This is a genomic window from Streptomyces griseofuscus (assembly GCF_014673495.1).
GTDB classification, from domain to species: Bacteria; Actinomycetota; Actinomycetes; order Streptomycetales; family Streptomycetaceae; genus Streptomyces; species Streptomyces murinus.
The window spans coordinates 1598230-1655499 of the sequence record NZ_CP051006.1; the positions used below are offsets into that span (position 1 = coordinate 1598230).

Here is a 57270-nt window from a genome sequence, read left to right on the forward strand (position 1 = left end):
GGCGGTGTCGATCTCGGCCCGGCTCGCGCCGATCTGGACGGTGCCGGCGACGCGGGCCTCGGGGGCGGTCCAGGGCACCGGGCCGTCCAGCGCGTAGTCGATCTTGAAGACGCTGGGGCCGTAGCGGTAGCGGTCGTAGTGGGCGCCGAAACCGGCGATGCGGGCGAGGGCGGCGGGCGAGGTGTCGAAGACGTAGGCGCGCGCGGGCGGCAGGTCGTCCAGGCGTTTGACCTGGTAGTCGGTGTGCACCGCGCCACCGAGGTCGCGGAGGTAGGCGGCCAGCGCGTCCGAGATGGCCTGGGAGCCGCCGCGGGCCACCGGCCAGCCGCGGGCGTGCGCGGCGAGCGCGAAGACCAGGCCGATGGCGCCGGTGGCGAGCCCGCCCAGCGGGGCCATCACATGGGCGACGAGCCCGGCGAACAGGGTCTTGACCCGCTCGTCCTTGAAGCGGCGCAGCAGCCAGGTGGACGGTGGCAGCCCGGCCAGTCCGAAGCGGGCCAGGGTGAGCGGGTCGCGGGGCAGCGCGGTCAGCGGCAGGGACATGAAGTCCCCTACGAGCGTGTCCCAGTGGGCGAGCAGCGGCTCGACCAGTCGTCGGTACGGCCCCGCGTCGCGCGGTCCGAAGGAGGCGGCGGTCTCGGCGACCGAGCGGGAGAGCACGGCCGCGGTGCCGTCGGGGAAGGGGTGGGCCATGGGCAGCTCGGCGTGCAGCCATTCGAGGCCGTAGCGCTCCAGGGGCAGGGCGCGGAAGGCGGGCGAGTTGATGCCCAGGGGGTGGGCGGCCGAGCACGGGTCGTGCCGGAAGCCGGGCAGCGTCAGCTCCTCGGTGCGGGCGCCGCCGCCCACGGTGGAGCACGCCTCGAACAGGGCCACGGAGAAGCCCCGCCGGGCCAGTTCCACCGCGGCGGTCAGTCCGTTCGGACCCGCACCCACCACGACCGCATCGAGCATCGACGGCACCTTCGGACCCCTTCGTCAGCCGATGGCCACTCGGGGCCAGGATATGCCGGGGCACCGACAGCGCGGGGCCGGGCGGCAAGCGGGCGGCCGAGGGACCTGACGGAGCCGGATGTTCAGCGCCCCACCGCGTATCCCTGCATCCCCCGCGGGTTCGCCGCCGCCGACAGGACGCCCGTCTCCGGGTCACGGGCGACCGCGCACAGCCGGCCCTCGGACCAGGCGGGGCCGAGGGTGAGGTCATGGCCGCGGCGGCGCAGGCCGGCCACCACCGCGTCCGGCGTCCGGGACTCCACGGTCACGCTGCCGGGGCGGTGGCCGCGCGGGTAGAAGGAGCTGGGGAAGGCGTCGTTGTGCCAGTTCGGGGCGTCGACGGCGCCCTGGAGGTCGAGGCCGCCGCGGACCGGGGCGCGCAGGGCGACGGCGAGGAAGAAGTGCGGCTGCCACTGGTCCTGCTGATCACCGCCGGGCGTGCCGAACGCCATGACCGGCACGCCGTCGCGCAGCGCGAGGGAGGGGGTGAGGGTGGTGCGGGGGCGGCGGCCGGGGGTGAGGGTGTTCGGCAGGCCCTCCTCCAGCCAGGCCATCTGGAGCCGGGTGCCGAGCGGGAAGCCCAGTTCGGGCACGACGGGGTTGGACTGGAGCCAGCCGCCGCTGGGCGTGGCCGCGATCATGTTGCCCCAGCGGTCGACCACATCGAGGTGGCAGGTGTCGCCCCGGGTGCTTCCGTCGGCGGCCACCCGGGGGTCGCCGGACAGCCGCGCGAGCGTCGGCTCCCCCACGCCCATCGGGTCGAACCCCTCGTCCGCGAGCGGCGCGGGCTCACGGGCGAGACCGGGCAGCCGGGGGGTGCGGCCGCCGGGGGCGCCGGGACGCAGTTCGTACGACGCCTCGCTCCCGATCAGCGCGCGCCGCCCGGCGTTGTACTCGTCCGACAGCAGCTCCGCGAGCGGCACCTCGGCGGCGTCGCCGTACCAGGCCTCCCGGTCGGCCATGGCCAACTTGCAGCCCTCGACGAGGAGATGGATGTAGTCGGCGCTGCCGTACTCGGGCAGTTCCGGTGGCAGCAGGGCGAGTTGCTGGAGGAAGGCGGGGCCCTGGCTCCAGGGTCCGGCCTTGCACACGGTCCAGCCGTTCCGGTCGTAGGACACCGGATCCTCGTACGTCGCCGACCAGTTGGCCAGATCGGCCGCGTCGAGCGTCCCGGTGTGCCGTTCGCCGCTGGTGTCCAGGGTGGGGCGCCGGGACTGCCGTACCAGTGCCTCGGCGATGAAGCCGCCGCGCCACACCTCGCGGGCCGCGTCGATGCGGGCCTCCCGGTTCCCGGCCCGCGCGGTCTCGGCGAGCAGCCGGCGCCAGGTGGCGGCGAGGGCGGGGTTGCGCAGCGGCACACCGGGGCGGGGCGGGCGGCCGCCCGGCAGATACAGCTGCGCCGAGGACGTCCACTCCGTCTCGAACAGCGCCCGTACGCTGTCGACGGTCGCGCCGATGTTCTCCACCGGCGGGTGGCCGTGTTCCGCGTAGCCGATGGCGTATTTCAGTACGTCGTCGAGGGACTTGGTGCCGTGGTCGCGCAGGAGCAGCAGCCAGGCGTCGAAGGCGCCGGGCACGGCGGCGGCGAGGGGGCCGGTGCCGGGGACGAGGTCCAGGCCGAGGTCCCGGTAGCGCGCGGCGGTGGCGGCGGCCGGGGCCACGCCCTGTCCGCACAGCACCCGGACCGCGCCGCCGGCCGGGGCGAGCAGGATCGGCACCTCCCCGGCCGGGCCGTTCAGATGGGGCTCCACGACATGCAGTACGAAGGCGCCCGCCACGGCCGCGTCGAAGGCGTTGCCGCCGTCCTCCAGCACGGCCATCGCGGACTGGGCGGCCAGCCAGTGGGTGGCGGAGGCCATGCCGAAGGTGCCTTGCAGGGTGGGCCGGGTGGTGAACTGCACGTCTCACCTCGCGCGAGTGTGGGCCGGTTCCGGTCGGTCGCCCGACCAGCCGCCAGGCTACCGACGGCTACGCCTCCCGTCCGCACTCCCTCGAACTCCCAGGTGGCGCAGGGCCGATACGGCCGCTCCCGCCCCGCACATGCCGTGCGCGCCGGGGCCGGGCGGAGTGGCGGCGGAGCAGCAGAAGACACCGGGCAGGCCGGTGGAGTAGGGGTCGAGGGCCGGGCGGGGCCCGAGAATCAGCTGGGGCGCGGTCTTGGCTCCGGTGAGGATGTCGCCGCCCGCGAAGTTGGCGTTGTCGGCGGCGAATCGGGCGGGCGTGGTGGTGCGCAGGCCGAGCACGCGGTCCCGGGTGCCGGGGGCGAAGCGTTCGAGCTGGGCGAGCACGGCCTCGGTGGCGTCGCCGTCGTAGCCGTACGGGACGTGCGCGTAGGCCCAGACCGGGTGGACGTCGCCCACGGAGCGGGTGGGGTCGGCCAGGTACTGCTGGCCGGCCAGGACGAAGGGGCGCTCCGGCATCCGTCCCCGGTTCACGTCCCTTTCCGCACGGGCGATCTCGGCGAGGGTGCCGCCGAGGTGGACGGTGCCGGCCCGGCGGGCGTCCGCGTTCGTCCAGGGCACGCCGCCGGCCACCGCCAGGTCGACCTTGAAGGCGCCGGGGCCGCGGCGGAAGCGCAGATAGGCGTCGCGGACCCGGGCGGGCAGCCGGTCGGCGTAGACGCGGGCGATCTGGGCGGGGTCGAGGGCGAGGAGGGTGACGTCGGCGGGCGGCAGCTGGGAGTGGTGGGTGACGCGGACGCCGGTGTGGATCCGGCCGCCGTGGGCGCGCAGCGCATCGGCGAGGCTCCGGGCGATGGCTCCCGAGCCGCCCTCGGCGACGGCCCATCCGGCGGCGTGCCCGGCGACGAGGATGCCGAGGCCGATCGCCGAGCCGAGCGGATGGTCCAGCGGCCGGAAGGAGTGCGCCGCGACGCCCGCCCACAGCGCCCGGGCCCGCTCGGTCGCGAACAGCCGGGCGAGGAGGGTGGGCGGGAGCGTGGTGGGCAGGCCGAACCGGGCGAGCAGCAGGGGGTGGCGGGGGACGCGCAGCAGGGGGCGCAGCACATCGTCGCCGAGGGCGTCCCAGTGCCGTACCGAGGGTTCGAGGAGCCGGCGGTAGCGGGGGCCGTCGGGGCCGAGCAGGCGGGCGGTGTCCTCGACGGAGCGCAGCAGGACGCCCGCGGTGCCGTCGTCCAGGGGGTGGGCGCAGTCGATGTCGGGCAGCCGCCAGCGCAGTCCGTGCCGTGCCAGGTCGAGGGCCCGGTGCGCGGGTGAGGTGACGGCCATGGGGTGGACGGCGGAGCAGTGGTCGTGCAGCAGTCCGGGCAGGATCGCCTCCTCGGTGCGGGTGCCGCCGCCGATCTCGTCGGCGGCCTCCAGGAGGGTGACGTCGAGTCCGGCCCGGGCGAGGAGAGCGGCGGCGGTGAGCCCGTTGGGTCCGCCGCCGACGACGAGGGCGGTGCTCATGCGGCGGTGTCCTGGGCGGCCGGGTGCGGCGGGTGGACGCGTCGCACGTCGTACACGGGATAGTCGGGGCCGTCGGTGGGCCAGGGCTGGCGGGTCAGCATGTCCCGCACTCTGACATGGCCGCTCTCCAGCAGGCCGAGCGCCGCGTCGTGGACCTCGTACGCCTGGGTCCCCCGGTGGATGGGCTGGCCCTCCAGGCAGATCACGCGTACCTCGCCGGGTGCGAAGCCGCAGCGTTCCTGTACGGCGGCGAGCAGCTGGTCGTCGTGGAGGTGGCCCTCGCCGAAGTTCCAGCCGAGGGCGAAGCCGGCGATCAGTTCGCCGTCCACCACCGTGGTGTCCGGCTCGCCCCAGGTGACGCGGTCGATCAGGCCGTTGTGGGCGCGGCCGTGGGAGTGCAGGGAGCGCCAGCCGTGCATCTTCTGGGACAGCAGCAGGGCCGTCTCCTCGTCGTAGAGCGTCGCCAGTTGCCCGGTGGGCAGTCGGCACGCGGTGGTCAGCCCGGCTTCCAGGCGGTCCAGGGCGTCCCCGGTGAACAGCCAGGCGCTGGTGGCCCAGTTGCCCGCGTAGTAGCGCATGGCGGGCAGGAACGACACCAGGTCGGGCCGTACGTTGCCGAGCGCGGGCAGCAGCAGGAGGCTCGGCAGGACCACCACGAGCAGCCAGGGCGAGTGCAGATGCCAGACGCTGATGTCCGCGTGGGCGCCGAAGAGGTAGCAGAGCGAGAAGACGAAGAAGAGGTTCCACTCCAGCGGCACGCCCATCGGCACGGTGGAGAGGATGTGGAGGTGGAAGACGGCCATATAGCCGAGGGCCGCCCAGGTCCAGAAGCCGCCGTGGCCGAGGAAGACCAGGTACAGCGGGACGGCGTACTCGGTCAGGGTGCCGATGTGGGCGAGGTAGCACGGGAGCTTCGAGGGGCGCAGGTCGTGCGGGTGGTCGCGGAAGAACAGCCGCTTCACGCGGCGGCCCGGGATCAGCGGGGCGTTGCTCATCATCGTGGCGACCACGAACGGGAAGTGGTGATTGAGCTTCGAGGTGGCCGCGCCCCACCACAGGGCCAGCATGATCAGCTCGTAGCCGATGAACTGGTCCTGGTAGGGGAAGAAGAACAGCAGCAGCGACAGCCCGTACTGCTCGCCGCGGGCGGCGAGGAAGATGGTCTTGTCGCGCAGGCCCAGCAGCGCGAGTGCGGCGATCAGCGGGAGCGCGGCGCGGGCGTCGAGCAGTCCGGCGGCGCCGTGGTGACCGGTTCCGGGGCGGCCCAGCAGCCAGCCGGCCGACAGCAGGACGGCGGCGTACAGGGCGACGTCGAGTGCGGTACGACGGCTGCCCCGGGTCAGCGGCACCCGCCGCGGCCACGGGGGCAGCCGGATCGTGCCGGGGCGCAGCCAGTACAGCACCGACCCGATGGGCGGGTTGAAGCGGGAGGTCAGCGGGCCGGAGCCGCAGCCGAGGCCCACCACCTCCCACAGCAGGGTGAAGACGATCAGCTTCTGGTAGACGATCGGCTCCGACCACCAGGACGCGATGTCCGCAAGGCCCCCGAGTCCCGGCGTCAGGGAGATCACGTACGCCGAACCACCCACGTACAGCAGGCACTTGACGACATAGAACAGATAGACGGCGTACGGCGTCCCGAAGCCGTGCTCGACCCAGTGCCGGGTGAGGACCTTCAGGCGCTCGGGGCGCGGCAGTGCGAGGTAGGACTCGGCGTCCACGGGAGGGAGTTGGGGGTTCATGAAGCCCATGAGGATCACACCCTGCTGTCTCGGAGGGGCGGCGGCTTCAGCCGGCGGGGGTGAGTACCCGGCGGCGCAGCGCGGGCTTGTCGGTCTTGCCGACGGGGTTCCTCGGGAGTTCGGGCAGGACGAGGATCTCCACGGGACACTTGTACGGCGCGAGGCGCTCGGCGGCGAACGCGGCTATGTCCGCAGGTAGTTCGCCGGTGCCGTCGCGCAACGCGACGAAGGCGACCGGGACTTCGCCGAGCACGGGGTCGGGGCGGCCCACGACGGCGGCCTCGCGGACGGCGGGGTGGCCGTGCAGCACGGTCTCGATCTCCTTGGGGTAGACGTTCTCACCGCCCCGGATGATCATGTCCTTGACCCGGTCGACCAGGACGAGATAGCCGTCCTCGTCCAGGCGCCCCAGGTCACCGGTGTGCAGCCGTCCGCCGCGCAGCGCCTTCGCGGTCTCCTCCGGGCGGCCGAGGTAGCCGTGCATCAGGGTGGGGCCGCTGATGACGACCTCGCCGATGCCGCCGTCGGTGACGGTACGGCCCCGCTCGTCCACGATGGAGACGGTCTGCCCGGGCAGCGGCAGCCCGACCGTGCCGGGTTTGCGGGGGCCGTCCAGCGGGTTGGACGTGGAGGCGCAGGTCGCCTCCGACAGGCCGTACCCCTCCACGAGCCGGAACCCGAACCGCTGCTCCACGGCGGCGATGAGTCCCGGTGGCATGGGGGCGGCGCCGCAGACGGCGAAGCGGAGCGAGGAGGTGTCCGGCCGTACCTCGGGCGGCAGGTCGGCCAGCATGGCGTAGATCGCCGGGACGCCGGAGAAGAAGGTGGGGCGGGCCCGCTCCAGGGCCCCGAAGAAGCCCTTGGCGCTGAAGCGGCCGACGAGGGTGGCCTGTCCCCCGGCCCGCAGCGGGGACAGGACGCTCACCACGATGCCGTTGACGTGGAACAGCGGCAGGATCAGCAGGCTGTGATCGGCCGGGGTGAGCCGCATCGTCTCGATCATCGCCTCGGTCATGGCGTCGATGTTGCGGTGCAGGAGCTCGACGCCCTTGGGACGGCCGGTGGTTCCGCTGGTGTAGATGACGAGCGCGAGCGCGTCGCCGTCGGCGGGCGGTTCGGGCAGGAGGCCGAAGTCCGGTGCAGGAGCGGCCAGTTCGGGCAGGGTGAGCGGGGTCGTGGCGGCGGGGAGCCCGTCCGGTGCCTCCTCCGTGACGACGACCCGGGCGCGGCAGTCGTCGAGCTGGTACGCGGTCTCGGTCGCGGTCAGCGCGGGGTTGACCGGGGTGAGCGCGGCGCCGAGGCGCCAGGCGGCGAAGAGGGTCGCGACCAGCTCGACGCGGTTGGTGAGCTTGACCGCCACGATGTCCCCGGGGCGCACCCCGCGGTGGGCGAGGTGGCGGGCGTAGCGGTCGATCAGGTCGGCGAAGCCCGCGTTCGAGAGGGTGCCGTGGGCGTCGTCGGTGAGGGCCGGCGCGTTCGGGGCTTGTTCGCGGCGCACAGCGGGCAGGCGGCTCAGGTTCATGCGGGAAGGCACCTCTGGTTCGGGTGACGGGCAATTGGACGTGACCGTAGAGCGTTTCGGCACCGGGTAGCCACGGCCGCGGGGCACAAGGTGGGCGGCGGCTTTCGTGCCGCGCGCACGAACGCCTGGATCCGGCCACCCCGTAGGGTGCGGCCATGGAGGCACAGCGGGCGTTGGTACGTCAGGTCGGCGACCGGGTCAGGGAGTCCCAGGAGGCCCTGGTCGAGGGGCTGGTCCAGGACATTCGCGCGCAGATCGGCGCGCTGGACCAGGAGGCCGCCGCGCGCTCCCTGCTGGAGGCGAGCATCACGGAGAACGTGGTGGCCGCGATCAACTTCCTGCGGCAGGGCATCGATCCGGGACAGCTGGAGGCGCCGACGGCCGCGCTGGCCTACGCCAGGGTCCTCGCCCAGCGCGATGTGCCCCAGTCCGCGCTCATCCGCGCCTACCGCATCGGCCATCAGCGCTTCCTCGACCACACCTTCGCCCTGCTCGACGATCTGCCGGCCGCGGACCGGGTGCCGGTCTGTGTCGAACTGGTGCGGCTGTCGGGCCAGTTCATCGACCTGATCTGCGAACAGGTCGGCCGTACCTATGAGCGGGAGCGCGACCGGTGGGTGGCCAGCCGCAGCGGGGTACGCCAGCGGTGGGTGACCGATCTGCTCGGCGGGGGTCCGGTCGACCGGGCCGCCGCCGCACGGGCGCTGCGGTATCCGCTGGACGCGGTGCACCTCGCCTGCACGCTGTGGCCGGCCACCCGGATGACCTCCTTCGACCTCGTGGCCGCGGTGGACGACGTACGCGCCCACACGGTCTCGGCGCTGCGGGCCCGGGCGGCGCTGGTGGTGCCGACCGACGAGTACGAGGCGCGGCTGTGGCTGGCGCTGCCCGGACCGCCCAACGCGCCCGCGTCACCTCCGGGTTCGGCTTCGAGTTCAGCTCCGGCATCGGCTTCGGCGCCCGGGTACCTCGGCGCCCCGGAGGGCAGCCCGCTGCACGCCGCCTTCGGCCGTCCGGGCGCCGGCCTGGGCGGCTTCCGGACGTCCGCGCGGCAGGCCGCCCGGATCAGGGAGATCCTGGGCACGCGACTCGGTTCCGGCACCGCGGCGGCCCCGCTGTGGGTGCACTACGACCAGGCGGCACCCGTCGCCCTCATGGCCGGGGACCTGCCCGCCGTCCGCGACTTCGTGACGAGCACCCTGGGCGCCCTGGCGGCGGCCGGTGCGCGCGAGGCCGTACTGCGCGACACCCTGCGGATCTTCCTCGACCGTCACCGGGGCCACGCGGCGACGGCCCGAGCGATGAGCCTGCACCGCAACTCCGTCCAGTACCGCGTGCACCGGGCCACGGCCCTGCTCCCGCGCGGCGAGCGCGACCTGGCGGACGACTTCAACGTCCGTGCCGCGCTGCTCGCCGTGCACTGGCTGGGCGACGCGGTCCTGGCGACCGGGTCCTGAGGGCGCCGCGCGGCCCGGTGCGCCGTGATCGGGAGGCGGCTCGTGGGTCGAAGGCACACGAAACGGCTGGTATTACTGGGGCATGCAGGAAGAGACCGCACGCTCCGCGATCGACACATTCATCTCCGCATTCAACGCCTCGGACGACAGCTATGTGACCACCCTGCTCTGCCAGGCCCTGACCTCGGACGTGGTCTTCTGGGGGCCCTTGGGCCGCAGCGAAGGGATCGCGGCGGTCGAGCGGTTCGTGCTGGACATCCGGCACCACCCGGCGGGGACCGGCACGATGGTGCGCTGCTCGGCGGTGGACATGCCCGATGAATGGGCCCGGTACCAGTGGGTCTTCACCACGCCTGACGGCGGCCCCCGCCTGGCGGGAACGGATGTCGTCCATCTGCGACGGAGCCTCATCGACCAGATCATCGTCTTCGCGGGGGAGATCGAGCCGATCGCCTCCTGAGCCGCCCCTCGCGGTTCGGCCGGGGTGAACTGCCGCGGCGAGCCTTCCCGGTCGGAGCACCAGTCGGTGACGCGGCGGGTGATCAGGTCCAGCAGACGCAGCACGGCGGCGTCGGAAGACGTAGCTGTACAGGCCCGTGAGGTCGTCGGCCTCGGTGCGGGCGCGCGGAATGAACCCGGCGTCATGGCAAGCGAGTTGGAACTGCTGGGCCAGGGCGGGCAGGGCGCCGGGGGCGGGCAGTACGAAGTCCTCGTCGCGCAGCTCGGCCAGGTCGATGACATCGGCGCCGGCCAGACGGTGGTCGTGGGGCAGCGCGGCGGCGATGCGCTCCACCGGGAACGCCTCGCTGACGATCTCGGCGGACAGGTTCGAGGGGGCGCGCAGGAACCCGAGGTCCAGGGCGCCGGAGCGGACCATCTCGGCGATGTCGGCGGGCGTGTCCTGGTGCAGATGGACGCGCAGGCCCGGCAGTTCCTCGGCGGCGGCTGGCTCATGTGCAGACGTTCGGCGGCGCGGCCGAAGTGCTCCTCCTCGGCGACCACCGCGCGACGAGAGCACGGCCGCCCCGCCGGAGCGCTCCGGCGGGGCGGCCGTGGTTCACAGGCCCACGTCGCGGCGGCGGATGTCCTCCAGGGACTCCCGGCGGACCAGCAGCCGGGCGCGGCCGTCGCGTACGGCGACCACGGGCGGGCGGCCGACCAGGTTGTAGCCGGAGGCCATGGAGAGGTGGTAGGCGCCGGCGACGGGTACGGCGAGGAGGTCGCCGGGGCGGATGTCGGAGGGCAGTTCGGCGTCGGCGGCGAGCACGTCGCCCGCCTCGCAGTGCCGGCCCACGACACTCGTGCGGACCGGGTCGGCCGCGCTGTGCCGGCCGATCAGCCGGGGCGCGTACCGCACGCCGTACAGGGCGGGGCGCGGGTTGTCGCTCATGCCGCCGTCCACGGCCACGAAGACGTGCTCGCCGGTGTGTTTGACCGACAGCACCCGGTAGAGCGCGATCCCGGCGGGGCCCGCGATCGCGCGGCCCGGTTCGATGATCAGACGGGGCACCGGCAGTCCGGCCGAGGCGCAGGCGTCGGCGAGTTCGGCGCGCACCTTGCGGGCCAGCGAGGTGAGGTCCAGGGCCTGCTCACCGGGCCGGTAGGCGATGCCGTGGCCGCCGCCGAGGTCCAGTTCGGGCAGCACCACGCCGTACTGCCCGTACAACCGGGCCATCAGTCCGACCATCCGGCGCACGGCGGTCAGATACGGCTTGACGCCGGTGATCTGGGAGCCCAAGTGGCAGTGCAGGCCGGTGAGTTCGAGGTTTGGCTGATCGAGGATGCGGGTGAGGGCGTGCAGGGCGTAGCCGTCCCGGATGGAGAGGCCGAACTTCTGGTCCTCGGTGCCGGTGCGGATCTTGTCGTGGCCGCCCGCGCTGATGCCGGGGACGACTCGCACCATCACCTTCTGCTTTCCGTCCGGCCCGACGGCGGCGGCAAGCCGGGCGATCTCCGAGGGGCTGTCGATGACGACGCGGCCGACGCCCAGGCGCAGCGCGGCCTCCAGGTCGCGGGGGGTCTTGGCGTTGCCGTGCAGCACGATCCGCTCGGGCGGGAAGCCGGTGGTGACGGCGAGTTCGAGTTCCCCGGCGGAGCAGACGTCGAGCCCGAGGCCCTCCTCCTCCATCCAGCGGGCCATGGCCCGGCACAGGAACGCCTTGGCTGCGTAAAGGACTTCGGCGTCGGGGAAGGCATGGCGGTAGGTACGGCAGCGGTCGCGCACCTCGGCCTCGTCCAGGATGTAGACGGGGGTGCCGAAGCGGTCGGCGACCTCGGCGAGCGGTACGCCGCCCACCGCGAGGTCGCCCGCGCGGGGTTCGGTGGTGGACGCGGGCCAGACCGACAACGCGTCGGTGGTCGTGGGTAGTTCGTGGACCGTGGTCATCTCGGCGTTCCTCTTTCGGGCGGGCCGGCGTCGGGCGTTGCGTCGTCGAGCGTTGCGTCGTCGGGGGGAGACCGGGCTCAGGCGATCCGGGCGGTCCGCGGCGCGCGGGCGGCGGCCGGTGCGGACGGTGACACCGGGGCGGGCGCGGGGGCGGTGAACTGCGGGTCCACCGTGAGGACGGTGATGCCGAGCGGTGCGGTCAGGGTGCGCAGTTCGGCCTCCGCGAGGCGGATATAGGCGTGGCCGGAGCCGAGGGTGACGGTGAGCCGGCGTACGGAGGTGAAGCCGACGGCGGTGCGCTCGCCGAGCGGGGTGCGGAAGAGCCGTACCGCGCACCCGGAGGGTCCCGGCCGGACCGGGACGTACAGGGATCCGGCCGGGAAGGGTTCGGGGGGCTCGGGGTCGTCGCCGTGGCGGAGTTCTGTCATGAGGTGCCTCCCGTGAGGCAGGGAGCGTGGAGTCTGGGAGACCCCGGACGCGGGGAGGCGGTCCGGGGTTCGCTGTCGACGGTATGCCCGTGCCACCCGGTTGCCGGACCCTTCCTGACGTGACGCTGACGGGGATCCGGGCGGCTTTGACGGGTTGCTGACGACCCCGCCGGGAGGGCCGCGGACCGGGCGTCAGCGGGGCGCCAAGAAAGGGCGTACGCCCTGTTCCGGGGCCTGGAACGGGGGTGTGATGGAGGGGATCCCCGAGAACCGCAGAAGGTGGCAGCGATGTCCGAGTACCAGGAGTCGACGGCGGCGCGTGTGCTGGTGGGGGTCAGCGGCTCGCCGGGCAGTCTCGCGGCGCTGGGGCGGGCCGCCGTCGAGGCCCGGCTGCGCGGGGCGGAGCTGTGGCCGGTGACGGCCTGGGAGCCGCCCGAGGGGGATCTCGCCGCGCGCCGCTTCCCCGCCTCGGCCGCGCTGGCCCCGGAGTGGGAACGGCTCGCCAGGGAACGGCTCCTCGACGCGCTGCGCGCCGTGTTCGGCGACGCGTCGACCGGGCTGCCCGGCGGTGCGCTCGTCGCCCGGGGCGCCCCCGGGCCCGCGCTGGTGCGCCTCGCCGGGCGCGACACCGACCTCCTGGTGATCGGCACCGGCGGCCGCGGCCGGCTGCGCCGCGCCCTGTGGCCCTCGGTGAGCCGCCACTGCCTCGCCCACGCCACCTGCCCGGTCCTCGCGATCCCGCCCTCCCCCCTGCACGCCGCGCTGACACACGCCCACCGCCGCAATGCGTTGCGGCTGCGCTTGGACAGCGGTGACGTGGAGCGGGAGTTCGGGATCGCGCCGCCGGGGGTGTGAACGGGGGCCGAGGGGGCCTGGGCGGCCCGGAGAGGGAACCGGCAGTTCTGGGCTGAGCCGCGCTGTGGCTGGATCGCCCTGGAGCAGAGTCGTCCGGGAGTTGAGTCCGGGGCCCGGGCCGCCCGGTGGCTGAATCGGCGCCGAACCGCCGCCCGGACGGAGGCCGCGTCAGTCCCGGTTCCGGTCACGCCTCGAAGCGGTACCCCATCCCCGGCTCCGTGATCAGATAGCGGGGGTGAGCTGGGTCGTTCTCCAGTTTGCGGCGGAGTTGGGCCATGTAGACGCGCAGGTAGTTGGACTTGTTGGCCTGGGTGACGCCCCATACCTCGTGCAGCAGATGCCGTTGGGTGATCAGCCGGCCGGGGTTGGTCACCAGGATCTCCAGGAGATGCCATTCCGTCGGGGTCAGCCGCACGTCCCTGCCGTCGCGCAGTACCTTCTTGGCGAGCAGATCGATGCGGAAGTGCGCCGTCTCCACCAGGACCGGTTCCGGCGCGGCCGGGGCGTCCTCGGTGCGGCGGACCGCGGCGCGCAGCCGGGCCAGCAGTTCGTCCATGCTGAACGGCTTGGTGACGTAGTCGTCCGCGCCCGCGTCGAGCGCCGCGACCTTCTCACCCGACGCCTGCCGGGCGGACAGCACGATGACCGGCGCCCGGGTCCAGCCGCGCAGCGTCCTGATGACGTCGACGCCGTCCATGTCGGGCAGCCCGAGGTCCAGCAGGACCACGTCGGGTCTGCGCGCGGCGGCCAGGCGCAGGGCGGTGGCTCCGTCGGGGGCGGCGTCGACGCCGTAGCGGCGCGCCCGCAGATTGATGACGAGGGCCCGTACGAGCTGCGGGTCGTCCTCGACCACGAGCACCCGGGTCATGAGGGGTCACTCTCCTGTCGTGGAGGTCGTGGAGGTCGTGGAGGGCGTGGAGGGAGCTTCAGGGAGAGCCGCGGGAGCCGGCGCCGCCGGGATGTCTCCCGGGGCGCCGGCTCCCGAGTGCGGGTGAAGCCGGGCCGTCACCGCCCGGCGGTGAGGTCCCGTAGCGCGATGTTGAGTTCGAGGACGTTGACCTGCGGCTCGCCCACGAAGCCGAGGGCGCGGCCCTGGGTGTGCTCCTTCACCAGCCGCTCGACCCGCGCCACGGACAGGCCGTTGCGCTCGGCGACCCGGTGCACCTGGAGCTCGGCGTACGCCGGGGAGATGGCCGGGTCGAGGCCGGAGCCGGAGGAGGTGACCGCGTCGGCCGGGACCTGGGCGGGCCGCACGGTGTAGCCGGGCACGGAGTTGTCCTTGACGACCTTCGCCCGGGCGTCCTCGACGGCCTTGACCAGCTTGGGGTTGTCGGCCGCCAGGTTGGTCGCCCCGGAAAGGACCAGTTTGTAGCGGGTGTTGACGGAGTTGGTGCCGAGGCCGGCGGCGGGCCGGGGCTGGAAGTACTTGAGGCTGTAGCCCTGTTGGCCGATGAGGGAGGAGCCGACGACCTTGCCGTGCGAGGTGATCTCGGAGCCGTTCGCCCTGCCGGGGAACAGCGCCTGGGCGACACCGGTGACGGCCAGCGGGTAGAGGACGCCGGTCACCACGGTCAGCACCAGCAGGGCCCGCAGGCCCGCCCAGAGCAACCGGGCGGTGTTCGTGACGGAGTTGTTCATGGCGATCAGCCGATTCCGGGGATGAGGGAGATGAGCAGGTCGATGAGCTTGATCCCGATGAAGGGGGCGATCAGACCGCCGATGCCGTAGAGGCCGAGGTTGCGGCGCAGCATCTTGTCCGCGCTCATCGGCCGGTACTGCACGCCCTTCAGGGACAGCGGCACCAGCGCGATGATGATCAGCGCGTTGAAGATGACGGCGGACAGGATCGCGGAGTCCGGCGAGGACAGCCGCATGATGTTCAGCTTGTCCAGGCCCGGGTAGACGGCCGCGAACAGCGCCGGGATGATCGCGAAGTACTTCGCCACGTCGTTGGCGATGGAGAACGTGGTCAACGCGCCCCGGGTGATGAGGAGTTGCTTGCCAATCTCGACGATCTCGATCAGCTTGGTCGGGTTGGAGTCGAGGTCGACCATGTTGCCGGCCTCCTTGGCGGCCGACGTGCCGGTGTTCATCGCGACGCCGACGTCGGCCTGCGCGAGCGCGGGCGCGTCGTTGGTGCCGTCACCGGTCATCGCGACCAGCTTGCCTCCGGCCTGCTCCCGCTTGATGAGGGCCATCTTGTCCTCGGGGGTGGCCTCGGCGAGGAAGTCGTCGACGCCCGCCTCCTGGGCGATCGCCTTCGCGGTCAGCGGGTTGTCGCCGGTGATCATCACGGTCTTGATGCCCATACGGCGCAGTTCCTCGAACCGCTCGCGCATGCCCTCCTTGACGACGTCCTTGAGGTGGATGACACCGAGGACGCGGGCGCCGCGCTCGTCGTGCACGGCGACGAGCAGCGGGGTGCCGCCGGCCGCGGCTATCTTGTCGGTCAACTCCTGCGCGTCCGCGCCGACTTCGCCGCCCTGGTCGCGCACCCAGGTGATGACGGAGGCGGTGGCGCCCTTGCGGATCCGGCGGCCGTCCATGTCCACGCCGGACATCCGGCTCTGCGCGGTGAAGGCGATCCACTCGGCGTGCTCCAGCTCGCCCTGGTGGCGTTCGCGCAGCCCGTAGCGCTCCTTGGCGAGGACGACGACGGAACGGCCCTCGGGGGTCTCGTCCGCCAGCGAGGACAGCTGGGCCGCGTCCGCGACCTCGGCCTCGGTCGTCCCGCGCACCGGCACGAACTCGGCGGCCTGGCGGTTGCCGAGGGTGATGGTGCCGGTCTTGTCCAGCAGCAGGGTGGAGACGTCACCGGCGGCCTCGACCGCACGGCCCGACATGGCGAGCACATTGCGCTGCACCAGCCGGTCCATGCCGGCGATGCCGATCGCGGACAGCAGCGCGCCGATGGTGGTCGGGATCAGGCAGACCAGCAGGGCCACCAGGACCACCATGGTCAGGTGGGTGCCCGCGTAGTCGGCGAACGGCGGCAGGGTGGCGCAGGCCAGCAGGAAGACGACGGTCAGCGAGGCCAGCAGGATGTTGAGCGCGATCTCGTTGGGCGTCTTCTGCCGGGCCGCGCCCTCGACCAGGCCGATCATGCGGTCGATGAAGGTCTCGCCGGGCTTCGTGGTGATCTGGATGACGATCCGGTCGGACAGCACCTTCGTGCCGCCGGTGACGGCGCTGCGGTCGCCGCCGGACTCGCGGATGACCGGGGCTGACTCGCCGGTGATCGCCGACTCGTCCACCGAGGCGACGCCCTCGACGACATCGCCGTCACCGGGGATGATGTCGCCGGCCTCGCACACCACCAGGTCGCCGATGGTCAGCGCGGTGCCGGGGACCTGCTCCTCGGCACCGTCCACCAGCCGGCGGGCGACGGTGTCGGTCTTGGCCTTGCGCAGGGTGTCGGCCTGGGCCTTGCCGCGGCCCTCGGCGACGGCCTCCGCCAGATTGGCGAAGATCACCGTCAGCCACAGCCAGGCGCTGATGGTCCAGCCGAACCAGTCGCCGGGGTCCTTGAAGGAGAACGCGGTGGTGAGGATCGAGCCGACCCACACCACGAACATCACGGGCGACTTCACCATCACCCGGGGGTCGAGCTTGCGCATCGCCTCGGGCAGGGACTTCAGGAGCTGCTTGGGGTCGAAGAGGCCAGCTCCGACACGGCTCTCGTCGGTCTTGTGCCCGGTGGGCGCGTCCTGGTGGGGCGCAAGAGTGGGAGTGGACATCGCGTCCTCGTGGGATTCCGTTCGGGTCGTCATCACGCCAGCCCTTCGGCGAGCGGGCCCAGCGCGAGCGCCGGGAAGTAGGTGAGGCCGGTGACGATCAGGATCGCGCCGACCAGCAGGCCGGTGAACAGCGGCTTGTCGGTGCGCAGGGTGCCGGTGGTGGCCGGTACCGGCCGCTGCCCGGCGAGGGAGCCGGCGAGCGCGAGCACGAACACCATCGGCAGGAACCGGCCGAACAGCATCGCGAGCCCGGTCATGGTGTTGAACCAGTCGGTGTTGGCGTTCAGACCGGCGAAGGCCGAGCCGTTGTTGTTCGACGCGGAGGTGAAGGCGTACAGCACCTCGGAGAACCCGTGCGCGCCCGGGTTGAGCATGGAGTGCGGCGGGGTCGGCAGCGCCATCGAGGCGGCGGTGAGGACGAGGACCAGCGTCGGGGTGACGAGGATGTAGCAGGCGGCGAGCTTCATCTCGCGGCCGCCGATCTTCTTGCCCAGGTACTCGGGGGTCCGCCCGACCATCAGACCGGCGATGAACACCGCGATCACGGCCATGATCAGCATGCCGTACAGGCCGGAGCCGACGCCGCCGGGCGCGATCTCGCCCAGCATCATGCCGAGCATGGTGATGCCGCCGCCGAGGCCGGTGAAGGAGGAGTGGAAGGAGTCCACCGCGCCGGTGGAGGTGAGCGTCGTCGCCACCGAGAAGATGGCGGAGCCGCCGACGCCGAAGCGGGTCTCCTTGCCCTCCATCGCGCCGCCCGCGGCCTGGAGCGCCGGGCCGTGGTGGGAGAACTCCGCCGCCATCATCAGCAGGGTGAAGCCCACCCAGATGGTGGCCATCGTGGCGAGGATCGCGTAACCCTGCTTCACCGAGCCGACCAGCACACCGAAGGTGCGGGTCAGGCAGAACGGGATGACCAGGATCAGGAAGATCTCCAGGAGGTTGGTGAGGGCGGTGGGGTTCTCGAAGGGGTGGGCGGAGTTGGCGTTGAAGTAGCCGCCGCCGTTGGTGCCCAGTTCCTTGATGGCCTCCTGGGAGGCGACCGCGCCGCCGTTCCACTGCTGGGAGCCGCCCATGAACTGGCCGACCTCGTGGATGCCGGAGAAGTTCTGGATCGCGCCCGCGGCCACCAGGAGTACGGCGGCCACGGCGGCCACCGGCAGCAGGATCCGCACGGTGCCGCGCACCAGGTCGGCCCAGAAGTTGCCGAGTTCACCGGTGCGGGAGCGGGCGAAGCCGCGCACCAGGGCGACCGCCACCGCCATGCCGACCGCGGCGGATACGAAGTTCTGCACGGCCAGACCGGCGGTCTGCACCACGTGCCCCATCGTCTGCTCGCCGTAGTACGACTGCCAGTTGGTGTTGGTCACGAACGACACGGCCGTGTTGAACGACTGCGCCGGGCTGACCGAGGAGAACCCGAACGAGCCGGGCAGCATCCCCTGGAACCGCTGGAGCAGGTAGAGGAAGAGGACGCTCACGGCCGAGAAGGCGAGGACCCCGCGCAGATAGGCGGGCCAGGTCATCTCGGCGTCCGGGTTCGCGCCGATGCCCTTGTAGATCCACCGCTCCGCCCGCAGGTGTTTGGGAGAGGTGTAGACCCGGGCCATGTAGCCGCCGAACGGTATGTACACGAGCGCGAGCACGCCGATCAGGGCGAGCAGTTGCAGGAAGCCTGCGAGTACGGGGCTCACCGTCAGAACCTCTCCGGGAAGATCAGGGCGAGGACGAGATAGCCCAGCAGGGCGACGGCCACGATCAGGCCGACGATGTTCTCGGCGGTCACAGCTTCGTCACCGCCTTGGCGACGAGAGCCACCAGCGCGAACGACACGATCGTGGTGACGACGAAGGCCAGATCGGCCATCGTGAACTCCTGGAATGAGGTGCGAAAGAAAGCGGACGGTTAGAGGAAAACGCCTCCCTGGCCGGTTCTGGTCGCCGTTGACGGCCCTCTTACGGCGGCCCCTTCGCCTTTGACGGGTCTCTTACGGGGTGTGATCCGTACTGGTCAGTAGGCCCTTGGCGCGCGGTGGCCGGTTCACAGCCGGAAGCGCAGCCGGCAGATCACCGCGTCCGTCTCCCGCCGTACCGCGTGCGCCACGACCGCGCCCCGCTGGTTCTGAAGCAGCCGCTGCCACAGCCGCTCCGGCTCGGCCTCCGGGATCAGTACGGTCACCCGGGTGCCGGGCTCGGCGGCGGCCACGGCACGGACGTACGCGGCGATCGGGCGGCCCAGGCCGTGCCGCTCGGGGGTCAGCCGCACCAGCTCGACGCCCGGGTCCCAGTCCCGCCAGGAGCGTGCGAAGGCGCGGTCCCGCACCCGGTCCTCGGGGTCGGGGGCGCACACGCTGACCGCCCGGACCTCGTCGCCGAGGGAGGCCGCCGCGGTCAGCGCCTCCGAGGTGAGCCGGGACAGCGCGGAGACGGGCACGATGACCAGGGAGCGCTCGCGGTGCGGGGCCCGCGGGAGCAGGCCGAGCCCGAGGCGCGTGTCGATCCGGCCGTAGGCGCGGCGCACGGCCTCGAAGGCGGCGACCAGCGCGGGCAGCGCGAGCACGATCAGCCAGGCGCCCTCGGTGAACTTGCTCGCGGTGACGACGACCGCGGCCACGCCGGTGAGCAGCGCGCCGCCGCCGTTCAGCAGCGCCTTTCCGCGCCAGCCGCGACCGCGCTGCGCGCGCCAGTGCCGGACCATGCCGACCTGGGCGATGGTGAAGCCGACGAAGACGCCGATGGCGAACATCGGGACCAGGGTGTTGGTGTCGCCGCCGGAGAACACCAGCAGTGCGGCCGAGACCGCGGCGAGCGCCAGGACGCCGTGCCGGTGCACCTGGCGGTCGGCCTTCAGGGCGAAGACGTGCGGCGCGTGGTCGTCGCGGGCGAGCAGTTTCAGCAGTACGGGCAGCCCGCCGAAGGAGGTGTTGGCGGAGAGGGCCAGCAGGGTCATCGTGGCGAACTGGATGACGTAGAACGCCGCGTTGTGGCCGAGGGCGGCGTCCGCGAGCTGGGCGAGGACGGTGACGCCCTCGACCGGCTGGAGGTGGAAGCGGCCGATCAGCACGGACAGTCCGATCAGCATCAGGCCGAGTACGGCGCCGAGGGCGATCTCCGCCCGCTGGGCGCGGCGGGTGCGGGGCACCCGGAAGGAGGGCACGGCGTTGGCGATGGCCTCCACGCCGGTCAGCGCGGCGCAGCCGGAGGCGAAGGCCTTCAGCAGGAGCAGGGTGCCCACGGTCGTGGCGTTGTCCGCGACGACCGAGGCGTGCCCGGCCGCGCTCGCCGTGCTCACCGGGTGGTCGCGGAACAGTCCGACGGCGATCAGTACGAAGATCGCACCGATGAACACGGCGGTCGGCACGATGAACGCGCGCGCCGACTCCACGATGCCGCGCAGGTTGACGCCCGTGATCAGGGCGAGCACCGCGAGGCAGAGCCAGAGCCGGTGGCCGTACAGGCCCGGGAAGGCGGACGTCAGGGCGGCGACGCCCGCGGTGACGGCGACGGCGACATTGAGGACGTAGTCCAGGACGAGGGAGGCGGCGGCCACCAGGCCGGTGCGGACGCCGAGGTGTGCCCTCGCGACGGCGTAGGCGCCGCCGCCGTCCGGGAAGGCGGCGATGACCTGCCGGTAGGAGGCGACCAGCACCGCCAGCAGGGCGGCGATGGCGAGCGTCACCGGCAGTGTGAAGCCGAGGCCGCGCGCGCCGGCGCCCGCCAGCACCAGGACGATCGCCTCGGGGCCGTACGCCACGGACGCCATCGCGTCCAGCGACAGTGCCGCGAGACCCGTGACGGCGGTCAGCCGGTGCCGTTCGCCGGTGTCCGGCGGTTCCTCGCCGGCGGGGACGGCATCCGGCTCGGTGGTCAGGACGGACATGGGCGCGTGCTCCTCATCGGTTCGGCCGCGCGCCGGGACGGGGGCGCGCGAGGGCACCCAGCGTCTGCCCGCTCCCCCGCCCCCGCCGACCTCTCCTGTCGCCTTCTTCGCGCTCGACGTGCCTGTTTTGACGGGACGTTGACGGATCGGCACGGCCACGCCCCCGACCAGCCGCGTACCGGTCCCGAGGTGTCCGGCGCCGCGCCCGTCCGGTCGTCGTCGTCCGGGCTCCGGGTGTGCCGCCCGACCGCCCGCTGCCGTCGTCCGTCACCGTGGTGGTGTGCAACTTCCTTGCCGGGGCCGGTCCGTGCCGTGGATGTGTGCGGTGTTCTCGGCGCGGCCCCCGACCGGCAGCGAGACGACCATCGTGAGTCCCCCGCCGGGCGTGTCCTCCGGGCTCAGCGTGCCGTTCATCGCCTCGGTCAGGCCGCGGGCCAGGGCGAGACCGAGGCCGAGGCCGGTGGTGTTGTCGGTGTCGCCGAGGCGCTGGAAGGGCTCGAAGAGGCGCTCGCGGCCGTCGGCGGGGAGGCCGGGACCCCGGTCGACCACCCGCAGTTCCACCCGCCCGGCCAGGGCGCTGGCCGTGATCAGCGCCTTCTTCCCGGCGGGCGAGTGCCGCGCGGCGTTGCCGACCAGGTTGGCCAGCACCCGTTCCAGCAGCGGTGGGTCGGCCAGCACCGGCGGGATCCCCTCCAGGTCCGCCGCCTCGGCGCCCGGTTCGTCCGCGAGGACGATCGGCAGCACCTCCTCAAGCGAGGTCTCCCGCAGGTTCAGGGTGAGCGCCCCGGCCTCCAGGCGGCTGAGGTCGAGCAGGTTCTCCACCAGGCGGTTGAGCTTGGCCATGGACTCGTCGGCGGTGGCGAGGAGTTCCTCGCGGTCCTCGGTGGAGAAGGCCACGTCGCGGCCGCGCAGGGAGGTGACGGCGGCCCAGCCGGCGGCCAGCGGGGTGCGCAGATCGTGGCCGACGGCCCGCAGCAGCGCGGTGCGCAGCCGGTCCGCGGCCCGCACCGGCTCCACCTCGGCCGCCGCCTCGGCCAGCCGGGCCCGCTCCACGGCCGAGCCGACATGCGCGGCGAACGCGGCGAGCACCCGCCGTTCGGACGAGGAGAGGGTACGGCCGCGCAGCGCGAGGAAGGCGCCGGGTCCCGCCGGTACGGCGGTCACCCCGGGCGCGTCCGGCGGCTCGTCCAGGAGGTCCGCGAAGTCCATGCCGAACGTCTCCCGGGTGCGCTCCAGCAGCGCCGGGATGGTCGCCTCGCCGCGCACGATGCTGCCCGCCAGCGAGGACATGGTCTCCGCCTCGGCCGTCGCCCGCGCCGAACGCCGGGACAGGCGCAGGGAGCGGTCCACGACGGCGGCCACCACGGCCGCGACGACCACGAACACGGCGAGCGCCACAAGGGCGTTGGGCTCGGCGAGCGTGAACGCGCCGACGGGCGGGATGAACCAGTAGTTGAGCAGCAGGGACGCCGTCATCGACGCGATCACCGCCGAGGCGACCCCGCCTATGCAGGCCACGCCCACCACCGTGAGCAGGAACAGCAGGGCCTCGCTGGTGAGGTTGAGGGTGCCGCGCAGCTGGGCGAGTACGGCGGTGAGCAGCACCGGCAGCACCAGCCCTGCCACCGGTCCCGCGATCAGCCGGGCCGGGGACAGGGTGCGCCGCCGGGACGGCAGCAGGGTGCCGCGCCCGGCCCGCTCATGGGTGACGCGGTGCACATCGATGTCGCCGGACAGCACGGTGACGGTCTCTCCGGTGCCGGGCCCGGTGAGGAAGCGCGCGAGCCGGCCCCGTCTGCTGGTGCCGAGGACCAGCTGGGTGGCGTTCTCGGCGCGGGCGAACTCCACCAGGGTGGCGGCCACATCGTCGCCGACGACCGAGTGGTAGCTGCCGCCCAGGTCCTCCACCAGCCGCCGCTGCCGGGCCAGCGAGGCGTGCGAGACCCCGGCGGCGAGCCCGTCGCTGCGGGCCACGTGCACGGCGAGCAGGTCGCCGCCCGCGGACCGGTCGGCGATGCGGGCGGCCCGCCGTACCAGGGTGTCGCCCTCGGGGCCGCCGGTCAGCGCGACGACGACCCGCTCCCTGGTCTCCCAGACCCGCCCGATGCCGTGCCGGAAGCGGTACTCCTGGAGCGCCTCGTCCACCCGGTCGGCCACCCACAGCAGCGCCAGTTGGCGCAGCGCCGTCAGATTGCCGGGCCGGAAGTAGTTGGCGAGCGCCGCGTCGATGGCCTCGGGCGGGTAGATGTTGCCGTGCGCCATCCGGCGGCGCAGCCCCTCGGGCGGCATGTCGACCAGCTCGATCTGCCGGGCGCGGCGCACCACCTCGTCGGGGACGGTCTCGTGCTGCGGCACTCCGGTGATCTTCTCGACCACGTCGTTGAGGGACTCCAGGTGCTGGATGTTGAGCGCGGTGACGACATCGATGCCGGCGGCGAGCAGGATCTCGATGTCCTGCCAGCGCTTGGCGTTGCGGCCCTCGCCGGGGACGTTGCTGTGCGCGCACTCGTCCACGATCGCCACCTGCGGGCGCCGCGCCAGGACCGCGCCCAGGTCCATCTCCTCGAACCGGCCGCCCCGGTAGGAGCAGGCGGCGCGGGGGACGTGCTCCAGGCCGTCGAGCATCGCCTCGGTGCGCGGCCTGCCGTGGCACTCGGCGAAGCCGACCACCACGTCCGCGCCGCGGGCGGCACGGCGCCGCCCCTCGTCGAGCATCCGGTAGGTCTTGCCGACCCCGGGGGCCGCGCCGAGGTAGACCTTCAGTCGTCCGGGCCGTACGTCACTCATCGCCGCCGACGCGCTCCGCTCCTGATCCGGCTCCCCGCACGGGAGGGTTCCTTCCCCCAAGGAAGCGGCCGGGCACGGCGGGCGGTGCGGCCGTTAGCGCTTCCTTGGCGGCGCGCCCGAGGACCTTGACACCGTTTTGACGGAGCCTGGGCGCAGCGGCCCGCGGGGAACACCCCGGGGCGGCGGTGCGTTGATCACGCTGAGGGAAACGGAGGCCCAGACGGTGCACGGAGAGTACAAGGTGCCCGGCGGCAAGCTGATCGTCGTGGATGTGGAGACGGACGGCGGCGTGCTGCGCGACGTCCGGGTGGCGGGGGACTTCTTCCTGGAGCCGGACGAAGCGCTGGACGCGGTGAACGGCGCGCTGGAGGGCGCCCCCGCGGGCACCGACGCGGCCGGGCTCGCCGCGCGGATCGAGGCGGCGCTGCCCGCGGGCACGGTGATGTACGGGCTGACGGCGGAGGGCATCGCGATCGCGGTGCGCCGCGCGCTGGCGCACGCCACCGACTGGACCGACTACGACTGGCAGTTGATCCATGAGGGCCCCCAGTCCCCGGCCCTGCACATGGCCCTGGACGAGGTGCTGACCGCCGAGGTGGCCGCGGGCCGGCGCCCGCCGACGCTGCGGGTGTGGGAGTGGGGCGCCCCCGCGGTGATCATCGGCAGCTTCCAGTCGCTGCGCAACGAGGTGGATCCGGACGGCGCCGCCCGCCACGGCATCGAGGTGGTGCGGCGGATCTCCGGCGGCGGCGCGATGTTCGTGGAGCCCGGCAACACCATCACGTACTCCCTGTCGGTGCCCGAGTCCCTGGTGCACGGCCTGTCCTTCCAGGACAGCTACGCCTATCTGGACGACTGGGTGCTGGCCGCGCTCGCCGACATGGGCATCCGGGCCTGGTACCAGCCGCTGAACGACATCGCCACCGAGCAGGGCAAGATCGCGGGCGCTGCGCAGAAGCGGGTCGTGGGACCCGGCGGCGGCCCGGGCGCCGTGCTGCATCACGTGACCATGTCGTACGACATCGACGCCGACAAGATGACCGAAGTACTGCGCATCGGCCGGGAGAAGCTGTCGGACAAGGGGACACGGAGCGCGAAGAAGCGGGTGGACCCGCTGCGCCGGCAGACCGGGCTGGCCCGTGAGGCCGTCATCGACCGCATGATCGACTCCTTCCGCGCGCGCTACGGCCTCGCACCGGGCAAGGTCACCGACGAGGAGCTGGCGCGGGCCAGGGAACTGGCGCGGACGAAGTTCACCACCGGGGAGTGGACCGCCCGGGTGCCGTAACCGCTCCCTCACGCAGCGGCACGATTCAGGGGCGGGTCAAGGCATGCCCATGCCCCGATCAAGCCGGTGTATGGGTTCCGTGCATGTCCAGGTCACCGGCCCCGACAAAGCCGGATTTGCCCCGCCGTCCGCTGGCTACCGTGGTCGGGCCTGAATCGGCCATGCACGACCACGGGGAAGAGGTGACGGCGGTGACGGCGCCGATACGTTCACGCCTGCTCGATTTCGTGGAGGCGGAGCCTGGACCGCCGGGCGGAGGGCTTCCGGAGGAGGGAGCGCGACCGAGGCGTTCGGCTTTGTCGGACCTGGCGGAGTCGGCGCCCGCACCGCGCGCGGCCTCGGACGACCGGCCCGTACCCCGGCCGGGAGTACCCGCCTACCACACGCCGGTGTTCGTGCCGGCGCATCCGAGGTCCGTCGTGGCCACGGGCTCGGACGGCCGCCCGGCGCGTGTCCCGTTCGTCGTCTTCGAGCTCTTCGAGCATCCCGCGCACGGCATGGCGGCTCTCGCCTTCACCACGCTGGAGAAACTGGTCGAGGCGCTCGGCGAGGCACAGCCCTGGGCGGCCACCTCGCTCGGCCCGCTGGCCGAGGGCGTGGCCGACCAGGATGTGACGGTCCTGCTGGACCCGCGACTCGCGCCCGGAGAACCCAACTGGCGGCCGGAGGACCTGGCCGCCTACGTACAGGAGGTACGCCGGTGACGGCCGACTTCAAGGTCATCTACGACGACCTCAGCACGCTCGCGAAGACCTTCCACCACCAGGCCGGCGACTACCGCAAGCTCGCCCCGGACGTGTCCCCGGCCATCGTCAGCGGCGGCGACCCGGCACTGGACTCCGCGATCAAGGAGGTCGCCGACCTCGTCATCGCCCTGCACACCGGGCTCGCCGACCGCATGGACGACCACAGCGACAAGGCCGCCTATGCACGGGACTCCTTCCACCGCCACGACATCGACATCCACGGTCTCTTCTCCGACCTCACCCCGGAGGACTGGAACTGATGGGCGACAGCTGGGTAGGCGGCGACATCGGCGGCCTCCACACCATGGCCACCACGTACAAGAACGCCAAAGAAAAGCTGGAGGGCGTGGTCAAGCCTCTGAGCAAGGCCGTCGACAAGCTGGCGAGCGACGCGAGCTGGAAGGGCGAGGCGGCCGAGGCATTCCGTTCCATGTGGAGCGAGGACGCGGTCACGGCCGCCGGTTTCGCCGAACTGGTCCACGCGGCCGGTGAGATCATCGGGACGCTCGCCGACGACCTCACCACGTGCGAGACGTCTCTGCAGAACGCCGAGCACGTCGCGGCCCGCAAGGGTGTGGCGACGGACCCCAAGGGCGCCCCGGTGCCGATCATGACGGCGAATCCTCCGAGCGCGGACGACCAGAAGACCATCTCCGCGATGAACGAGTACGCGAAGGTGCGCAACGGCATCCTGCACACGGCGCAGCACGCGCGGCTGGTGGCGGCGCAACAGTTGCAGGCGCTGTACGACCAGGTGACCAAGAAGGACGACTCCGTGTCCCCCGGGGACAAGGTCACCCTCTACGACGCGCTGCGCGGGCTGTACGCGTACGACGCCGAGGACGCGCGGGCCGGTGGCAAGAAGGCGCGGGAGAAACTCGACGACGCCAAGCAGGCGGCACAGGACGCCAAGAAGGAGCTGCGCGCCGAGCGCAAGGCGTACCAGAAGGCGGGCAAGGCACTGCCCAAGGACCTGCCTGCGAAGAGCGCCTACCGGGACGCGGTCACCAAGGTCGACGCGCTGGAGGACGACATCGCCCGCGCCGAGCACGGCAGCACCAAGTTGCCGTACGACCGCGCCCTGAACGTCAAGCTCGTCGACGCCGCGGAGGCGCTGCGCCTCGGCAAGGGACTTGAGGTGGTTCCGGACGTGCTCAAGGAACTTCCCGTGCTGGACATCGCCGCGGCCGGTACCTGCGGGCTGCTGGAGGCCAAGGACGACCACGACAAGGGGTGGTCCTGGCAGCGGTCCATCGCCACCGACGAGGGAGCCAACGTCGGTGGTCTGGTCGTCGGCGGCGTCGTGGCGGGCGCTTTGCTGCCGGCCGAGGCGCCCGCCCTGGCCGTGGCGGCGGTGGGTGTGGGAGCGGCCGTTCTCGCGACCGGGGTCATCGACCACTCCCTGCACGAGCACTGGAGCGAGGACATCCACGATCACGGGGTGATCGGCGGCGTCGCAGTGGGCACCGGGCACGTGCTCAGTGACACCGGAAAGGATGTCGGACGTATGGGGAAGGACATCTGGCATGGCGTCAAAAGCATCTTCTGAGACGCGTCCGGCGGGAGGCCGAGCCGAGATTCCGTCCCTGCCTCAGCTCGGCACCACCTGGTACGAGCACGGCGCCCGCTATTGGCTGCGCCGCGCCTGGATCGCCTTCGGTCTCCTCGTCGTGTCGGCTCTCCTGGTGTTCTTCTCGCTGAGTCTCTACGACGGGTTCACCAGCGAGTGGTCGCCGGCCGCGCGGACGGCGGCGGACTGGGTTCAGATCGCCGGCTCGTGTATTGCCGTGGTCTGGGGATGGCTGAAGCAGCGCCGGGACCACCGGGCGGGCCTGCTCGATCCGCCCGGCCCGCTGGACAGCGCCTCCGCGCGGCGCGACCACAACCGGCGTACCCCGGGACTGGTCGCGGCCGGACGCGGCCTCTTGCTCGTGCTCGCCCCGGTCATGCCGATGGTGGCGGCCTGGTGCGTCGGCTGGTTCCTGGCCCACCTCACGGTGCGCGAGTACCCGAGCGAGGTCGGTGCCCGCCGCTGGCTGGAGGCGCAAAAGGGGCGGAGCGGCACGTTCCGAAGGTGAGTCCGTGACCGCTCGGACACCCAGCGGGTTCGCGCTTCCACCGCACAGGCAGTCGTGTGACACTGTCGTCCCCGTCCCCCCTCCCACGAGATGTGCGCCGTGCGTTCTCTGCCTCTGCCGCTCGCCCTCACCGCCCGACTGACCCCGGTCGCGGTCCTCGCCTGCGCCGGGTGGGCGCTGTCCACCGGCCCCGCCGCGCCCCAGGCGGCCACCGGGCACCGGTCCGGGGCGAGCACACCCGACCGGTCGTCGTCCTCCGCCGCGCCCTCCGCCTCGGCCGCGGCGAAGACGTACTCCACCGCCTCCTCGCCCTGCTCCGCCGTGTCCGCCTCGATCGTCGGCGACCTGGTACCCGGCGCGAAGCCGGCCGGCAAGGAGATCCCCTCGACCGACCCGAAGCTGCGCCGCACCTGCTCCTGGAACGCCCTGCACGGCTACGCGTACCACTGGCTCGACATCTCCTACGAGATCAGCGGCTCCGCGGACGAGGCCAAGCAGGAGTTCCAGCAGCAGGTGAGCCGGAAGAGCGGCGGCGGGACCGTGCCGGGGCTCGGGGACGGCGCGTACTCCGTGGTCAACCTGTCCACCGAGGACAAGCAGCAGACCCGCGAGGGCGTGGTGATGGTGCGCGTCTCCAACGCGCTGGTCGTGGTGACGTACAGCGGCAGCGACTTCGACACCAAGAAGGCGCCGGGGACGGACGAGATCAACAAGGGGGCCATCAAGGTGGCGCGGGCGGCGGTCGGGGCGCTCGGGGGCGGGCAGTCCGGGTCCGGGTCCGGCTGATCGTCGTGCTGCCCGCCCTCCGCTAGGGCGCCGCGTTAGCGGGTTCCTCCTCGATGCCCCGGACGACGAAGTCGACCTCCGGGCCGAGGTCGACCCGGTCTCCGTCGCGCAGCCGGACCGGGGAACCCGGTACCAGGACACGGTCGTTGACCCGGGTGCCGTTGCTGGCGCCACGCGGCACCTCGGTCAGCCAGGCGGCCCCGTCCGGGGTGTGCACGAGGGTCGCGTGCCGGGCCGACACCGTCTCCTCGTCGGCCATGAGTCCGGCCGCCTCGGGGGCCCAGCTCTCGCTGCGCCCCAGCCGGATCTCCGAGCCGCGCGGTACGTCGAGGTGCCGGCCCCCGCCGCGGAAGACCAGCCGCAGCACACCTCCCGCGAGGCGGCGCGCCTGCGGGCCCGAGGCGCCGACCGGGTTCAGGCATCCGGGGCACACGCCCGCTCCGGCGGGGACGACGGCGGAACACCGTGCGCAGCGTTCGCCGACGGGAGGCGGCGGGGGCGGCGGAGGCGGGGCCTTGACGACCGGGTCGATGACGTCCCAGTCGTCCTCGTCGTCGTACTCCTCGTCGAGGTCGTCAGGCGCCTGAGGCATCCACGGCCCCCTTCTTGATCACCACTGTGGTGTCCACCCGCCCGCTCTCGGTCTCCCGTACGTCGGTCACCACGACCGTGCTGCCCGGCCCGAGGTCGGGCGCCGCGAACAGCTCCCGGGCCAGCGGGTTGATGAGATGCGTCTCCAGCACCATGCCGATGCCCCGGCCGCCGTTCCACTTGTCCCGTGTGCAGTGGTCCAGGAGTTCGCGCCGGGCGTTGTCCTCGATCTCCAGGGCGAGCTGGTGCCCCTGGGCCAACTGGCGCTGGATATTGCCCACTTGGAGGTCGAAGATGCGCTCCGCGATCGGCGTGGAGATGAAGTCGAAGACGACGACATTGCCGCCGATCCGGTTCATCAGCTCCGGACGGCCGATGACCTGCTCGAAGTGCTTCTTGACGTTGTCCTTGACCGTGGCCTCCAACTCTTTGTAGGGCGTGCCCGGTTCGACGATCCACTCGCGTTCCTTGGTGTCCGGGTCGGTGCGCTGGACGCCGAGGTTGGAGGTGAAGATGAGCACGCACTCGCTGAAGTAGGTGGTGACCCCCTGGCCGTCGGTGAGCCGGCCGTCCTCCAGGACCTGGAGGAACTTGTCGAGGATGCCCTTGTCGGCCTTCTCGATCTCGTCGAAGAGGATGACGCGGAAGGGGTTCTCCCGTACGGCGGAGGTCAGTTCACCACCCGCCTCGTAGCCGACGTATCCGGGCGGCGCGCCCACCAGCCGGTCGGCGGAGTGCGCGGCCGAGAACTCGCTCATGTCGAAGCGGAGATACGCCTGGTCGCTGTCGAAGAGCACGGAGGCCACGGCCTTGGCCAGTTCGGTCTTGCCGGTTCCGGTCGGCCCGGCGAAGAACAGCACACCGCGCGGCCGGTGCCCCGGGTTGGTGGCCTGCGCCCCGGAGAGTCCCAGCGCGGCCCGCTTCAGGATGTCCAGGGTCATCGCCACGGCCGCCTCCTGCCCCAACACCCGCCGGGGGATGGACCGTTCGTTGGCCGGATCCTCGCCGTCGAGGATGCGCCGGCGGATCTCGCCCCGGCTCCAGGGGTTCTTCTCCACACCGAGCCGGTAGATCCGTACGGCGTCGGGCATGGCGGTGAACGGCATGCCCCGGGAGCGGGCGAGCTTCACGCTCTCCTCCATGGCCCGCAGGCTCAGTCCGGTGGCCGCCCGGGCGAACGCGCCGACGGACCGCGCCGCCTCCTCCGCGTCGGTGTCGCCGGACGAGGCAGCGGCGCCGCCCGAGCCCTTCCCGGCGTACCGGCCGTAGCGCTCGCGCAGCAGCCGCGCCATCGTCGTACGTTCATCCGCGTCCGGCTCCGGTACGGCGACGGCCCGGATCCGCTCGCTGCCGGAGATCAGCCAGCCCGGTATGTCCCGCTCCCCCTCGGCGAGCCAGATCACCGGGTTGAACCGGCCCGGCTCGTTCGGCACGACGGGGTTGCCAGTCCAGGGCTCCAACGGCTCGGCCTCGGTGGCGAGTTTGAGGCAGGCGAGGAAGAAGTCCCGTTCGTCGGGGGTCAGCCGGGACGGGTCGGTGAGCAGGCGGGAGGCGTGGTCGACGACCAGCGCCACCCGCAGCGGCCGCAGCCGGCGCCCGTCCCGCAGCATCTCCTCGCGCTGCTCCGCCCAGCCGGTGGTGATGTTCCGCATCTGGTCGAGCACCGCCTGGCGTTGGGCGGCGTTCTGGCCGGGGAACTCGCGCGGGCCCTGGAGCAGTTCCTCCAGGGCGGTCCGGGTCTCCCCGTCCCCGGCCGCCACATGGAATCCGCCCACCTGGTCGCAGAGCACCAGCGCCTGGTAGCCGATCTCCCGCAGCGGGTTCCACAGCACGTCGAGCAGCGGATGGAACCGGTCCCGGCCGCGCCGGTTCACCAGATGCAGATCGCGGATGTTGCCGTGCAGGACGTACTGCGCGTGCACGCCGAGCGTGCCGATCAGCTCCTCCACGAAGGGCGGGAGCCGGTCTTCCTTGGACAGTTCCATCGTTCCTCCCCCTGGCACGCGGAACCGGGCCGCGTGCGGGCATGGTGCTCAGTGGTGCCGGCGGTTCAACGGTGTTCCCGGCGGCGCTCGGCACCGTCGACGGTCTTGTGCAGCGGGCCTGCCCCGCGCGCGTCCGGCGGCGGGGCGGTTTTCCCCCGGAGCGGCTCGTCGAGCGACACGGCGTTCTCCCCCGGTATGCCGGGCAGCGCCCCCTCGGTCCGTACCTGGAACTCGATGTCGAGCCCCATGTCCTTGATGATCGCCTGGAGTTCGGCGAGCCGTTCGGGGGTCTCCGCGCAGCGGGCGTCGTCGAGGGCGCGCTGCGCGGGGGTCCGCTCCGGGCCACCCCGGTACATGGCCGCGACCCTCAGCTCGCCGTCGGCCAGGGTCGCCCTGAGCCAGTGATCGGGCTCCCAGCCGTCCGGCGTCCAGTCGAGACGGATCTCCTGCCCCTCGGGCCGGCCGGCCTCGGTGGGCCCGCCGAACCTCCTGGCCAGTTCCTCGACGGCCCTGGCGCACTGGTCACGTACATAGATGGTCTCCAGCGCGCAGCGCCGCTCCTCCACGGCGCGTTCGACCAGCTCCAGTTCGTCGCGGGTCAGCGGGACCGCGTCGTCCAGGGTCCGGCGCAGCAGTTCCACGGCCTTCGGCGCCGGGGCCAGGTCCTCGGCGCCCTCCGGGGTCTCGTAGACGAGGAAGTCGTAGTGCAGCGCGGCGCGTTCCTGGGCCTCCCGGGTCAGGCGGGCGTCCTTGTTGGCGTCGCGGACGTACTTTCGGGCCTCGTTGAGATGGATGCGCGCCCTGCGCGGGTCCTCGGCCGCGCGGCGCACGGCGTGCCGGACGGCTCCCGCGGCGAGTTCGGCGGCCTCGGAGACGGCGTAGGGGTCGAGGCCACCGAGGATCTCCGCCCCGGCGGCGCGGACCTCGGCGGCGTCCGGTCCTGGGCGGGGGCCGCGGTCGGCGGTCGGCCGGGGCATCCGGCGTTCCTCGGCCTCGGCGGTGCGCTCAGCGCCGAACCGGTCCAGCGCCCGCCGCCGGCTCGCGCGCAGGGCGTCCTGCCAGGCGTCGTCGCCCTCGTCCAACCGCAGTTCCGCGCCGAGGCGTTGCTGCTCCCACGCGGCATGCCGCTCCTCCGCGCGGCGCAGGTCCTCCTCGAAACGCGCCAATTGCTGGCGCAGAGCGCCCAGTTGCTCGCCGACCGGCTCCAGCGGCGGCGGCAGATCGGGGCGCGGCGGGGCCCCGCCCGGGCCGCCCCCGGCGGCGGCCCGGGCCACCCGGGCCGCCAGGGCGCGCCTGCGGGCGTTGAGCCGTACGGCGGCGAACGCGGCGTCCCGCCACTGCTCGGCGGCCGTCGCGGCCAGCGCCTGCTGCCGTTCCAGACAGCGCTGCTCCTCCCCGGCCCGTACCGCCGCGGCGGCGAGCGCCCGGGTGGTCAGCAGGGCGGCCCGGCCGACGAGCAGGATCCCGCTGAGCGAGCCGAGCGCCTGGAGCGCGGCGTCGCCGGCCTGATGCACCAGGTGCTGGACCGCGTCGCCTGCGTGGGAGGAGAGGTGACCGCCCACGCCGTGCGTGTGGAGCATGCCGGTGTGCGGCAGCGTCTGGGCATCGACGGGCGGCGGGGGCGGCGGAAAGGCCACGGTGGGCGCCACCATGTCCACCATCGGGAAGGCGAGACCCGAACTCATGCCTGTCCTCCTGTGCTCTCGGACTCCGTCTCCGCCGCCGTCTCGGACGGGGTCGCGGAGGTCGTCTCGGTTGTCGTGGGGGGTGTGCTCGCGGGCGTCGAGGCGGGGGTGGTCGCAGGCGCCGCGGAGGGCGTGGCCTCGGACGTGGCCGCGGGAGACGTCGAGGGCGTGCCCGCAGGCGTCGTCGCGGGCGGCGCGGACGTCCCTGCGGGCGTCGTCACGGCTGTCGCCTCGGGCTCCGCCGCGGACTGTGACTCCTCCGTCGTCCCGACCGGCGCACCGGCTGCTGTCCCCGGCATCGTCCCGGCCGGTGCCTCAGAGCGTGCCTCGACGGTCGTAGCGGACCGCGGCCTGGGCTCCGCCTCAACGGTCGTGGCGGACGTCCCCGCGGGCGTCGTCACGCCTGGCGCCTCGGGCTCCGCCGCGGACTGTGACTCCTCCGTCGTACCGACCGGCGCACCGGCTGCTGTCCCCGGCATCGTCCCGGCCGGTGCCTCGGAGCGTGCCTCGACGGTCGTAGCGGACCGCGCCCCGGACTCCGCCTCAACGGTCGTGGCGGAACGCGCCTCGGGCCGTCGCCCCTCGGCCGTCGTAGCGGAGCGCCCCTCGGCCGTCGTAGCGGAGCGCCTCTCGGCCGTCGTAGCGGACCGCGTCTCGGCGGTCGCGGCGGACCACGTCCCCACCGTCGTCTCGGGCCGCTGCGGGCCCCCTGCCCGCCGTGCCCGCTGTGCGCGGCGCGCCCGTCGTCGGGCCGGCAACCGGCGCGGGTTCCATCGGTACAGCCGGTTGCCCCGCCCTCGTCGGCGGCGCTCGTGGCGGCCGCGCCACCACCAGGTCAGCAGCCGCCGCAGGTCCCATTCGGGCTCGGGGTCGAGCGGCAGTCCGGCGGCCCGCAGGCGTCGGCGCTCGTGGCGGCCGCGCCACCAGGCCAGCAGTCGGCGCAGGCTCCACTCGGACTCCGGGTCGTGGGGCCGGCGCAACCGCCGGTGGGCCAGGCATCGGCGGACGCTCCACACCGCGACGGCGACCGCCGAGGCGAGCGGCCACACCCAGGGCGCGAGAACGATCGCGTAGAAGCCGAGGAAGACCGCGAGCACGAGCAACGCCGCCGTGATGTAGCGGCCGGCCCGGGTGCGCGCCAGTCGGCCGGGGCGTTCCGCGTGCCGGATCAGCAGGCCCGCGAGCGATCTCTCCGGATGGTAGAAGGGCGGCCCGATGTACGCGGCGGTCCACAGCTCCACCGCGAAGACGAACGCGGCCGCGGGCAGCGCCTCCAGCCAGGCCGTCACGACCGCGTCCTCTGGGGCACGCCCCAGTACGTCGGCGAGGCCGATGACGAAGGTCCAGGGTGCCGTGACGAGCGTGGCGCCGAGCAGGGCCCAGCCCAGGGTGGGCAGCCGGTCCAGGCGCCGTAGTACGGCGAGGAGTCCGGCCTGGTCCGCCGCGAGCATCCGGTCGGTCTCCTGGACCAGCCGCCGCCGTCGGAGCTCCTCGGCCGCGAACCGGGCCTGGCCGTACAGGAGATGCGCGGCGAGCAGCCGCAGGTCGTCCTCCCGGGCATCCAGCAGTGCGTCGAACCAGGGGACGCGCTCCGGGAGTTGGGCGCGCCTGCGCAGGATGTCGTCGGTGAGCCGGCTCCTGGTGCGTTCCGGTTCGCGTGCCAGCTGGAGCAGCCAGGCGTCGACCGCGACGGTCCGCCGCAGGGCCGCCGCGGCGCCGGGGAGGGCGCCGATCTCATGGCCGCGCAGCTCCCTGACCGTGGGTTCCCAGCCGGCTCGCAGGGTGCGCCAGGCGCGGCCCGTCTCGTCCAGTCCGTGGCCGCCGGGCCGCTGGGCGAGCCCGGTCAGTACGGCGGGCTGCTCCGCGAGATGCCGGAGCAGGGAGACGGCGTCGACGTGCCCGTCCCTGGCCCCCTGGCACAGCAGCCGCATGCCTCGTACGTCCAGGTCCGCTCCGTGCCAGGAGACGTCGAGGCCGGGGCCGAGCCAGTTGAGGAGTCGTACCACGGTGCCGACGGACGGCGGCCGTTCCAACTCGGTCCGCAGAGCGGCGAGTCGGCGCAGTTCCTCGGGGCTTCGGTCGCCGACGCTCTCGAACTGGCCAAGCCATTCGACGAGTCGGGCCCGGTCGTCGGCGGCGGCCAGCATGCGGGCCGCGGAGACGTGGTTCTGGTCCAGGTGCAGGGCGAGCGCGTCGGTCCCGATGAACTCCCGGCCCATGAACGGAAAGGGCCGGATGGCCCGGCGCGTCTCCTCGTCGCCGTAGATCCGCTCGTCGGTGCGCGGGGCGACGTCGGGGTCCTTGCCGTCCAGCCAGTCCCCCACCTGCTCGGCGTGCCAGCGCTTCTCGGGGGCCCGGGTGAGCAGGCCCTCGCAGAGCCGCCGGGTCCTGCGGTCGCCGATGCCGCTCAGGTCGGGGTCGTGCGTGGCGATCTCCGCCAGCACCTCCTCGTCGCGGCGGAAGTCGACCGGGTGTCTGCCGAGGGCGAGTTGGGCGATCACCATGCCGAGCGACCACCAGTCGCCGGCCTCGGAGACGGTCTGCCGCAGCAGTCCGGCCTCGGGCGCGAGGTAGAGGGGCTTGCCCCGCCAGTCGGTGCGGGGCTCCTCGGCCTCGTCGGGCCGGTGGACGGCGGCGCCGAAGTCGATGAGGACGAGGTCGGCCGTGTCCGCGCGGCGGGTCTGCACCATGATGTTGTCGGGGGTGATGTCCCGGTGCACGACGCCCCGTTCGTGCAGGGCGGTGACGGCTTCGTACAGCTGGCTCACCAGGCTTTGGACGACCTCGGGGCGCAGCCCGTCCGGGTGGTCGTCGTGGTATCCCGCCAGGTCCTCCTCGCCGTGCGACCAGTACAGGTGCCAGGGGTGGCCGTGCGCCTCGCCGGTCTCCAGGAGCCGTTCCAGATGGGGGGCTTCCTCCTCGGCGAGCTCCCGCAGCTCCTGCTCGACGTCGGGTCCCGGCGCGTGCAGCCGGTGGTACCACTTGAGGACCAGGGGTATCTCGGGCGCCCCATGACGGACCGTCAGGTCGCGTACCCTGAGCACCACGGCCTCGGCGGGCCGCCGCACCCGGGACAGCTCGGCGACGAGCAGGAACCGGTCCGCCAGCTCCGGAGGCACCTCGGAAAGGACCGGACGCGTCTCCACGGCATAGGCGTTGGTGAAACCGCCCTGCTCCAGGGGGACGACTCGGGTGGGCGGCGTGCTCATCGACTTCCGATCTTCCGGGAAACACGCTGGGCGCGCCACGGGGGCGCGGCGCGGAGGGAATCGGCGCGATACGCGGGTCGCGGGACGCCGAAGATATCCGAAATCCCAGCCCGGTAAGGGGAGTTTCCGGCAACTTCAACGGGCAATCCGCCGGGTCTACGATGTGCCCCATGCACCCGTTGCCCGCGCACGAAAGCCTTGTGGAAGAACTCCGGGAAGTGAGGCGCCGCGGTCTGCCCGGGCTGCGCCACTGCCCCCGGGAAGCGCTGCGCGAGGCGGCGGAAGCGGCCGGTCTGTGCGGCGGGGAGCAGGACGAGCAGAGCGGCATCGAGGAGCTTTTGGGCGCGGCGGTGCGCCGGCTGGCCGGCGGGCACCCGGTGCGGGACGACGACTCCAGCGATCCGCTGGCCCGCGCGGCCGCCCACTCCTTCGGGATCTTCCCGGCCCGTCGCGGGGTCCCCGGCACCGACCGGCGCAAGGCCGCGGCAGGGGTCTACGGGGTGACCACCGAGCGCTTCCGCAAGAGCCAGGAGCGCCAAGTCATCGCCGAACTCGCGGCGGCGGTCCTGGCGGTGGCCCGGGAGGGGCGGGTGAGGGAGGCGGCCGGGCCGGTGACCGGCGACCCCTGGACGCTCGTCCCGCGGGAGCCGGCGACCCTGCCGCCGACGGCACCGCCCGGGCGGGCGATACCCGCTGCCGGTGTCCCGGCCCGGCCCCCGGTCGTCCGGCCGGGCGCCGCCGCGCCGGCGGGCCGGATCACGGTCCGGACGTGCCCGATCGAGCTGGTGCGGGACGTGGACATCCTGGTCTCCTCGGAGAACACGTTCCTGGAGATGTCCAAGACCTTCCGCTCCACGGTGTCCGGGGCGCTGCGCCGTGCCGCCGCGCTGCGGGACGCCTCGGGCGAGATCGTGGACGACGTCCTCGCCCGCGAACTGGGGGTGTGGCTGCGGACGCACGAGCGGCCGGGCGTGCCCGTGCGGCCGGGCACCGTCGTGGCCACGTCGTCCGGCGCGCTGGCCGCGCAGGGGGTACGGCGCATCCACCACGCGGCGATCGCGGCCCCGGTCGGCAATGGCGAGCGCTATCACGTGACCCCCGCCGTACTGGCGGAGGCGGTGCGCGCCTCCTTCGAACTGGCCCGCCAGGAGGCCGAGTTCCTGGCACTGCCGATGTCCTCGATCTGCTTCCCGCTGATGGGTACCGGCCGGGGCGGGCTGTCCGTGCCGACCGCGGCGCGCGCGCTGCTCGGCGCGCTCGGGCAGGAGCTGCGCCGGGACCCCTCCTGGTCGGTGCTGATGGTCACGCCCGACGAGGGCCACGCCCGGTTGCTCATGGCCGCCAGCTCCGCTCGGTGATGGCGACCCCGCCCCGCTTGAGCAGGCGTTCCATCTCGGCGAGTTCCCCGCGCAGCGGCACCCCGTACAGCCGCAGCTCCCGGCCGTCGCCGCCGCTCAGCTGAAGGCGCCGGCCGGTCGACTCCCGGTCCAGGTAGGGGGCGTAGCGGGCGGCGCCGCGCGGGGTCAGGGCCTCGATCCGCTGGTTGGCCGAGCCGCGCCAGAGCAGCCGGGTGGGCTCCGCGACCCGGAACCGGCCGGTGATCACGGCGTCCGCGCCGCTGAGGGCCAGCCGCCGCTCGGGCGTCAACTCCTCCTGCTCGTAACCCGTGTACACCAGCAGGTCGGGGGTACGGGGCCCGGCGCTCCCCTCGTGCCGCCGGGCCTCGTCCCTCAACCGTGCGGCTCCCGTGAGGAGTTCGGCGAGCGCCGCCGCCTGCTGGAGGGGCTCGCCGCCGCTGACCGTGAGGCCGTCCGTCCCCTCGGCAAGGGCCTCCCGCCAGAGCGCGAGCACCTCGGAGACGGTGGTGGGCACCCCGGCCGCCGGGTCCCAGGTGTGCCGGGACATGCATCCGGCGCAGGCCAGCGTGCAGCCCTGGAACCAGATGCCGAGCCGCCTTCCCGGGCCCAGCGTCTCCAACGGGTAATGGGTCCCGTCGAGGCGTATTTCCACGGCATCTCCTCCTCGTACCGGCAGCGAGTATCCAGCGCGCGAAGCCGCGCCCGCAATTGCCGGAAGGCCTTCCTCCGGCTGTCCGCCGGGCGGGATCCGGTTGTTTTCCGGAACTCCCGAAGACAGAGATCGAGTTCCTTGAAATCCCTGTCCCGGCAGGGGTTTTGCTCCGCTACTCTCTCCCCCATCGCAGCGACTTCCCAACCCGGACCGCGCGAGGAATGGGGGATCTTCGAAATGATCAACAAAGGTCGAATAAATGTCCGGGTCCAGCGACGGAGAGCCGGTCCCCTCTCCTCGCTGCGTGCCCGGTTCCACGGCCGCCGGGACGCGGACGGGCTGCGGGAGATGCTGGCGGGCGCCTACGCCGGGGGCGCGCCCTCGGACGAGGATCTGCCGCCCTACGTCCTCGGTCTGCACGCGCAGGTGCGGCACAGCACCGCGCGGCTGCGCTCCCGCACCCTGGCGGCGCATCGCGCGCTGCACATCCGGATCCAGAGCGAGTCGGTGCGGGTGGTGAACCAGTACACCGAGCGCGGGGAACCGACTCCGGCCGCGCTCGCCCGGTTCGGCGAGTGGGTCGCGGAGTGGCGCTCGGCCGCCTCGGTCTGCCGCCAGCAGGCCCAGCAACTCACCGATGAGGCCAATCAGTTGATCGCCTGCTACTGGGACGCCGCCTGGGTCCGCGCCCGCCGGGGCGACCGGGCGGGCGGACGGCGGCCCACGGGCTGGCTGCCCGGAAAAATCACCCTGGACGGCACCTGGGCCCATCTCGACGACGGGCTGCTCAGCGACCGCTGGTACGTCCCGGACGCGCCGGGGCGGGACACCGATCCCTCGGCGGTCGCCCAGGCCCTGCACATTCTCGACCACCAGTCCGCGCGCGGCCGTCCGGATCGGACGCGGCAGGGCGATGCCCCGAAGGGCAGCCGCAGGTGATCACCGCTCATCGACTTCCAGGAAGGCCAAGGAACATCATCGTGCAGCACTCGGCCCGGGCCGGTCGCCGGTCCACCGTCCGCGCCGCCCGCCGGCTCGCGGTCCTCGTCCCCCTGGTGTGCGCGCTCGGCGCCCTCGTCTCGTGCAGCAAGCAGGAGGAAGCCCTCACCACGCCCTGCGGCCTGGTCATCGACGGTTCGGGGTCGGCCGCCGCGGCGAAGGAGGGATTCGACTCGGAGTCCAAGCTGAAGGACACCCTCGGCGGGTTCCTCACCGACCAGAAGTGCGGGACCCTCGACTTCGCCCCCGTCACCCGTTCCTCGCGCAGCTCGTCCTGCCGGCAGGACGAGGTGGACCTCGACCCGCCGCACGACGCGACCACCGACCAGAAGACGCAGCGCGCCGACGCCCAGCGGGACGCCGCCGTCGCGGCCCTCGCCGAACTCAAGTGCGCGCGCACGCAGAACGGTTCGGACGTATGGGGGGCGCTGACCCGTATCGGGGAGGCCGTCCCCACCGGCGGCCCGACGCCGAAGCTCCTCGTGGTGAGCGACTTCGACCAGGCCGACCCGGAGTTCCATCTGTCGCGGCAGGACATCACCACCAAGACCGCGCGCGCCAAGGTCATCGACTCGCTGGTGGACAAGCGCGGCATGCCCGGCATCAAGGGGATGGACGTCTTCCCGGTCGGGCTCGGCATGCAGTACAAGGCGAAGCCCAGCGAGGCCGCCGACTTCGACTCCTTCTGGACCGAGGCGCTCGAGGGGAGGGCCAAGGCGCATGTCGACGACAAGTACCGGGGCTGAGGAACCGCAGCCGCGCCGGCGGCGGATAGCCCGCTATCTGCCGTTCACCGGCCGCACCGCCCAGCCGGGCACCGGAACCCGTCCGGGCCCCGCCGCGGGCGCCGCGCACACCAGCCGGCTGCCGCTGGTCATCGGCGACCGGGGCGAACGCGACCTCCTCCAGGACGCCCGGAAGCGGGGCCGGCAGGACGCGCGCCGCAAGACGCTCGATCCATGGGTGCTCAACAGCGGCGACCGGGTGCCGTACTTCGCGGAACTGGCGTCCGTACGGGACGTCGTCGTCCACCGGATCGAGGAGGAGCTGAACCTGCGGGAGGAGGCGGCCCGGCTGCTGGACGCCCGGGCGGGCTCCGAGGTGACCGCCGGGGAGATCGAGACCAGGATCCTGGACGAGCGGCTGCGCGAGGTGGAGCAGGAGATCGAGACGGCCCGCCGCCAGCTCGATCTGCTGGCCGCCCGGTCGGCCCGCTGGCTCCGCTTCCGGGACAGTCTGCGCGAGCGGGTGGAGGAGCGCTGGCTCCAGGCCCGCTTCCCGGAGGCCGCCCGGCCACCGGCCACCGGCTCCGGCGACCCGGCGGAGGGCGGCCTCCGGGAGGACGGACCTGAGCAGGCGGCGGGGGCCAAGGACACGGGGGCCGATCCGGGCGACGACTGGCAGTCGGTGACCACCACCGGCGCCCCGGACGACACCGCCGCCGCGGCGCTGCGGGACGTGTACCGTGCCGCGAGCGCCGAGGCCCGCGACACCGCGTCGAGCTACGGCTGGGAGGGGCTCCAGACCCGCCCCGGGCTGCCCCGGTGGATGACCTGGGCGCTGCTCGCCGTGATCATGGCGGTCGAGGTGCCGATCTACTGGGTCGCGTACCAGCCCTTCCACGGCGTCGGCAGCACCGGTGGGGACTTCATGTCCGGTGCCCTCGCGCTCTCGTCCGCCGTGATCATGCTGATCCTGCCGCACCTGTCGGGGCTCATGCTGCGGTGGCGTTCGGCGACGGGCTCGCCGCGCCTCGGCTGGCTGCCCGCGGTGTCGCTGCTCGGTGTGTGGGGCGGTCTGACCTGGGGGCTGGGCCTGCTGCGCGCCAAGTTCGTGACCCAGCACGACAGTCCGGCCCCGGCCGCGGGGGCCGCCGGTTTCCGCGGGATCGGTGGTTCCGGCGCGGACACCACGACCCTGGTGGACCGGCTGCATCTGTCGAGCCAGACGGTGACCTGGCTGTTCTGCGCGCTGCTGCTGCTCTCGGGCGGGGTCGGCTTCCTGCTCGGTCTGTTCCGTGAGCACCCCTTCCTCGACGCCTTCCGTACGGCGCTGGAGCGGCGTACCGGGCTGCTGCGGCGGCACGAGGAGAGCATCGCGGTCACCGAGCGGGCCCGGGCCGCGCAGGAGACGGCCGAGGACCGCCAGCGGGCCCGCAGGGAGGCCGCGAACGAACGGATGGCCTCCGCCCGCCAGTTGTACGAGGCCGCCGCCGCCCGGTATCTGGGGGAGGTCATGACGGCGTCGAAGGACCCGGCCGTGACGGAGTCGGCGATGCGGCTGTCCCGCAACTGGCCGCTGCTGCCGTCCTCGGCCCGCCGCGAGGCCGCCCGGGATCGCTGAACGACCGCAGGAATCAGGCCCATTGGGCCGAGCAGACGAAGGCCCCGACCCCGCTGATCCGGGTCGGGGCCTTCGCCCGTGCGGGGCCCGCGTTCACTCCTCCCGCGCGGAGATGACCGCGTGCAGCGGTGCCAGCAGCTTGTTGACCCTGCGCGCGTCCTGCTTCGACGCCAGCCGGAGCCGGTCCTGCGGGCGGGGGTCGAGCGGGGCGGCCGGACAGCGGTCCTGGAACAGCTGGAGCGCCGGGCGCGGCCTGCACCGCTTGGACGTCCACCACAGGCCCTGTACCGCGCTGTCGCGCTCCCGGATCACCCGGACCCAGTAGCGGGTGCCCGCGTAGTCGTCGGTGTCGATCAGCCAGCCGTCCTGCCATACGGCGGCCAGCCCCTCGGCGGTCGTGAGGTCCACCAGGGTCAGGTCGGCCGTGGTGCGGACCGCCGACAGGACGTACCGGGAGGCCTGCGCCCACGGGATCTGCCGCACCCCGCTTCCGTCGCTGAACTCGACGGATCGCAGCAGCACTTCGGACAGTGCGGTGACCGGATCGAGGGCCGCGTAGAGGTAGGGGTAGGGATCCTTCTCGGTGGGATCGAAACGGCTGCCCTTGAAGAACTCGTGAGCCACGCTCGGGTTGAACTCGGCGGGCGCGTGCTGCTCCTCGTGGCACCGCCAGACGACGGTGCCCGCCCTCACCACGGTGACCACCGGCGTCATCACGGCGTCCTGGGGAGGGAGTTGGCCGACCATCAGAGCGCCCTCACCAGTTCGGCCGCGGCACGCTCCAGCTGTTCGTCGGGCAGCACGCCGAGCAGGTCCGCGGGAACACCGCCCAGCCAGCGATTGCCGCCCAGCCACCAGTCGGCTGCCCCCCAGGGGTCCTGGTCCGCCCGCAGGAGTTCATTGATCCGGCGTACGACGGGCAGCGGTTCGACCGTGCCGGCCCGGAACTGGAAGCCCGGGCAGCGGATGCCGCGCTCCGGGTCGCGCAGCCTGATCAGACCGGCGGGTGCGTCCGGGCCGCCGCGCAGCTCGGGATGCTCGTCCTCGGTCAGCGCCGGCGCGGCGAGCAGCCGTCGGCGGGCCGCCCGCAGCAGTTCGGCGGGGTCGGGCGGCGGGGTGCCGAGCACCTGGAGCACGGCGTCCATCGTGGCGAGGCTGGGCAGTTCGCGGGGGCCCCCGGCGTAGCGGTGGCCGCCGAGGGCCTCGGACACCGGGTGGTCGGGCGGCAGCGCGGACAGCGTTCGGCGCAGCCTGCGCACGGCGCGTGCGACGCCCGGCGGGTTCCCGGCCGCGGTCTCCTCCTTCATCTCCCGCAGGGTGCGCGAGAGCAGGTCCAGGTCGTCGTCGTCGAGGCCGGTGATGACGGTGGTCCAGTGGTTCTCCAGGAGCCGGAGCAGCTCCTCCGACGTCATACGCGCTCTCCTTCTTCGGGCCGGGCGGAACGCGCCGCCGGTGCGGGGTTGCCGTGGTGGACGAAGGCCGCCCAGGTGTCGGGCCGGCCTTGGAAGTCCTCGGCGAGGCGGCGGGCGGAGACATGCTTCAGGGCGCGCACGGGCGGCCGTTCGCCGGGCGCGGTGAGCATCCAGCGCTGGGCGGCGCGCAGCGCGTCAGGCGGGGCGAGGCCCCGGGCGAGCGCGTCGTGCAAGACGAGCATGAGCACCTCGGAGCGCATGTCGTCGACCTTCCAGCGGGAGCCGACGGCGTCGGCGGCCAGCCGGTGCACCATGACCGAGGTGACGGTCAGGGCCTCGTCGTGATCGCGGGTGGTGAGGTCCGTCTCGCAGCCGCCGCACACGACCAGCGGCCCGGCCGAGCGGAAGGCGTCGCCCTCGGCGGGCGTCTCCAGCAAGGTGCTCAGGGTGAGGGCCCCACCGGTGGCCGCTCCGGCCGGCGCGGCCAGATGGAGGGCGGACCGGGTCGGGTCGGGGCCGGCGAGCCCGTGGCAGGCGATGTGCACCAGGGAGGCGGGGCTGTCGGCCCGGCCGCCGAGCAGGGCGAGGACCGTCTCGGGGGTGGCGGGGTCCTCGTCGGGGCGGTGGATGACGGCGTGCGGGTAGTGGACCTCGGCCAGCGTCTCGATCTCGTCCTCGGCCCACTCCAGGTCGTCCGTGCCGTGGAACACCAGGGCCGGGCGCTCGGCGGGCGGCATACGGCGGCGGGCGGCGGCGCGCAGGAACTCCCGGCCGGACGCGGCGTGCGTGAGGACGGCGACCTCGCAGGCCCGTACGGGACGCGGCACGTCGTACACGGCGGGCGGGGTGAGGACGGCCGCCTGCCAGGGCACGACCCCGAGTTCACCGCAGGGCACGAGGACGAGCCGTACGGCCCGGGTGTCGTCGGCACCGACGGCCTGACCGGCACCGCCGACGATCCCGCCGGCCTCGCCAGAGGCCCCTCCGGACGCACCGTCCAAGGCCCCGAGCAGACCCGCCTCCCCGAGGGCGCGGTCCCAGACCCCGAGGTGGTCCAGTACGGGACCCAGCACCTCGCCCGCCCACCCGCACATCCCGTCCAGCGCGCCGAGCCAGCGCCGCTCGGCGCGCCCGGTGTCCCTCGGATTGACGGTGTCGGGGGTGTCGAGGGCGGCGGTCTCCATGCGCTGCCGGTGCGCACCGGCCTCCAGGTACTCCGCCACGGGCGCGCGCCCGGCGGGGGCGAGGGCGGGCAGGGGCAGGGCCTCGGCGGGGCCGTCGCGGGTGACGACCAGGACGGCACCGTCCGTGCCGTCGACGCCGGGGACCAGGTACAGCAGCGCGTCCGCACCCGCCTTCGCCAGCCCGGCGCGCAGATCGCTCCCGGCGACGGGCACCGACTGCGCGTCGGTGTCATCGCCCTGGCCGCGCAGCGCTTCCAGGGAGCGGCGGCGCAGGTCGCCGGGGAGACCGGGGGTGCCCGCGCCCGCCGCGGCCAGCACCTCCAGCGGGGAGCGGTCCCGCAGGACGCCGGGCAGGCCGGTGCCCGCGGCCGACAGTTCCAGCAGGGAGCGGTCGTCGGCCCGGTCCGGGGATTCGTCGGCGGCGGCGCGCCAGCGCTCGGCGAGCCGGGTCTCGCCCAGGGCCGCCAGGCGGTCGGCGACGCCCGCCGCGACGGCCGCCGCGCCGAGCACCAGGGAGCGGCCCTCCTCCAGACACGCCATCGCCTCCTCGGTGAGCCCGGCGCGCAGCGCCCAGAAGGCCGCGCTGCGGCCCCGGTCGGCCGCCCCGCGCGCGATGCGCAGTCCGCGGTGGGTGCCCTGCTGGAGCAGTACGTCGTCGGCGGCGAGCCGGAGCGAGGCACGGGCGAGGCCGACGGCCGCACGCAGTTCCCCGGCGTCGGCCTCGCCCGGCCCGAGGGTGGCGCGCTTCGCCCGGAGCGCGGCCAGGTCCCAGGTGAGGCGGGCGCCGTTGGGCATGCCGTCGGGCAGTTCCGCCAGGCCCTGGGTCAGCTCCGCGATCGCCTCGTCCAGCGGTTCGGGGTCCCCGGTCAGCTGGTGCAGGGTGTCCAGGGCGATGGCGATGCCGCCGCGCGCCCAGGGGCGTACGCCAGGGGTGAAGCCGGGGTTGTCCAGGGCCTTCCTGGTGCGCCGCACGCCCTCGGCGATCCGGCTGGGATCCGACTCGGCGATCGCGGTCAGCGCGATCAGCCCGGCCCAGCTGCTGTCGAGGAGGCCGCGCAGGACGGGCACGTCCACGGAGGTCTCCACGGCCCGCTGGAGGTGATGGGCGGCCGCCCGCAGATGTTCCGTCCGGTCCTCGGCCGAGGCGGCGAGCACCACGCGGCCCAGATAGGCGTAGCCGAGCACGAAGCCGGCCAGCACTCCGGTCCATTCCTCGGCGCCTTCGAAGGCCTCGTCCAGCTCCAGTTCGCACAGCGCTTCGATGATGTCCTCGACCGCGTCGCCGTCACCGCTGTCCAGGGCGGCCGTCAGCCTCCCCTGAAGCCGGGTGACCTCCCCGCACATGCGCAGGCTCGCCGCCAGATTGCCGTCCTCCGGGTCCTCGTCCCAGCACTGGGCTTCGAGCAGGGTCCGGGACATGTCCTCGTCCTGGAGGCTGCCCCCGGTGAGAAAGGCCGCGGCCAGCACTCCGGGCACGACGGTGCGCAGCCATTCGCGGTGGGTGCGGCTGTCGAGTTCGCCGTCGGTGTACGCCTCGTGCATCAGCCGGAGTGCTTCCCTGAACCCCTCCATGTCCCCGGAGCGTGCGGCGAGGGTGGTGTGGAGGAGGGCGGCGATCATCCGGGACTGGAGGGGTGCGCGGGTCTCCGCGCCCGTCACGGGATCCCGCGTGCCGGTCAACTCGGCCAGCAGCTCGGGCAGTTCCTCTGGTGCGAGGGTCTCGGGTGACATCACCTCGGCCAGGGCGAGGAACCGGATGCGGGTGTGCCGCTGCTCCGCCTCCTCGTCGGGGTCCGCGGGGTCGCCGTCCGGTGCGGGGACGATCCCCCGCGCCTCGGGCGGGAGCCCCGCGAGGGTGTCCTCCAGCATGGCGAACAACGACGGCAGCAGGGCGCGCAGCGGTCCCGGCACCCGCATGTCCGGCATGGCTCCGAGGAGACCGCGGGCCCCGTCGGCGACCGCGCCCAGGTCGCCCTTCAGCACCGCCTCGGTCAGTGCCCCCAGACCCAACAGGTTGGCGCGCAGTTCGGGAGGCATCTGCTCCTCCTCCCGTTCGAGCAGCAGCCGTACGAGCAGTCCGGTGTCCTCCACCAGGCCCGTACCGCCGTGCGTGAGCGGGGCGCCGACCTCCAGCATCGACGTCAGCTGGTCGATGGTCCACCGGCTGTCGGACCCGGTCGAGAAGCCGCGGTGCGCCGTCATCAGGCGTGAGCCGAGCAGGAGCACGAGGTCCCGGCGTGCGGCCTCCCGGTCCGGCTCGTCGAGCGGGGCCGCGGTCCGGGCCTCGTCGAGCAGGCGCACCGCTCGCTCCCGGTCCGCCGGGTCGCCCGCCAGGACGAACCGCAGGGCGAGGCATCTGCCGAGCCGCGCCGCCACCAGCGCGGCCCGCGCCCCTCCCCCTTGGGCCGACTCCGACTCCGCCTGTATCCGCGCCAGTTCATCGGCCAGCGCGTCGAGTTCCGGCCCCCGTGTCCCGTCGTACGTGTCCGGGTCCATCGGGACGGAGATCTCGGCCGTGCGTGCGAGCGCGGCGGCGACGCGGTCGCTCACTGGTACGGGCCCGGCTCCACTCATGCGTCATCCCCTCCGCCGCCATGGTGCCCGCTCCCCCGATCCCGGTGGGCGGTGGTCGCGTCTCTTCCCGGCATCCTGCCGGACAACGCCCGGTTCCCGGACGGATTCCGCCCGATCCGGGCGCTCCCCGGGGCCGACGGGCCTTCCCGTCGGGCGAGTTCGGGGCGTGATCGGCTCCGCCCATGGCACCGGGGCTGCGAACTCGTCATGCTGGACGCCTTGTTGCCCGCATGAGGATCCGAGAAGGAGGGGATGCGGTGACGCACTCCGCACCGGTGCCCGACGCCCTCGAACCGTACGTGGAGACCACCCGGAACGACTACGCGGTGCGCTACACGAGCGGTCTTCGGATCGAGGCCGCGGACGACGGGGTGGCCGTACTGCACGGCCGCTGCCCCCGCTGCGGCTGTGCGTTCACGTACACGCACACCGACCGGGTCTTCCGCACCCCGCGCCGGGTGCCCCGCCCCGCGCATGTCCCGGTGCTCTGCGAGTGCACGGCCGAACACCCGGGGCGGCCGCCCGAGGAGAAGGGGTGCGGTGCCTACTGGAACGTCCTCATGGAGCGCAGATGACACCGCGCTGGTACGTCCAGCCGGGCCCGCCCGCGACCCCCGCCGACCGCGAGGCGGGCCGGCTGACCACACAGTTGCTCGCAGGTGAGCTGGCCCGCGCCCGGGAGGCGGCGCTCGCCTGGCGCAACGGGCTCGCGGCCCTGTTCGCCGGGCTGCTCGGCTTCGGTCTGATCAAAGGCCGTACCGACGTGGGGAAACTGGCCCCTCCGTACGACGCCCTGGTGGGCGGCGCGCTGCTGCTGTGCCTGCTGTTCGGCACCCTCGGCGCGCTGCTGCTGCTCCGGGCGGCGCACGGGGCGCCCATCGGCGTCCGGCTGCCGACCGGCGTCCCCGCGGCGGCCACCGCGCTGCATCTCGGCGACCACATGGAGACCCGCCGCACGGTGCGGGCCCTCACCCGCGGGGTGGTGCTGACGATCGCGTGCGGCTCGATGCTCGTCACCGGGGTGGCGCTCACCTGGTACGGCCCGGAGAAGGACGGCCCCCGGATCCTGGTGCGCACCCCCTTCGGGGACGTGTGCGGCGAGCCGGTGCGCACGGACGCCGGACGGCTGCTCGTAAAGACGGACACCGGCGCGGTCACCGTGCTGCTCGACCGGGCCGAGTCCCTGGCCGCGGTCGACGCGTGCCCGCAGGGGCCGTCCGCGGAGTGACCGCGGCCGGCCCCTCGCTCAGACGGCCTGTGCCGCCCCCTCCCGTCGTCCGGTCAGCAGGGTCAGCGCCAGGTAGAGCACCAGCGAGGTGCCGAGGCCGACCGCCCAGCCGTAGTCGGCGAGCGGGGCGAGGGCCGGGATCGGGCGGCCGTCGTACAGCGGCTTGAGGCTCGCGCCGCCGATCGCGAGGACACCGCCCACGACGAAGGCGAGGACCGCCCGCCAGTTCCAGCCGCCCACGTACCAGTACCGGCCGCCGGTGCGGTAGAGGTCGGCGAGGTCCAGCCGGGTGCGGCGCACGATCCAGTAGTCGGCCACCAGGATGCCCGCGACGGTGCCGAGCAGCCCGCCGACCAGGCCGAGCCAGGTGAAGATGTAGCCCTGCGGGTCGGAGTACAGCTTCCACGGGAAGATCAGTACGGCGAGGACCGCGGTGATCAGCGCCCCGGTGCGGAAACTCACCTTGCTGGGCGCCACGTTGGAGAAGTCGAAGGCCGGGGAGACCAGGTTGGCGGCGATGTTCACCGAGAGGGTCGCCACCAGGACCGTGACGAGGGCGTAGAGCAGACCGACCACGTTGTCGGTCTTCGCGGCCAGCTGTACCGGGTCCCAGACGGGCTTGCCGTAGACGGCCTGCGAGCCGGAGGTGACCAGCACGGACAGGAACGCGAACAGCGTCATCGTGGTGGGCAGACCGAGTGCCTGGCCCCAGGTCTGGGCCTTCTGGCTGCGGCCGTAGCGGGTGAAGTCCGGGATGTTCAGCGACAGTGTGGACCAGAAGCCGATCATGCCCATCAGGGACGGCCAGAACAGCTTCCAGAACCCGCCGCCCCAGCCGAGCGTGGACGGCTGGTCGAACAGCGGCCCGACCCCGCCCGCCTTGGACGCCATCCACCACAGCATCACGAACGCGCCGACCAGCACGAACGGCGCGGCCCAGTTCTCGAAACGGCGGATGGTCTCCATGCCCCGGTGGATGATGGCGACCTGGAGCACCCAGAAGAGGGCGAACGACAGCCACATGGTCCAGGCGTAGCCGCCGATGTGCGCGGCGTCCGACCAGCTGTGGCCGATCAGCTTCCCGGCGAGGAAGTAGATGGCCTCGCCGCCGATCCAGGTCTGGATGCCGAACCAGCCGCAGGCCACCAACGCCCGCACGACGGCGGGGAGGTTGGCGCCGCGCACCCCGAAGGAGGCGCGGGCGAAGACCGGGAAGGGGATGCCGTACTTCGGTCCGGCGTGCCCGGTCAGCAGCATCGGCACCAGGACGACCAGGTTGGCGACGGCGATGGTGAACACCGCCTGCTTCCAGTCCATGCCGACGGCGATCAGACCGGAGGCCAGCGTCCAGGAGGCGGTGTTGTGGGCCATGCCGACCCACAGCGCGGAGAAGTTGTACGTCGTCCAGGTGCGCCGGCCGGCCGGGACCGGCAGCAGGTCCTCGTTGGCGTAGCGGCCGCTGGGCCGTGGCGCGCCGGGGGCGATCTCCACCCGGCCGTCGGCGAGGGTGACCTGGGCCGATGGTGGTATGTGCGGGGGAGCGGTGTCGGTCATGGGCGGGCCCCAATCGGGAATGAGGGGATCGGCAAAGGCCGTTGCGGGCACCAGCCCCTCCCCGCGGGGAGGCGGGGAGGGGTGACCAGGGGTGGGGGGGTTGGGGCGGACCCCCGAGGGGACCGGGAGAGGCAGTGAACGGAACGGGTGGGGCTAGGAGTTGACGGCGGGGATCACCTGGCTGCCGTAGGCGTCGATGGTGGCCTCCTGCGCGTCGTGCATGTCGTACAGCGCGAACTGGTCGACGCCCAGGGCGCGCAGCGCGGTCAGCTTCTCGATATGCCGCTCGGGCGGGCCGATGAGGCAGAAGCGGTCCACGATCTCGTCGGGCACGAACTCGGTGTCGGGGTTGCCGCTGCGCCCGTGGTGGGCGTAGTCGTAGCCCTGCCGGGACTTGATGTACTCGGTGAGTTCCTCCGGTACCTGGGCGGAGTGTGCGCCGTACTTGGAGACCAGGTCGGCCACGTGGTTGCCGACCATGCCGCCGAACCAGCGGCACTGGTCGCGGGCGTGGGCGAGGGCCTCGGGCGAGTCGTCGGCGGTGACGTACGCCGGTGCCGCCACGCAGATGCTGACCTCGTCGGGGTCGCGGCCCGCCGCCTGCGCCGCGTCCTTGACGGCCTTCACCATGTACTCGGTGAGGTAGAGGTCGGCCAGCTGGAGGATGAAGCCGTCGGCCTCCTCGCCGGTCATCTTCAGCGCCTTGGGGCCGTACGCGGCCATCCAGACGGGGAGTTGGGCGCCTGGCCTGACCCAGGGGAACTTGACGACCGCGCCGCCGCCGAGGTCGGCGGAGTCGCCCCGGCCGAGGGCGCGGATCACCTTGATCGCCTCGCTTATGCGGGCGAGGGTGTTGGGCCTGCGGCCCGCGACGCGCATCGCGGAGTCGCCGCGGCCGATGCCGCACACGGTGCGGTTGCCGAACATGTCGTTGAGGGTGGCGAAGGTGGAGGCGGTGACCTCCGGGGTGCGGGTGGACGGGTTGGTGACCATCGGTCCGACCGTCAGCCGTTCCGTCCGCGCCAGGATCTGGCTGTAGATCACGAACGGTTCCTGCCACAGCACGGCGGAGTCGAAGGTCCAGCCATGGCTGAAGCCGTTGTGCTCGGCCCGCTTCATCAGGTCGATGACGCGGGAGGCCGGCGGGTCGGTCTGGAGGACAAGTCCAAAGTCCATGGGCGCTGCTCCTAGTTGAGGTACTGGCAGGTGGAGCGCGGGGTGTAGACGCCGTGTCCGGCGTGCCCGGTGTACTCCCGCCGGTCGATGACGGTCTCACCGCGCGAGAGGACCGTCTCCACCCGGCCGGTGATCCGCCTGCCCTCGTACGCCGAGTAGTCGACGTTCATGTGATGCGTCTCGGCGGAGATCACCTGCTCGGCGTGCGGGTCGTAGATCACCACATCGGCGTCGGCGCCGGGGGCGATGGTGCCCTTCTTCGGGTACAGGCCGAACATCCGCGCCGGGGTGGCGCAGGCGATCTCGATCCAGCGGCGGCGGGAGATGTGCCCGTCGACCACGGCCTGGTGGAGGAGGTCCATGCGGTTCTCCACGCCCGGCATCCCGTTGGGGATCTTGGAGAAGTCGCCGCGGCCCAGCTCCTTCTGCCCGCTGAAGCAGAACGGGCAGTGGTCGGTGGAGACCACCTGGAGGTCATTGGTGCGCAGCCCCCGCCAGAGCGCCGCCTGGTGCTCCCTGGGCCGCAGGGGCGTCGAGCACACGTACTTGGCGCCCTCGAAGTCCGGCTCGGCGAGGTTGTCGGTGGACAGGAACAGGTACTGCGGGCAGGTCTCGCCGAACACGGGCAGCCCGTCGTCGCGGGCCCGCGCCAGCTCGGTGAGCGCCTCGGCGGCCGAGACATGGACGACGTACAGCGGTGCGCCCGCGACCTGAGCGAGCCGGATGGCGCGGTGGGTGGCCTCGGCCTCCAGCAGGGCCCTGCGGACCTCGCCGTGGTAGCGCGGGTCGGTCTCGCCGCGGGCGAGGGCCTGTTCGACCAGGACGTCGATGGCGATGCCGTTCTCGGCGTGCATCATGATCAGGCCGCCGTTGCCCGCGGCACGCTGCATGGCGCGCAGGATCTGGCCGTCGTCGGAGTAGAACACCCCGGGGTAGGCCATGAACTGCTTGAAGGAGGTCACGCCCTCCTCGACCAGCAGGTCCATCTCCTTGAGCGTCTCCTCGTGCACATCGGAGACGATCATGTGGAAGGCGTAGTCGATGGCGCAGTTGCCCTCGGCCTTCTGGTGCCAGGCGTCCAGGCCCTCGCGCAGGGTGTGGCCGACGCTCTGGATGGCGAAGTCCACGATCGTGGTCGTACCGCCCCAGGCGGCGGCGCGGGTGCCGGTCTCGAAGGTGTCGCAGGCGTAGGTGCCGCCGAAGGGCATCTCCATGTGGGTGTGGCCGTCGACGCCGCCGGGGATGACGTACTTCCCGGTGGCGTCGATGGTCTGCCCGGCGCCGAGCGCGGCGGCGGCGGGGGTGCCGGATGCCGCGAGGGCGGCGATGCGGCCGTCCTCGATGAGGACGTCGGCGTGAATCTCGTCGGATGCGGTGACGACGAGACCACCGCGGATGATCTTTCGGCCGGTCACTTGGTCCTCTCTCGTGGTCGGCTGCGGGTGAGTTGTGGTTGCTCGCGCACACGCGGCGGTAGCCGCACATCGGGTACCGCCCCGTGCCCCTGACAGGGCGCCTTACGGCGCTGTCAGCGGCGAGTACGCGCCCGGGGTGCGGTCGCGGTAGAACTGCCAGCGGTCGCGGACCTCGCGGAGTTTGGCCATGTCCAGGTCGCGGACGACCAGTTCGGTCTCCTTGTCACTGGCGACCTCGCCGACGTACTGGGCCTCGGGGTCCACGAAGTAGGTGGTGCCGTAGAAGTCGTTGTCGCCCAGGTCCTCCACGCCGACCCGGTTGATCGCGCCGACGAAGTACTCGTTGGCGGCGGCCGCGGCCGGCTGCTCCAGCTGCCACAGGTACTTGGACAGGCCGCGGGAGGTGGCCGAGGGGTTGAAGACGATCTCGGCGCCTTCGAGGCCGAGCGCCCGCCAGCCCTCGGGGAAGTGGCGGTCGTAGCAGATGTACACGCCGATCCTGCCGACGGCGGTGTCGAAGACGGGCCAGCCGCTGTTGCCCGGGCGGAAGTAGAACTTCTCCCAGAAGCCCTGCACCTGGGGGATGTGGGTCTTGCGGTACTTGCCGAGGTAGCTGCCGTCCGCGTCGATCACGGCGGCGGTGTTGTAGAGGACGCCCGGCTGCTCCTCCTCGTACATCGGCAGGATCAGCACGATGCCGAGGGCGCGGGCGAGGGACTGGAAGCGCTGGACGGTCGGACCCTCGGGGATCCGCTCGGCGTAGTCGTAGAACGCCTTGTCCTGGACCTGGCAGAAGTAGGGTCCGTAGAACAGCTCCTGGAAGCACAGGACTTGGGCGCCCTGCGCGGCCGCGTCGCGGACCGCCTGCTCGTGGACCTGGATCATGGATTCCTTGTCGCCGGTCCAGGCGGTCTGGAAGAGGGCGGCACGGATCACTCGGCTCATCGGGGCCTCCGGTAGCGGGGTGTGCGGTGAGCCTAGGAAGCGGGCGGGCCGGCTTCGACGGGCAGCGTGTCACGTCCCCGGGGGCTTCGCGTGCCACCGTGTCATGTCTGCGCGGGCCCATGTCTCACCGCCGTTTTCCCAGGTGGTCACAGGTTTCAGCGTTGTTGCGCATCATGCGCGAGCAGCGCGATGTGGACGGAGGCCGCCTGTTCGAAGTCGTCCAGGTCGACACCGAGGCGGCCCTGTATGGCCTCCAGGCGGCGGTAGAGCGCGGGCCGGGAGACATGGTGGAGCTGGGCGGTACGGGATTTGTTGCGGCCGGTGGCGAGGTAGGTGCGCAGCACTTCGAGCAGCTCGGGCTCGGCCTTGCGCAGCAGCCCGTCCAACTCCCGTTCCGCGAACGACTGCACGTCCGGGTTCTCCCGCAACAGCCTTACGAGCCCCCGTAGATGGACGTCCTTGAGGCGTACGACGGCGGGCAGTCCGAGGGCGGCGGCTGAGCCGGCGACGGCGTCGGCGACATGGCGGGCCTCGCGCAGCCCCGCGGGCACCTCGTCCCAGCCGGTGCGCGGGTCGGCTGCGGCGACCAGGGCGTCCGGCCGCCCGGTTGCCTCCCGCAGCCGGGCCGCGAAGAGCGCGGTGAGGGCGTCGGCGGCCCGGTCGCGCGGCAGGCTGAGCAGAACGGCGGTCACACCGTCGGCCAGCTCGGCGGCGAGCCCGGACAGGCCCAGCACCCGCAACAGCCGGTCCAGTACGGCGGGTTCGGCGCCCGGCACGACGAGCGGCACGAAGGTGCGCAGATTGACCGGGAGCCCGGCGGCGCGGGCGCGCGGCAGCAGTTGGCGGGCCGGTACGACACCGGAGACGAGGTCGGTGAGCAGGCTCTGCGCGGACTGCTCCTCCCAGCTCAGCGCGGAGCCGCCGAGCATGCGGTGCAGCACCAGGGCCTCGGCGGCGCGGTCGGCGAGCAGCCGTCCGTTGGCCGGCTCGCCCCGGTAACCGCACAGCAGCAGCCGGCCCCAGCGTTCGCCGCGGCCGCCGAGTTCGGCGCTGATCCAGGCGTCCAGGGCGCCGCCGCCGGCCTGCCGGGAGACCCGCTCCCAGTCGCGCAGCACATCGTCCACGGCGGAGCGCTCCCCCGCCGTGGCGAGGACGCGATGGGCGAGATTGGTGAGGACGACGGGACAGGCGCTGTGCCGGGCGACCTCGTCGAGCAGCCGCTGGAGCGGGGCGCCGGCCGTGATCAGCGCGGTGAGGTCGGTGCGGACCGCCTCGGACAGGCTGACGGCCGCGAACTTGCGCCGTACCAGCCGGGACTGCACCTCCTCGGTCAGCTCGGCGAAGGGGAAGGGGCGGTGCAGCACGACCAGGGGGAGGCCGCAGCGTTCGGCGGCGCGGCGCATCACCTCGGGCGGGGTTGGGAAGGCCCGGCCGAGGCCGAGGACCACGGCGGCGGCCTCGGCCCGGTGCAGCGACTGGATGTACTCGGCCTGCCGGCTCTCGTCACCGGCGAGGAGCACCCCGGTGGTGAGCACCATCTCGCCGCCGGTGAGCATCACGCCCACATCGGCGGCCTCGGCGACATGCACCCAGCGCACCGCCCGGTCGAGGCCGCCGGCGCCGGCCACCACCTCGGGTTCCCCGGCCAGTACCCGCTCCAGGGTGAGCACCTGGCGCACGGAGAGGGCGGGTTCCGGCGGGGCGGCGGGATGGGAGGCGGAGGTGGTGGTCATGGCCGTATCCCCTTGCTCGGCAGTGCCAGGTGTCCCCTTGGTGTAGTACGCGTTTGTTACGAGTACGCGCTCCTGAGCGCTTCTTCCAGGATGGCGGCGCCCTCCTCGGCCTCCGCGACGGTCAGCGACAGCGGCGGGGCGACGCGCAGGGCGCTGGTGTCATGGCCGCCGCCCTTGCCGATGAGCAGGCCGCCGGCGCGGGCCGCCTCCAGGACGGCGGAGGCAGCCTGCGGGTCGGCCTCGTCGGTGCCGGGTTTCGCCAGCTCGATGCCGATCATCAGACCGCGCCCGCGGATCTCGCGCACCCCCGGCAGCTGGGCGGAGACGGCCCGCAGCCGCTCGATGAGCAGGCCGCCGACCCGGCGGGCGTTGCCCTGGAGGTCGTGGTCGAGGAGGTAGGCGAGGTTGGCGAGCCCGGCGGCCATGGTGAGCTGAGTGCCGCCGAAGGTGGAGATGCTGTTGGCGTCCAGGCAGTTCATCAGCTCGGCACGGGCGATGACGCCGCCGATGGAGGCGCCGTTGCCGATGCCCTTGGCGAAGGTGACGATGTCCGGCGGGCCGCTCGCGGCGTGTGCTCCCCAGCCCCAGAAGTGGTCGCCGGTGCGGCCCCAGCCGGTCTGCACCTCGTCGGAGATCCACAGGATGCCGCGTTCCTTGAGCACTTCGTGGAAGTCGGCGTACAGCCCGTCGGGCGGTGAGGTGAACCCGCCGACGCCCTGGATGGGTTCGGCGATCAGTGCGGCCGGGGGCCGGGTGTGGCCGAGGACGTCCCGCAGGTCGGCGACGCAGGCGTCGGTGAAGGCGCGGTCGTCCAGATGCGCGAAGGGGCCCCGGGTGCGGACGCCGCCGTGCACGTACAGGGTCTGGAGCGGGGAGAGCGAGGTCGGTGACCAGCTGCGGTTGCCGGTGATGCCGACGGTGGAGAAGGAGCGGCCGTGGTAGCTGTTGCGCATGGCCAGGACGGTGTTGGAGCGCCGGTACGTGGTGGCGAGCAGCAGGGCGGTGTCGTTGGCCTCGGTGCCGGAGGTGGTGAAGAAGACCCGGGCGTCGGGGATGCCGCTCACCTGGGCGATGCGCTCGGCGAGTTCCACCATCGGGCGGTTGAGGTAGAGGGTCGAGGAGTGCAGGATGCGCCCGGCCTGCTCGCTGACCGCCTTGGTGACCTCGGGCAGCGCGTGCGCGGTCATGGTGGTGAGGATGCCGCCGAAGAAGTCCAGGTAGCGGTTGCCGTCGGAGTCCCAGACATGGCGGCCCTCGCCATGGGTGATCTCGATCGGGTCGTCGTAGTAGAGGGCGAGCCAGTCGGGCATCACCCGGCGGTGGCGGGAGTAGAGGTCGCTCACGGCTGCACCAGCCCTTCGTAGGCGTCGGGACGGCGGTCGCGGTAGAAGGCCCACTGCTGCCGTACGTCGTCGATGAGTGCGAAGTCCAGGTCGCGGACGAGGAGTTCCTCGTCCTTGTCGCCCGCGACATCGCCGACGAACCGGCCGCGGGGGTCCACGAAGTACGACGTCCCGTAGAAGTCGTTGGTCCCGTACTCCTCTTGTCCCACCCGGTTGATGGCGGCGACGAAGTACTCGTTGGCGACGGCCGCGGCGGGCTGCTCCAGCTGCCAGAGATGAGCGGACAGGCTCCGGTGGGTGGCCGAGGGGTTGTAGACCAACTGGGCGCCGCCGAGGCCGAGTTGCCGCCAGCCCTCGGGGAAGTGGCGGTCGTAGCAGATGTAGACGCCGACCCGGCCGACGGCGGTGTCGAAGACGGGCCAGCCGAGGTTGCCGGGGCGGAAGTAGTACTTCTCCCAGAAGCCCTCGACCTGGGGGATGTGATGCTTGCGGTACTTGCCGAGGTAGGTGCCGTCGGCGTCGATCACGGCGGCGGCGTTGTAGTAGAACCCGGGCTGCTCGACCTCGAAGACCGGCACGACGATCACCATCCCGGTCTCCCGCGCGAGTTCCCGCATCCGCCCCACGGTCGGCCCGTCGGGCACGGGCTCGGCCCACCGGAAGTGCTCCCGGTCCTGGACCTGGCAGAAGTAGGGGGCGTTGAACACCTCCTGGAACCCGATGATCCGCGCGCCCCGCCGGGCCGCCTCACGGGCGTGCTCCTCGTGTTTCGCCACCATGGACTCGGTGTCGCCGGTCCAGGTGGCCTGGACCAGTGCGGCGCGGACGACGTTGGCCATGAGCTGCTCCTTCGACATGACGTCAGAGCCTCTACGCCCGTAGAGCAGACCGTAGAGGCACGAACGTAAGCCTCCGGGGCCGCCTTGCCAAGACCATCGCCGCCAACCCGCCGATTCACACTCCGGTGGGTGAGCAGGGGGCGGCCGCTCCTCAGACGGTCAGCGGGGTGCAGTGCACCGCCAGCTCGTCCATCGACAGGCCGAGCGATCTCGCCAGCGCGGCCACCGTGAAGAAGGCCGGGGTCGGGGCGCGGCCGGTCTCGATCTTGCGGAGGGTCTCGGCAGAGACGCCCGCAGCGGCGGCGACCTCGACCATGCTGCGGTCACCGCGCGCCTCACGCAGCAGCCGCCCGAGCCGCTCGCCGCGCTCGTGCTCTTCGGGGGTGAGGGGGGTGCGCACCATGCGTCCATTGTGCCCGTCACCCTCCCCCATTCAAATACCGCCCTCCCGGCGCATCCCCCAATACAAATACCGGTATAGTAATTGGCATGGTGGAACTGAAGACGGAAGCGTCCATCGACGCGATGTATGCCGCGGGCCAGGTCGTCGGGCAGGCCCTGAGTGCCGTACGCAAGGCCGCGGACGTGGGGGTCTCGCTGCTGGAGCTCGACGAGGTGGCACGGGAGGTGCTGCGGGCGGCGGGGGCCACCTCGCCCTTCCTCGGGTACCGCCCCTCCTTCGCCCCGACCCCCTTCCCCGCGGTGATCTGCGCCTCGGTCAATGACGCGATCGTGCACGGCATCCCCACCGGGTACCGGCTGCGCGACGGCGACCTGGTGTCCATCGACTGCGGGGCCCTGCTGGACGGCTGGGCCGGCGACTCGGCGATCAGCTTCGTGGTGGGCCGCGCCCGCCCGGAGGACGTACGGCTGGTCGACACCGCCGAGCTGGCACTGGCGGCGGGCATCGCGGCGGCCGTGGCCGGCAACCGGATCGGCGACATCGCCCACGCCGTC

46 protein-coding genes and 1 pseudogene (2 of these 47 cut by a window edge) are annotated in these 57270 nt (G+C 72.9%); 16 read left to right on the forward strand and 31 right to left on the reverse strand.

Annotated features, from left to right (window positions below):
* The 5 genes from HEP81_RS07010 to HEP81_RS07030 all read right to left on the reverse strand — a co-directional run.
* Positions 1 to 960, reverse strand: partial view of a phytoene desaturase family protein gene (locus HEP81_RS07010; RefSeq protein WP_106979995.1) — the 5' portion only. It extends 459 nt beyond the left edge of the window; the window shows 960 of its 1419 coding nt (coding positions 1–960); it begins with the start codon at positions 958 to 960; its stop codon lies off the left edge, out of view.
* 113 nt (positions 961 to 1073) lie between these two features.
* Positions 1074 to 2849, reverse strand: coding sequence for a gamma-glutamyltransferase family protein (locus tag HEP81_RS07015; protein WP_051850423.1), 1776 nt, complete (start codon positions 2847 to 2849; stop codon positions 1074 to 1076).
* 99 nt (positions 2850 to 2948) lie between these two features.
* Positions 2949 to 4397, reverse strand: coding sequence for a phytoene desaturase family protein (locus tag HEP81_RS07020; protein ID WP_037659549.1), 1449 nt, complete (start codon positions 4395 to 4397; stop codon positions 2949 to 2951).
* The gene (locus tag HEP81_RS07025) at positions 4394 to 6148 is read right to left on the reverse strand and encodes a DUF3556 domain-containing protein (RefSeq protein WP_037659586.1); all 1755 of its coding nucleotides are present in this window, start codon (positions 6146 to 6148) and stop codon (positions 4394 to 4396) included. The genes HEP81_RS07020 and HEP81_RS07025 overlap by 4 nt, the downstream gene beginning before the upstream one ends.
* Positions 6149 to 6185: 37 nt before the next feature.
* Positions 6186 to 7661: a class I adenylate-forming enzyme family protein gene (locus HEP81_RS07030; protein WP_037659547.1), complete on the reverse strand. Its 1476-nt coding sequence runs from the start codon at positions 7659 to 7661 to the stop codon at positions 6186 to 6188.
* Positions 7662 to 7816: 155 nt separating this feature from the next.
* Between HEP81_RS07030 and HEP81_RS07035 the strand changes: the two genes are divergently transcribed.
* The gene (locus tag HEP81_RS07035; RefSeq protein WP_051850421.1) at positions 7817 to 9118 is read left to right on the forward strand and encodes an RsbRD N-terminal domain-containing protein; all 1302 of its coding nucleotides are present in this window, start codon (positions 7817 to 7819) and stop codon (positions 9116 to 9118) included.
* A gap of 82 nt (positions 9119 to 9200) precedes the next feature.
* Positions 9201 to 9578, forward strand: coding sequence for a hypothetical protein (locus HEP81_RS07040; RefSeq protein ID WP_037659545.1), 378 nt, complete (start codon positions 9201 to 9203; stop codon positions 9576 to 9578).
* Between the two features lie 129 nt (positions 9579 to 9707).
* Here the strand turns inward: HEP81_RS07040 and HEP81_RS07045 are convergent.
* The 3 genes and pseudogenes from HEP81_RS07045 to HEP81_RS07055 all read right to left on the reverse strand — a co-directional run.
* Positions 9708 to 10136, reverse strand: a pseudogene (locus HEP81_RS07045) (LysR family substrate-binding domain-containing protein); the annotation flags it as partial.
* A gap of 39 nt (positions 10137 to 10175) precedes the next feature.
* Positions 10176 to 11504 carry a diaminopimelate decarboxylase gene (gene lysA, locus HEP81_RS07050; RefSeq protein WP_037659542.1) on the reverse strand — a complete coding sequence of 443 codons (1329 nt, stop codon included), beginning with the start codon at positions 11502 to 11504 and terminating at the stop codon, positions 10176 to 10178.
* 77 nt (positions 11505 to 11581) lie between these two features.
* A complete protein-coding gene (locus HEP81_RS07055) occupies positions 11582 to 11932 on the reverse strand; it encodes an SAV_915 family protein (RefSeq protein ID WP_037659540.1) in 351 nt (116 codons plus the stop codon).
* Positions 11933 to 12220: 288 nt separating this feature from the next.
* Here HEP81_RS07055 and HEP81_RS07060 point away from each other — a divergent pair, with 288 nt between their 5' ends.
* On the forward strand, positions 12221 to 12787 hold the full coding sequence (locus HEP81_RS07060) for a universal stress protein (protein WP_037659537.1): 567 nt from the start codon (positions 12221 to 12223) through the stop codon (positions 12785 to 12787).
* 184 nt (positions 12788 to 12971) lie between these two features.
* On the opposite strand, the gene HEP81_RS07065 is transcribed toward HEP81_RS07060, so the two are convergent.
* From HEP81_RS07065 to HEP81_RS07095, 7 genes are all read right to left on the reverse strand, one after another.
* Positions 12972 to 13655: a response regulator gene (locus tag HEP81_RS07065; protein ID WP_037659535.1), complete on the reverse strand. Its 684-nt coding sequence runs from the start codon at positions 13653 to 13655 to the stop codon at positions 12972 to 12974.
* 137 nt (positions 13656 to 13792) lie between these two features.
* The gene (locus HEP81_RS07070) at positions 13793 to 14425 is read right to left on the reverse strand and encodes a potassium-transporting ATPase subunit C (protein ID WP_037659534.1); all 633 of its coding nucleotides are present in this window, start codon (positions 14423 to 14425) and stop codon (positions 13793 to 13795) included.
* A gap of 5 nt (positions 14426 to 14430) precedes the next feature.
* The gene (gene kdpB / locus HEP81_RS07075) at positions 14431 to 16557 is read right to left on the reverse strand and encodes a potassium-transporting ATPase subunit KdpB (RefSeq protein WP_172636817.1); all 2127 of its coding nucleotides are present in this window, start codon (positions 16555 to 16557) and stop codon (positions 14431 to 14433) included.
* Positions 16557 to 18218: a potassium-transporting ATPase subunit KdpA gene (kdpA, locus tag HEP81_RS07080; RefSeq protein WP_037659532.1), complete on the reverse strand. Its 1662-nt coding sequence runs from the start codon at positions 18216 to 18218 to the stop codon at positions 16557 to 16559. The genes kdpB and kdpA overlap by 1 nt, the downstream gene beginning before the upstream one ends.
* Before the next feature lie 2 nt (positions 18219 to 18220).
* Positions 18221 to 18310, reverse strand: coding sequence for a K(+)-transporting ATPase subunit F (gene kdpF, locus HEP81_RS07085; protein WP_037659531.1), 90 nt, complete (start codon positions 18308 to 18310; stop codon positions 18221 to 18223).
* A 254-nt stretch (positions 18311 to 18564) separates the two neighbouring features.
* Positions 18565 to 20403, reverse strand: a complete 1839-nt coding sequence (locus tag HEP81_RS07090) for an APC family permease (RefSeq protein ID WP_037659529.1) — start codon at positions 20401 to 20403, stop codon at positions 18565 to 18567.
* Between the two features lie 267 nt (positions 20404 to 20670).
* Entirely contained in the window at positions 20671 to 23190 is a 2520-nt protein-coding gene (locus HEP81_RS07095; protein WP_037659527.1) for a sensor histidine kinase, read from the reverse strand.
* 223 nt (positions 23191 to 23413) lie between these two features.
* Between HEP81_RS07095 and HEP81_RS07100 the strand changes: the two genes are divergently transcribed.
* From HEP81_RS07100 to HEP81_RS07125, 6 genes are all read left to right on the forward strand, one after another.
* Positions 23414 to 24478: a lipoate-protein ligase LplAB gene (locus HEP81_RS07100; RefSeq protein ID WP_037659526.1), complete on the forward strand. Its 1065-nt coding sequence runs from the start codon at positions 23414 to 23416 to the stop codon at positions 24476 to 24478.
* 296 nt (positions 24479 to 24774) lie between these two features.
* On the forward strand, positions 24775 to 25182 hold the full coding sequence (locus HEP81_RS07105; RefSeq protein WP_051850420.1) for an SAV_915 family protein: 408 nt from the start codon (positions 24775 to 24777) through the stop codon (positions 25180 to 25182).
* Positions 25179 to 25484, forward strand: coding sequence for a DUF6317 family protein (locus HEP81_RS07110; RefSeq protein ID WP_037659524.1), 306 nt, complete (start codon positions 25179 to 25181; stop codon positions 25482 to 25484). The genes HEP81_RS07105 and HEP81_RS07110 overlap by 4 nt, the downstream gene beginning before the upstream one ends.
* The gene (locus tag HEP81_RS07115; RefSeq protein WP_037659522.1) at positions 25484 to 26773 is read left to right on the forward strand and encodes a WXG100 family type VII secretion target; all 1290 of its coding nucleotides are present in this window, start codon (positions 25484 to 25486) and stop codon (positions 26771 to 26773) included. The genes HEP81_RS07110 and HEP81_RS07115 overlap by 1 nt, the downstream gene beginning before the upstream one ends.
* Entirely contained in the window at positions 26751 to 27302 is a 552-nt protein-coding gene (locus tag HEP81_RS07120; RefSeq protein ID WP_037659520.1) for a hypothetical protein, read from the forward strand. Before HEP81_RS07115 ends, HEP81_RS07120 begins: the two co-directional genes overlap by 23 nt.
* Positions 27303 to 27401: 99 nt before the next feature.
* On the forward strand, positions 27402 to 28088 hold the full coding sequence (locus tag HEP81_RS07125; protein ID WP_037659579.1) for a hypothetical protein: 687 nt from the start codon (positions 27402 to 27404) through the stop codon (positions 28086 to 28088).
* A gap of 22 nt (positions 28089 to 28110) precedes the next feature.
* On the opposite strand, the gene HEP81_RS07130 is transcribed toward HEP81_RS07125, so the two are convergent.
* The 4 genes from HEP81_RS07130 to HEP81_RS07145 all read right to left on the reverse strand — a co-directional run bounded on the left by HEP81_RS07130 (position 28111) and on the right by HEP81_RS07145 (position 35558).
* The gene (locus HEP81_RS07130; RefSeq protein ID WP_078967548.1) at positions 28111 to 28680 is read right to left on the reverse strand and encodes an FHA domain-containing protein; all 570 of its coding nucleotides are present in this window, start codon (positions 28678 to 28680) and stop codon (positions 28111 to 28113) included.
* The gene (locus HEP81_RS07135) at positions 28664 to 30664 is read right to left on the reverse strand and encodes an AAA family ATPase (protein WP_051850419.1); all 2001 of its coding nucleotides are present in this window, start codon (positions 30662 to 30664) and stop codon (positions 28664 to 28666) included. Before HEP81_RS07135 ends, HEP81_RS07130 begins: the two co-directional genes overlap by 17 nt.
* A 65-nt stretch (positions 30665 to 30729) precedes the next feature.
* The gene (locus HEP81_RS07140; protein ID WP_037659517.1) at positions 30730 to 32349 is read right to left on the reverse strand and encodes a hypothetical protein; all 1620 of its coding nucleotides are present in this window, start codon (positions 32347 to 32349) and stop codon (positions 30730 to 30732) included.
* Positions 32346 to 35558, reverse strand: coding sequence for a protein kinase domain-containing protein (locus tag HEP81_RS07145; RefSeq protein WP_051850418.1), 3213 nt, complete (start codon positions 35556 to 35558; stop codon positions 32346 to 32348). Before HEP81_RS07145 ends, HEP81_RS07140 begins: the two co-directional genes overlap by 4 nt.
* A 170-nt stretch (positions 35559 to 35728) precedes the next feature.
* Here HEP81_RS07145 and HEP81_RS07150 point away from each other — a divergent pair, with 170 nt between their 5' ends.
* Positions 35729 to 36916, forward strand: a complete 1188-nt coding sequence (locus HEP81_RS07150; protein ID WP_051850417.1) for a macro domain-containing protein — start codon at positions 35729 to 35731, stop codon at positions 36914 to 36916.
* On the opposite strand, the gene HEP81_RS41335 is transcribed toward HEP81_RS07150, so the two are convergent.
* The gene (locus HEP81_RS41335) at positions 36891 to 37568 is read right to left on the reverse strand and encodes a 4Fe-4S single cluster domain-containing protein (protein ID WP_037659513.1); all 678 of its coding nucleotides are present in this window, start codon (positions 37566 to 37568) and stop codon (positions 36891 to 36893) included. The genes HEP81_RS07150 and HEP81_RS41335 overlap by 26 nt on opposite strands.
* Before the next feature lie 237 nt (positions 37569 to 37805).
* On the opposite strand from HEP81_RS41335, the gene HEP81_RS07160 reads away from it, so the two are divergent.
* The 3 genes from HEP81_RS07160 to HEP81_RS07170 are packed head-to-tail and all read left to right on the forward strand — an operon-like array spanning position 37806 to position 40910.
* Complete coding sequence (locus tag HEP81_RS07160) at positions 37806 to 38507, forward strand: hypothetical protein (protein WP_243279303.1); 702 nt, start codon at positions 37806 to 37808, stop codon at positions 38505 to 38507.
* Positions 38508 to 38548: 41 nt separating this feature from the next.
* Positions 38549 to 39313: a hypothetical protein gene (locus tag HEP81_RS07165; protein ID WP_051850415.1), complete on the forward strand. Its 765-nt coding sequence runs from the start codon at positions 38549 to 38551 to the stop codon at positions 39311 to 39313.
* The gene (locus HEP81_RS07170) at positions 39288 to 40910 is read left to right on the forward strand and encodes a hypothetical protein (protein ID WP_051850414.1); all 1623 of its coding nucleotides are present in this window, start codon (positions 39288 to 39290) and stop codon (positions 40908 to 40910) included. The genes HEP81_RS07165 and HEP81_RS07170 overlap by 26 nt, the downstream gene beginning before the upstream one ends.
* 93 nt (positions 40911 to 41003) lie before the next feature.
* Here HEP81_RS07170 and HEP81_RS07175 read toward each other — a convergent pair whose 3' ends face one another.
* The 3 genes from HEP81_RS07175 to HEP81_RS07185 are packed head-to-tail and all read right to left on the reverse strand — an operon-like array spanning position 41004 to position 46056.
* Positions 41004 to 41624 carry an RES family NAD+ phosphorylase gene (locus tag HEP81_RS07175; RefSeq protein WP_037659564.1) on the reverse strand — a complete coding sequence of 207 codons (621 nt, stop codon included), beginning with the start codon at positions 41622 to 41624 and terminating at the stop codon, positions 41004 to 41006.
* Between the two features lie 32 nt (positions 41625 to 41656).
* Positions 41657 to 42322: a hypothetical protein gene (locus tag HEP81_RS07180; RefSeq protein ID WP_037659510.1), complete on the reverse strand. Its 666-nt coding sequence runs from the start codon at positions 42320 to 42322 to the stop codon at positions 41657 to 41659.
* On the reverse strand, positions 42319 to 46056 hold the full coding sequence (locus HEP81_RS07185; RefSeq protein ID WP_037659509.1) for a CHAT domain-containing protein: 3738 nt from the start codon (positions 46054 to 46056) through the stop codon (positions 42319 to 42321). The genes HEP81_RS07180 and HEP81_RS07185 overlap by 4 nt, the downstream gene beginning before the upstream one ends.
* A gap of 281 nt (positions 46057 to 46337) precedes the next feature.
* Between HEP81_RS07185 and HEP81_RS07190 the strand changes: the two genes are divergently transcribed.
* Together HEP81_RS07190 and HEP81_RS07195 are read left to right on the forward strand one after the other, a co-directional pair.
* Complete coding sequence (locus HEP81_RS07190) at positions 46338 to 46655, forward strand: hypothetical protein (RefSeq protein WP_243279304.1); 318 nt, start codon at positions 46338 to 46340, stop codon at positions 46653 to 46655.
* A complete protein-coding gene (locus HEP81_RS07195) occupies positions 46652 to 47308 on the forward strand; it encodes a hypothetical protein (protein ID WP_037659506.1) in 657 nt (218 codons plus the stop codon). The genes HEP81_RS07190 and HEP81_RS07195 overlap by 4 nt, the downstream gene beginning before the upstream one ends.
* Positions 47309 to 47326: 18 nt before the next feature.
* Here HEP81_RS07195 and HEP81_RS07200 read toward each other — a convergent pair whose 3' ends face one another.
* The 8 genes from HEP81_RS07200 to HEP81_RS07235 form a co-directional block, all read right to left on the reverse strand.
* Positions 47327 to 48862 (reverse strand): NCS1 family nucleobase:cation symporter-1, encoded by a 1536-nt coding sequence (locus HEP81_RS07200; RefSeq protein WP_037659505.1) that lies wholly within the window; start codon positions 48860 to 48862, stop codon positions 47327 to 47329.
* A gap of 153 nt (positions 48863 to 49015) precedes the next feature.
* Complete coding sequence (locus HEP81_RS07205; protein ID WP_037659503.1) at positions 49016 to 50038, reverse strand: TIGR03842 family LLM class F420-dependent oxidoreductase; 1023 nt, start codon at positions 50036 to 50038, stop codon at positions 49016 to 49018.
* 11 nt (positions 50039 to 50049) lie between these two features.
* Positions 50050 to 51453: a dihydropyrimidinase gene (gene hydA / locus HEP81_RS07210; RefSeq protein ID WP_037659501.1), complete on the reverse strand. Its 1404-nt coding sequence runs from the start codon at positions 51451 to 51453 to the stop codon at positions 50050 to 50052.
* Positions 51454 to 51555: 102 nt separating this feature from the next.
* On the reverse strand, positions 51556 to 52398 hold the full coding sequence (locus HEP81_RS07215; RefSeq protein ID WP_037659500.1) for a nitrilase-related carbon-nitrogen hydrolase: 843 nt from the start codon (positions 52396 to 52398) through the stop codon (positions 51556 to 51558).
* Positions 52399 to 52553: 155 nt separating this feature from the next.
* Complete coding sequence (locus HEP81_RS07220; RefSeq protein ID WP_037659498.1) at positions 52554 to 54131, reverse strand: PucR family transcriptional regulator; 1578 nt, start codon at positions 54129 to 54131, stop codon at positions 52554 to 52556.
* Positions 54132 to 54187: 56 nt separating this feature from the next.
* Positions 54188 to 55441 (reverse strand): aspartate aminotransferase family protein, encoded by a 1254-nt coding sequence (locus HEP81_RS07225; RefSeq protein ID WP_190276092.1) that lies wholly within the window; start codon positions 55439 to 55441, stop codon positions 54188 to 54190.
* 29 nt (positions 55442 to 55470) lie between these two features.
* Positions 55471 to 56313, reverse strand: coding sequence for a nitrilase-related carbon-nitrogen hydrolase (locus HEP81_RS07230; RefSeq protein ID WP_037659495.1), 843 nt, complete (start codon positions 56311 to 56313; stop codon positions 55471 to 55473).
* Between the two features lie 151 nt (positions 56314 to 56464).
* Positions 56465 to 56716 (reverse strand): helix-turn-helix domain-containing protein, encoded by a 252-nt coding sequence (locus HEP81_RS07235; protein WP_037659494.1) that lies wholly within the window; start codon positions 56714 to 56716, stop codon positions 56465 to 56467.
* A gap of 86 nt (positions 56717 to 56802) precedes the next feature.
* Between HEP81_RS07235 and map the strand changes: the two genes are divergently transcribed.
* Positions 56803 to 57270, forward strand: the 5' portion of a protein-coding gene (map, locus tag HEP81_RS07240) for a type I methionyl aminopeptidase (protein WP_037659492.1). The gene runs 309 nt beyond the window's last position; the window shows 468 of its 777 coding nt (coding positions 1–468); the start codon lies at positions 56803 to 56805; its stop codon lies off the right edge, out of view.

Excerpts from the sequence above, each read along its gene's own strand:
- HEP81_RS07015 (WP_051850423.1), bottom strand. The coding sequence starts at position 2,849 with ATGGCCTCCGCCACCCACTGGCTGGCCGCCCAGTCCGCGATGGCCGTG.
- HEP81_RS07020 (WP_037659549.1), bottom strand. The coding sequence starts at position 4,397 with ATGAGCACCGCCCTCGTCGTCGGCGGCGGACCCAACGGGCTCACCGCC.
- HEP81_RS07025 (WP_037659586.1), bottom strand. The coding sequence starts at position 6,148 with ATGGGCTTCATGAACCCCCAACTCCCTCCCGTGGACGCCGAGTCCTAC.
- HEP81_RS07030 (WP_037659547.1), bottom strand. The coding sequence starts at position 7,661 with ATGAACCTGAGCCGCCTGCCCGCTGTGCGCCGCGAACAAGCCCCGAAC.
- HEP81_RS07035 (WP_051850421.1), top strand. The coding sequence starts at position 7,817 with ATGGAGGCACAGCGGGCGTTGGTACGTCAGGTCGGCGACCGGGTCAGG.
- HEP81_RS07040 (WP_037659545.1), top strand. The coding sequence starts at position 9,201 with ATGCAGGAAGAGACCGCACGCTCCGCGATCGACACATTCATCTCCGCA.
- lysA (WP_037659542.1), bottom strand. The coding sequence starts at position 11,504 with ATGACCACGGTCCACGAACTACCCACGACCACCGACGCGTTGTCGGTC.
- HEP81_RS07055 (WP_037659540.1), bottom strand. The coding sequence starts at position 11,932 with ATGACAGAACTCCGCCACGGCGACGACCCCGAGCCCCCCGAACCCTTC.
- HEP81_RS07060 (WP_037659537.1), top strand. The coding sequence starts at position 12,221 with ATGTCCGAGTACCAGGAGTCGACGGCGGCGCGTGTGCTGGTGGGGGTC.
- HEP81_RS07065 (WP_037659535.1), bottom strand. The coding sequence starts at position 13,655 with ATGACCCGGGTGCTCGTGGTCGAGGACGACCCGCAGCTCGTACGGGCC.
- HEP81_RS07070 (WP_037659534.1), bottom strand. The coding sequence starts at position 14,425 with ATGAACAACTCCGTCACGAACACCGCCCGGTTGCTCTGGGCGGGCCTG.
- kdpB (WP_172636817.1), bottom strand. The coding sequence starts at position 16,557 with ATGACGACCCGAACGGAATCCCACGAGGACGCGATGTCCACTCCCACT.
- HEP81_RS07090 (WP_037659529.1), bottom strand. The coding sequence starts at position 20,403 with ATGTCCGTCCTGACCACCGAGCCGGATGCCGTCCCCGCCGGCGAGGAA.
- HEP81_RS07095 (WP_037659527.1), bottom strand. The coding sequence starts at position 23,190 with ATGAGTGACGTACGGCCCGGACGACTGAAGGTCTACCTCGGCGCGGCC.
- HEP81_RS07115 (WP_037659522.1), top strand. The coding sequence starts at position 25,484 with ATGGGCGACAGCTGGGTAGGCGGCGACATCGGCGGCCTCCACACCATG.
- HEP81_RS07120 (WP_037659520.1), top strand. The coding sequence starts at position 26,751 with ATGGCGTCAAAAGCATCTTCTGAGACGCGTCCGGCGGGAGGCCGAGCC.
- HEP81_RS07130 (WP_078967548.1), bottom strand. The coding sequence starts at position 28,680 with ATGCCTCAGGCGCCTGACGACCTCGACGAGGAGTACGACGACGAGGAC.
- HEP81_RS07135 (WP_051850419.1), bottom strand. The coding sequence starts at position 30,664 with ATGGAACTGTCCAAGGAAGACCGGCTCCCGCCCTTCGTGGAGGAGCTG.
- HEP81_RS07140 (WP_037659517.1), bottom strand. The coding sequence starts at position 32,349 with ATGAGTTCGGGTCTCGCCTTCCCGATGGTGGACATGGTGGCGCCCACC.
- HEP81_RS07145 (WP_051850418.1), bottom strand. The coding sequence starts at position 35,558 with ATGAGCACGCCGCCCACCCGAGTCGTCCCCCTGGAGCAGGGCGGTTTC.
- HEP81_RS07150 (WP_051850417.1), top strand. The coding sequence starts at position 35,729 with ATGCACCCGTTGCCCGCGCACGAAAGCCTTGTGGAAGAACTCCGGGAA.
- HEP81_RS07160 (WP_243279303.1), top strand. The coding sequence starts at position 37,806 with ATGATCAACAAAGGTCGAATAAATGTCCGGGTCCAGCGACGGAGAGCC.
- HEP81_RS07170 (WP_051850414.1), top strand. The coding sequence starts at position 39,288 with ATGTCGACGACAAGTACCGGGGCTGAGGAACCGCAGCCGCGCCGGCGG.
- HEP81_RS07175 (WP_037659564.1), bottom strand. The coding sequence starts at position 41,624 with ATGACGCCGGTGGTCACCGTGGTGAGGGCGGGCACCGTCGTCTGGCGG.
- HEP81_RS07180 (WP_037659510.1), bottom strand. The coding sequence starts at position 42,322 with ATGACGTCGGAGGAGCTGCTCCGGCTCCTGGAGAACCACTGGACCACC.
- HEP81_RS07195 (WP_037659506.1), top strand. The coding sequence starts at position 46,652 with ATGACACCGCGCTGGTACGTCCAGCCGGGCCCGCCCGCGACCCCCGCC.
- HEP81_RS07200 (WP_037659505.1), bottom strand. The coding sequence starts at position 48,862 with ATGACCGACACCGCTCCCCCGCACATACCACCATCGGCCCAGGTCACC.
- HEP81_RS07205 (WP_037659503.1), bottom strand. The coding sequence starts at position 50,038 with ATGGACTTTGGACTTGTCCTCCAGACCGACCCGCCGGCCTCCCGCGTC.
- HEP81_RS07215 (WP_037659500.1), bottom strand. The coding sequence starts at position 52,398 with ATGAGCCGAGTGATCCGTGCCGCCCTCTTCCAGACCGCCTGGACCGGC.
- HEP81_RS07220 (WP_037659498.1), bottom strand. The coding sequence starts at position 54,131 with ATGACCACCACCTCCGCCTCCCATCCCGCCGCCCCGCCGGAACCCGCC.
- HEP81_RS07225 (WP_190276092.1), bottom strand. The coding sequence starts at position 55,441 with ATGCCCGACTGGCTCGCCCTCTACTACGACGACCCGATCGAGATCACC.
- HEP81_RS07230 (WP_037659495.1), bottom strand. The coding sequence starts at position 56,313 with ATGGCCAACGTCGTCCGCGCCGCACTGGTCCAGGCCACCTGGACCGGC.
- HEP81_RS07235 (WP_037659494.1), bottom strand. The coding sequence starts at position 56,716 with ATGGTGCGCACCCCCCTCACCCCCGAAGAGCACGAGCGCGGCGAGCGG.